General features: G+C 41.6%; 50 protein-coding genes (1 of these 50 running past the window's edge). 21 read left to right on the plus strand and 29 right to left on the minus strand.

Annotated elements, in window-relative coordinates:
* Positions 1-154: 154 nt before the first annotated feature.
* A complete protein-coding gene (gene gltS / locus MSG37_RS11895) occupies positions 155-1,384 on the minus strand; it encodes a sodium/glutamate symporter (RefSeq protein ID WP_248470880.1) in 1,230 nt (409 codons plus the stop codon).
* A 574-nt stretch (positions 1,385-1,958) separates the two neighbouring features.
* Here gltS and MSG37_RS11900 point away from each other — a divergent pair.
* The gene (locus MSG37_RS11900) at positions 1,959-3,653 is read left to right on the plus strand and encodes a hypothetical protein (protein ID WP_248470881.1); all 1,695 of its coding nucleotides are present in this window, start codon (positions 1,959-1,961) and stop codon (positions 3,651-3,653) included.
* A gap of 76 nt (positions 3,654-3,729) precedes the next feature.
* Here the strand turns inward: MSG37_RS11900 and MSG37_RS11905 are convergent, their stop codons facing one another.
* The 4 genes from MSG37_RS11905 to MSG37_RS11920 all read right to left on the minus strand — a co-directional run bounded on the left by MSG37_RS11905 (position 3,730) and on the right by MSG37_RS11920 (position 9,267).
* Positions 3,730-4,644 (minus strand): pseudouridine-5'-phosphate glycosidase, encoded by a 915-nt coding sequence (locus tag MSG37_RS11905; RefSeq protein WP_012156171.1) that lies wholly within the window; start codon positions 4,642-4,644, stop codon positions 3,730-3,732.
* Complete coding sequence (locus tag MSG37_RS11910; protein WP_248470882.1) at positions 4,638-5,729, minus strand: PfkB family carbohydrate kinase; 1,092 nt, start codon at positions 5,727-5,729, stop codon at positions 4,638-4,640. Before MSG37_RS11910 ends, MSG37_RS11905 begins: the two co-directional genes overlap by 7 nt.
* Positions 5,730-6,072: 343 nt before the next feature.
* Positions 6,073-7,812: a transporter gene (locus tag MSG37_RS11915; RefSeq protein WP_248470883.1), complete on the minus strand. Its 1,740-nt coding sequence runs from the start codon at positions 7,810-7,812 to the stop codon at positions 6,073-6,075.
* Positions 7,813-7,872: 60 nt separating this feature from the next.
* Positions 7,873-9,267 (minus strand): glutamate decarboxylase, encoded by a 1,395-nt coding sequence (locus MSG37_RS11920; protein ID WP_248470884.1) that lies wholly within the window; start codon positions 9,265-9,267, stop codon positions 7,873-7,875.
* Positions 9,268-9,649: 382 nt separating this feature from the next.
* Between MSG37_RS11920 and MSG37_RS11925 the strand changes: the two genes are divergently transcribed.
* On the plus strand, positions 9,650-9,940 hold the full coding sequence (locus MSG37_RS11925; protein ID WP_248470885.1) for a putative quinol monooxygenase: 291 nt from the start codon (positions 9,650-9,652) through the stop codon (positions 9,938-9,940).
* Positions 9,941-10,056: 116 nt separating this feature from the next.
* On the opposite strand, the gene MSG37_RS11930 is transcribed toward MSG37_RS11925, so the two are convergent.
* Positions 10,057-10,263: an AbrB/MazE/SpoVT family DNA-binding domain-containing protein gene (locus MSG37_RS11930; RefSeq protein WP_248470886.1), complete on the minus strand. Its 207-nt coding sequence runs from the start codon at positions 10,261-10,263 to the stop codon at positions 10,057-10,059.
* A gap of 124 nt (positions 10,264-10,387) precedes the next feature.
* On the minus strand, positions 10,388-11,215 hold the full coding sequence (locus MSG37_RS11935) for an AbaSI family restriction endonuclease (protein WP_248470887.1): 828 nt from the start codon (positions 11,213-11,215) through the stop codon (positions 10,388-10,390).
* Positions 11,216-11,521: 306 nt separating this feature from the next.
* Between MSG37_RS11935 and MSG37_RS11940 the strand changes: the two genes are divergently transcribed.
* Positions 11,522-13,621, plus strand: coding sequence for an Ig-like domain-containing protein (locus tag MSG37_RS11940; RefSeq protein WP_248470888.1), 2,100 nt, complete (start codon positions 11,522-11,524; stop codon positions 13,619-13,621).
* Positions 13,622-13,719: 98 nt separating this feature from the next.
* Here the strand turns inward: MSG37_RS11940 and MSG37_RS11945 are convergent, their stop codons facing one another.
* Positions 13,720-14,175 carry a YaiI/YqxD family protein gene (locus MSG37_RS11945; RefSeq protein WP_248470889.1) on the minus strand — a complete coding sequence of 152 codons (456 nt, stop codon included), beginning with the start codon at positions 14,173-14,175 and terminating at the stop codon, positions 13,720-13,722.
* Positions 14,176-14,624: 449 nt separating this feature from the next.
* Here MSG37_RS11945 and MSG37_RS11950 point away from each other — a divergent pair, with 449 nt between their 5' ends.
* The 3 genes from MSG37_RS11950 (at position 14,625) to MSG37_RS11960 (ending at position 17,395) form a co-directional block, all read left to right on the plus strand.
* Positions 14,625-15,302 (plus strand): DUF2461 domain-containing protein, encoded by a 678-nt coding sequence (locus MSG37_RS11950; protein ID WP_248470890.1) that lies wholly within the window; start codon positions 14,625-14,627, stop codon positions 15,300-15,302.
* Positions 15,303-15,525: 223 nt separating this feature from the next.
* Positions 15,526-16,875 carry an RsmB/NOP family class I SAM-dependent RNA methyltransferase gene (locus MSG37_RS11955; protein WP_248470891.1) on the plus strand — a complete coding sequence of 450 codons (1,350 nt, stop codon included), beginning with the start codon at positions 15,526-15,528 and terminating at the stop codon, positions 16,873-16,875.
* 340 nt (positions 16,876-17,215) lie between these two features.
* Positions 17,216-17,395, plus strand: a complete 180-nt coding sequence (locus MSG37_RS11960; protein WP_248470892.1) for a hypothetical protein — start codon at positions 17,216-17,218, stop codon at positions 17,393-17,395.
* A gap of 203 nt (positions 17,396-17,598) precedes the next feature.
* Here MSG37_RS11960 and MSG37_RS11965 read toward each other — a convergent pair whose 3' ends face one another.
* Both MSG37_RS11965 and MSG37_RS11970 read right to left on the minus strand, forming a co-directional pair.
* Entirely contained in the window at positions 17,599-19,263 is a 1,665-nt protein-coding gene (locus tag MSG37_RS11965) for a 7TM diverse intracellular signaling domain-containing protein (RefSeq protein WP_248470893.1), read from the minus strand.
* Positions 19,264-19,492: 229 nt separating this feature from the next.
* Positions 19,493-20,032: a YfaZ family outer membrane protein gene (locus tag MSG37_RS11970; RefSeq protein ID WP_248470894.1), complete on the minus strand. Its 540-nt coding sequence runs from the start codon at positions 20,030-20,032 to the stop codon at positions 19,493-19,495.
* A 414-nt stretch (positions 20,033-20,446) separates the two neighbouring features.
* Here MSG37_RS11970 and MSG37_RS11975 point away from each other — a divergent pair, with 414 nt between their 5' ends.
* On the plus strand, positions 20,447-21,541 hold the full coding sequence (locus MSG37_RS11975; RefSeq protein ID WP_248470895.1) for a DUF4382 domain-containing protein: 1,095 nt from the start codon (positions 20,447-20,449) through the stop codon (positions 21,539-21,541).
* A 162-nt stretch (positions 21,542-21,703) separates the two neighbouring features.
* A complete protein-coding gene (locus MSG37_RS11980; RefSeq protein ID WP_248470896.1) occupies positions 21,704-22,186 on the plus strand; it encodes a glutathione peroxidase in 483 nt (160 codons plus the stop codon).
* Positions 22,187-22,914: 728 nt separating this feature from the next.
* Here MSG37_RS11980 and MSG37_RS11985 read toward each other — a convergent pair.
* Entirely contained in the window at positions 22,915-23,064 is a 150-nt protein-coding gene (locus MSG37_RS11985; RefSeq protein ID WP_248470897.1) for a hypothetical protein, read from the minus strand.
* 335 nt (positions 23,065-23,399) lie between these two features.
* Positions 23,400-23,549 (minus strand): hypothetical protein, encoded by a 150-nt coding sequence (locus tag MSG37_RS11990; RefSeq protein ID WP_248470898.1) that lies wholly within the window; start codon positions 23,547-23,549, stop codon positions 23,400-23,402.
* Between the two features lie 81 nt (positions 23,550-23,630).
* On the opposite strand from MSG37_RS11990, the gene MSG37_RS11995 reads away from it, so the two are divergent.
* Positions 23,631-23,798, plus strand: coding sequence for a hypothetical protein (locus MSG37_RS11995; RefSeq protein WP_248470899.1), 168 nt, complete (start codon positions 23,631-23,633; stop codon positions 23,796-23,798).
* A 93-nt stretch (positions 23,799-23,891) separates the two neighbouring features.
* Here the strand turns inward: MSG37_RS11995 and MSG37_RS12000 are convergent, their stop codons facing one another.
* Entirely contained in the window at positions 23,892-24,041 is a 150-nt protein-coding gene (locus MSG37_RS12000) for a hypothetical protein (RefSeq protein WP_248470900.1), read from the minus strand.
* Between the two features lie 124 nt (positions 24,042-24,165).
* A complete protein-coding gene (locus tag MSG37_RS12005) occupies positions 24,166-25,947 on the minus strand; it encodes a M1 family metallopeptidase (protein WP_248470901.1) in 1,782 nt (593 codons plus the stop codon).
* A 139-nt stretch (positions 25,948-26,086) separates the two neighbouring features.
* Between MSG37_RS12005 and MSG37_RS12010 the strand changes: the two genes are divergently transcribed.
* Positions 26,087-26,971, plus strand: a complete 885-nt coding sequence (locus MSG37_RS12010; RefSeq protein WP_248470902.1) for a collagenase — start codon at positions 26,087-26,089, stop codon at positions 26,969-26,971.
* A gap of 69 nt (positions 26,972-27,040) precedes the next feature.
* On the opposite strand, the gene MSG37_RS12015 is transcribed toward MSG37_RS12010, so the two are convergent.
* The 4 genes from MSG37_RS12015 to MSG37_RS12030 form a co-directional block, all read right to left on the minus strand.
* Entirely contained in the window at positions 27,041-28,012 is a 972-nt protein-coding gene (locus tag MSG37_RS12015; RefSeq protein WP_248470903.1) for a phosphate ABC transporter substrate-binding protein PstS family protein, read from the minus strand.
* Positions 28,013-28,197: 185 nt separating this feature from the next.
* The gene (gene phoR / locus MSG37_RS12020) at positions 28,198-29,496 is read right to left on the minus strand and encodes a phosphate regulon sensor histidine kinase PhoR (RefSeq protein WP_248470904.1); all 1,299 of its coding nucleotides are present in this window, start codon (positions 29,494-29,496) and stop codon (positions 28,198-28,200) included.
* A gap of 346 nt (positions 29,497-29,842) precedes the next feature.
* Positions 29,843-30,532, minus strand: coding sequence for a phosphate regulon transcriptional regulator PhoB (gene phoB / locus MSG37_RS12025; protein ID WP_028769061.1), 690 nt, complete (start codon positions 30,530-30,532; stop codon positions 29,843-29,845).
* A 688-nt stretch (positions 30,533-31,220) separates the two neighbouring features.
* Positions 31,221-32,171, minus strand: a complete 951-nt coding sequence (locus MSG37_RS12030; protein ID WP_248470905.1) for a porin — start codon at positions 32,169-32,171, stop codon at positions 31,221-31,223.
* A gap of 291 nt (positions 32,172-32,462) precedes the next feature.
* On the opposite strand from MSG37_RS12030, the gene rdgC reads away from it, so the two are divergent.
* Positions 32,463-33,374 carry a recombination-associated protein RdgC gene (gene rdgC / locus MSG37_RS12035; RefSeq protein WP_248470906.1) on the plus strand — a complete coding sequence of 304 codons (912 nt, stop codon included), beginning with the start codon at positions 32,463-32,465 and terminating at the stop codon, positions 33,372-33,374.
* An 80-nt stretch (positions 33,375-33,454) separates the two neighbouring features.
* On the opposite strand, the gene MSG37_RS12040 is transcribed toward rdgC, so the two are convergent.
* On the minus strand, positions 33,455-35,260 hold the full coding sequence (locus MSG37_RS12040; RefSeq protein ID WP_248470907.1) for a PDZ domain-containing protein: 1,806 nt from the start codon (positions 35,258-35,260) through the stop codon (positions 33,455-33,457).
* A gap of 127 nt (positions 35,261-35,387) precedes the next feature.
* Between MSG37_RS12040 and MSG37_RS12045 the strand changes: the two genes are divergently transcribed.
* From MSG37_RS12045 to MSG37_RS12065, 5 genes are all read left to right on the plus strand, one after another.
* A complete protein-coding gene (locus MSG37_RS12045; RefSeq protein WP_248470908.1) occupies positions 35,388-37,565 on the plus strand; it encodes a tetratricopeptide repeat protein in 2,178 nt (725 codons plus the stop codon).
* 119 nt (positions 37,566-37,684) lie between these two features.
* Complete coding sequence (locus tag MSG37_RS12050; RefSeq protein ID WP_248470909.1) at positions 37,685-39,241, plus strand: GGDEF domain-containing protein; 1,557 nt, start codon at positions 37,685-37,687, stop codon at positions 39,239-39,241.
* Between the two features lie 78 nt (positions 39,242-39,319).
* Positions 39,320-40,672 carry a nucleotide 5'-monophosphate nucleosidase PpnN gene (ppnN, locus tag MSG37_RS12055; RefSeq protein ID WP_248470910.1) on the plus strand — a complete coding sequence of 451 codons (1,353 nt, stop codon included), beginning with the start codon at positions 39,320-39,322 and terminating at the stop codon, positions 40,670-40,672.
* An 18-nt stretch (positions 40,673-40,690) separates the two neighbouring features.
* Positions 40,691-41,461, plus strand: a complete 771-nt coding sequence (xni, locus tag MSG37_RS12060; protein ID WP_248470911.1) for a flap endonuclease Xni — start codon at positions 40,691-40,693, stop codon at positions 41,459-41,461.
* 102 nt (positions 41,462-41,563) lie between these two features.
* Positions 41,564-41,950, plus strand: coding sequence for a DUF3192 domain-containing protein (locus tag MSG37_RS12065; protein WP_248470912.1), 387 nt, complete (start codon positions 41,564-41,566; stop codon positions 41,948-41,950).
* A gap of 80 nt (positions 41,951-42,030) precedes the next feature.
* On the opposite strand, the gene MSG37_RS12070 is transcribed toward MSG37_RS12065, so the two are convergent.
* The 3 genes from MSG37_RS12070 to MSG37_RS12080 form a co-directional block, all read right to left on the minus strand.
* A complete protein-coding gene (locus MSG37_RS12070) occupies positions 42,031-42,255 on the minus strand; it encodes a hypothetical protein (protein ID WP_248470913.1) in 225 nt (74 codons plus the stop codon).
* Positions 42,256-42,537: 282 nt separating this feature from the next.
* Positions 42,538-43,176 carry a MarC family protein gene (locus MSG37_RS12075; protein WP_248470914.1) on the minus strand — a complete coding sequence of 213 codons (639 nt, stop codon included), beginning with the start codon at positions 43,174-43,176 and terminating at the stop codon, positions 42,538-42,540.
* Positions 43,177-43,400: 224 nt separating this feature from the next.
* Positions 43,401-46,196, minus strand: a complete 2,796-nt coding sequence (locus tag MSG37_RS12080) for a prolyl oligopeptidase family serine peptidase (protein ID WP_248470915.1) — start codon at positions 46,194-46,196, stop codon at positions 43,401-43,403.
* Positions 46,197-46,448: 252 nt separating this feature from the next.
* Between MSG37_RS12080 and MSG37_RS12085 the strand changes: the two genes are divergently transcribed.
* Positions 46,449-47,459 (plus strand): isocitrate dehydrogenase, encoded by a 1,011-nt coding sequence (locus MSG37_RS12085; RefSeq protein WP_248470916.1) that lies wholly within the window; start codon positions 46,449-46,451, stop codon positions 47,457-47,459.
* A gap of 128 nt (positions 47,460-47,587) precedes the next feature.
* Here the strand turns inward: MSG37_RS12085 and rlmM are convergent, their stop codons facing one another.
* The 4 genes from rlmM to MSG37_RS12105 form a co-directional block, all read right to left on the minus strand.
* Positions 47,588-48,670 carry a 23S rRNA (cytidine(2498)-2'-O)-methyltransferase RlmM gene (rlmM, locus tag MSG37_RS12090; RefSeq protein ID WP_248470917.1) on the minus strand — a complete coding sequence of 361 codons (1,083 nt, stop codon included), beginning with the start codon at positions 48,668-48,670 and terminating at the stop codon, positions 47,588-47,590.
* A 220-nt stretch (positions 48,671-48,890) separates the two neighbouring features.
* The gene (locus MSG37_RS12095; RefSeq protein WP_248470918.1) at positions 48,891-49,277 is read right to left on the minus strand and encodes a DUF423 domain-containing protein; all 387 of its coding nucleotides are present in this window, start codon (positions 49,275-49,277) and stop codon (positions 48,891-48,893) included.
* Between the two features lie 43 nt (positions 49,278-49,320).
* A complete protein-coding gene (locus MSG37_RS12100; RefSeq protein WP_248470919.1) occupies positions 49,321-50,079 on the minus strand; it encodes an alpha/beta fold hydrolase in 759 nt (252 codons plus the stop codon).
* Positions 50,060-50,971 (minus strand): transcriptional regulator GcvA, encoded by a 912-nt coding sequence (locus tag MSG37_RS12105; protein WP_028769076.1) that lies wholly within the window; start codon positions 50,969-50,971, stop codon positions 50,060-50,062. The genes MSG37_RS12100 and MSG37_RS12105 overlap by 20 nt, the downstream gene beginning before the upstream one ends.
* A 181-nt stretch (positions 50,972-51,152) precedes the next feature.
* Here MSG37_RS12105 and MSG37_RS12110 point away from each other — a divergent pair, with 181 nt between their 5' ends.
* Positions 51,153-51,386 carry a hypothetical protein gene (locus MSG37_RS12110; protein ID WP_248470920.1) on the plus strand — a complete coding sequence of 78 codons (234 nt, stop codon included), beginning with the start codon at positions 51,153-51,155 and terminating at the stop codon, positions 51,384-51,386.
* 162 nt (positions 51,387-51,548) lie between these two features.
* Here MSG37_RS12110 and thiI read toward each other — a convergent pair whose 3' ends face one another.
* The 3 genes from thiI to pomA form a co-directional block, all read right to left on the minus strand.
* Complete coding sequence (gene thiI / locus MSG37_RS12115; protein ID WP_248470921.1) at positions 51,549-53,003, minus strand: tRNA uracil 4-sulfurtransferase ThiI; 1,455 nt, start codon at positions 53,001-53,003, stop codon at positions 51,549-51,551.
* Positions 53,004-53,211: 208 nt separating this feature from the next.
* Complete coding sequence (locus tag MSG37_RS12120; RefSeq protein WP_248470922.1) at positions 53,212-54,180, minus strand: flagellar motor protein MotB; 969 nt, start codon at positions 54,178-54,180, stop codon at positions 53,212-53,214.
* 4 nt (positions 54,181-54,184) lie between these two features.
* On the minus strand, positions 54,185-54,952 hold the full coding sequence (gene pomA / locus MSG37_RS12125; RefSeq protein ID WP_248470923.1) for a flagellar motor protein PomA: 768 nt from the start codon (positions 54,950-54,952) through the stop codon (positions 54,185-54,187).
* Positions 54,953-55,396: 444 nt separating this feature from the next.
* On the opposite strand from pomA, the gene xseB reads away from it, so the two are divergent.
* The 3 genes in view from xseB to dxs are tightly spaced (at most 22 nt apart) and all read left to right on the plus strand, a layout consistent with a single transcriptional unit that may run on beyond the window.
* Positions 55,397-55,636, plus strand: a complete 240-nt coding sequence (gene xseB, locus MSG37_RS12130; RefSeq protein ID WP_248470924.1) for an exodeoxyribonuclease VII small subunit — start codon at positions 55,397-55,399, stop codon at positions 55,634-55,636.
* A complete protein-coding gene (gene ispA, locus MSG37_RS12135; RefSeq protein WP_248470925.1) occupies positions 55,637-56,518 on the plus strand; it encodes a (2E,6E)-farnesyl diphosphate synthase in 882 nt (293 codons plus the stop codon).
* A 22-nt stretch (positions 56,519-56,540) separates the two neighbouring features.
* Positions 56,541-57,671 carry the 5' portion of a 1-deoxy-D-xylulose-5-phosphate synthase gene (gene dxs / locus MSG37_RS12140; RefSeq protein ID WP_248470926.1) on the plus strand. Its footprint extends 735 nt past the window's final position, so the window shows 1,131 of its 1,866 coding nt (coding positions 1-1,131); its start codon is at positions 56,541-56,543; the stop codon falls past the right edge of the window.

A 57,671-nucleotide genomic window follows, 5' to 3' on the forward strand; every position in this document is an offset into this window, starting at 1 on the left:
AATTCCATTAAACGTACTTCAGGCAAAGCCTAATTGATGATAACCACCTACTGAAGTAGGTGGTTTAGGGCTGAAAATAAAAAAGGGAGCCTTTGCTCCCTTCTACTCACCACTATTGGCAGTTAAGCCTAAAAGTGAGTACTAAAAAGAGAAGTTAAAAATAGACAAATAAGTTAATGATCATCGCATTGATAATATCGATAAAGAAACCACAGACTAGCGGCACAATGATAAAGGCTCTGTGGGCGGCACCGTATTGCTGTGTCACCGCCGTCATATTCACAATTGCGGTTGCCGTTGAGCCTAAAGTTACCCCTCCAAAACCAGAACAAATAACCGCAGCTTCATAATCTTTACCCATCATTCTAAATACTACAAAGATGGTAAACACTATCGATAACAATACCTGTACCGCCATCACCACCGATATATAAAGCAGGCTACCTTCAAGCTCCCATATTTTTAAGCTCATTAACGCCATGGTTAAGAACATACCTAAACAAATATCTTGAATAAGCGATAAGCCCTGTGACGCATCATCTAAGTAGGCACGGTCTTTTACTTCCCGGCGATTAATGATGGCTCGACCTGCATTACCTATGATTATTCCGCCCAATAAACAAGCGACAAAAAGCGGCAGTTTAAGCCCTGCGCCTTGCAACGCCATATCGATAAAGTAACCAAATATCAGGGTGACGTTTAACCATAACCAAGCTCGAAGTACGCCAAAATAATCCACTTTAATATGTGATGAGCCTGCTTGGTGGCTAGTACCAATATCGAGATCTGAGTCATGATTAGCTTGCACTTTATGACGTTTCATTAAATAGGCGGCAATCGGGCCGCCGATAACACAAGCAGAAATCAAACCTAAGGTATTTGAAGCAATACCTAACTCACTAGCATTTGCAATGCCAAGCTCCTCAACGAACGTTGGTGTCCAAGCCATGGCGGTACCCACGCCGCCAATCAGCGATATTGAGCCTGACATTAATCCCGCTTTTGGATCTAAGCCAAACAGTGAGGCAATGGTCACTCCGGTAAAGTTTTGCAAAAAGATAAATGCACTCGCTAGGGCAATAAGAATAACAAGCGGTTTGCCGCCTTTTAATAAAGTTACAAAGTCAGCTTTTAATCCAATACCCGCAAAAAAGTAAAGTAACAGCACATCACGTACTTCAAGATTAAACTCAATTTGAATATCAAAGGCGTAATAGAGGATCCCGACAATTGCAGCGCAAGCGAAGCCACCAACCACTGGCTCAGGAATACTGTATTTTCTCAATAATTCGTACCGAGAAATAATACTTTTACCAATAAATAGCGCGATAATCGCTAGGGTAAAAGAAACGAAATCCTTAATTTCTATTAACTGTGGCTCCATACTTTATTCTCTCCCGATAGCATCGCCCATAAACACTTAAGCTGCACTTATCTGTGATAACAGTAATTTACTAATTGCCATAGTATCCTATTGAAAAATTTAACCCACCCTTTTGTTTACAAATAGTTAACTTTTCTATTCATGCGCCAACCATCTCATAGCTACGTTACTTGACACCGTTCGCAATTGGCCTAAGTCAACCTTAAAGTCAACCCAATACATGACAAAAAGCAAGCTAGCCAAAGTTCCAAAACTATGCAACAGCCATAGTAATCCACTGTAAATAAACAAGTATTAATACAAACCTAAAAACCTCCCCCTAGCCATTATTACTACAGCTGAAATATCACTTAGTAAGTAAGACTCAAGGGTTTAATACCATTGCTGGACGCAAGTAAAAATTGCAAACGGCATACTTTTTCGCATCCAAAAATACAAACCACATTCTCAGTACTTGGTTTGTAATGTCCGAATTTTGGATGATGGTTCGGATTTAAAAAATGTAAAAGCTCATGTGAGCAGAATGATGTTTGACATAACGTTTAATTATTTTAACGGATTAAGGATTTTACCCATGATCAAGTTACTTCCTATCGCTGCTGCAGTCGCACTAGCTTTGAACTCTGGCGCAGCCCTAGCAAATGATGCAACAATCTCTCAAACTGGTAACTCGAATACTGCGACTACCACGCAATCGGGCAGCGGTCAGGCAGCAGATACCACGCAAATTGGTACCAATCAAACTGCGACTACGACTCAAACAGATTCGAACCAAACATCTACAATTGAGCAATTGGGTAACGGTGCAGACTCAACTGTTATTGTTACTCAATCTGGTGTCGGCCCTAACTCAGCAGCAGTAACACAAGACCATACGTTCCGTACCCAAGCCACAGTTGCTCAAGCAGGTTCAAATAACGGTGCAGTAGTTAATCAGCTGCATGTAAACGACAGTATTGCTACTGTGACTCAAACAGGTGATGGCAACGACGCTGAAGTTCGTCAACACGGATTTGGTATCCATAACCCTGCAGGGGCTACAGTCACTCAGCTAGGTGATGCAAATACAGCTATCACTAACCAAGATACTTCAACTGATGCAATACTAACTGTCTCTCAAACAGGCAATGGCAACACAGCTAACGTTGATCAGCTAAACAATGCATTCAACTCAAGTGTAAGTGTTACTCAGACAACAAACAACGCTACGGCAACTGCAACTCAAGATGGCGCCGACAACTCATTTATTACAACCGTTCAAGATGATGGCACTGATGGTACTATTACTGCTAGCCAAGCAAACGGTACAAACAACACCATTTTAGCAACCCAAACAGATGGTACATCAGGCACATCTATCACGGTGAGCCAAGACGGTAGCAACAATGGTATGACTGTTTACCAAGAGCATGTATTTAGCTCTACTGTGAACGTATCTCAAGTGGGTGACGGTAACACAGGTACTGTAAACCAAGAGCATGTTAACGACAGTACAGCAAGCGTTACAGCTACGGGTAATACAAACTCAACAACTATTCGTCAATATGGTTTTGGCTGGCATGAACCTGCAGAAGCAACAATTACAACTACAGGTAATATGAACACAGTTAATATTAACCAAGATACTTCTTTCCAAGCTGTCGCAACTGTTGAGCAAGATGGCAACAATAACCAAGTAGATATTGACCAAATTGATGAGTCTGACAACTCTGTAGTTACCGTTAAACAGTTAGCGGCAAGTGAAGCCGGCAATGTAACTGCACAGCAAAATGCAGCTGCAGATTCAAACATTACTGTTCAACAGTCTGGTGTAAATGGCTCTTTGGTTGTGGTTAATCAGACCAGTGGTTCAGAGCTAACAGCATTAGTAGACCAAACAGGTACTCTTGGTGGCTCAGCTACAGTTAATCAATCAGGCGTAGATCAAGACGCGACTGTTTACCAAACAGGCGAAGCAAACACTGCTGACATATTGCAAAGCAACACATTAAACGTAGCAAATGTGCAGCAATACGGAGAATTTGGTTCTGCGGATATTGACCAAACAGGTGCTGACAACAATGCCGTTGTTAACCAGCTAGGTGGTGAGTTTAATAATGCAACTATCGACCAGCAAGGCGATAGCAATACAGCGACTATCAACCAAGATGGCTTTGGTATATTAGCGGCAGCAAACTCAGCAACAATTACTCAGTTTGGTACTAATGATACAGCTACTATTACTCAAATGGGTGGTTTTGGTAACACGGCGACTATCGTACAAAACTAATTTAGTTTTACTGCAAAGCATATAAAAAAGGGGAGCGATTTAGCTCCCCTTTTCAACTCTGTATTACGGCAATAACTTACTTTGCGTATTCAACCGCAATGTTAGCTGCAAGTTTTGCGTTATTGAACACAAGCTCAATGTTTGCCGCTAAGCTAACACCTTTAGTGGTTTCAGCCACTTTAGCCAATAGGAATGGCGTAGAAGCCTTACCGAAAATGCCTTTGCTGTCCATTTCTGCAACTGCGTCAGCAATCACTTGATCGATCATCGCACGATCTAACTGGTGCGCTTCAGGGATTGGGTTGGCAACCACGATGCCGCCTTTAAGATCCATATCCCACTTTGCTTTCATTGCAGCTGCAATTTGCGCTGGCGTATCAAGTTGGTAATCAACACCAAACTCGCTTTCACGAGTATAGAATGCTGGTAGTGTGCTAGTTTGGTAACCAATCACTGGTACACCTTGAGTTTCTAGGTATTCTAGCGTCAAGCCGATATCTAGAATTGACTTAGCGCCTGCACAAACGACTGTTACGTCGGTATTGGCTAGCTCTTGCAAGTCAGCAGAAATATCAAAAGTTTGTTGAGCACCGCGGTGTACACCACCAATACCACCCGTTGCGAATACTTTAATGCCTGCCATTTGCGCTAAAATCATGGTTGACGCAACAGTCGTTGCACCATCAACACCTTTAGCCACAATAAACGGAATATCACGGCGGCTAGTCTTAATCACGTCAAGACCTGCTTTACCTAAATATTCAATCTCTTCGTGAGTCATACCCACTTTTAAGCGACCTTTTAAGATGGCAATCGTTGCAGGTACTGCGCCATTATCACGAATAATTTGTTCTACTTTAAGCGCGGTTTCTACGTTTTGCGGGTAAGGCATACCGTGAGAAATAATGGTCGATTCCAATGCAACTACTGGCTTACCTGCTGCTAATGCTGCTGCAACTTCAGGATTAATATCTAGGTACTGCTCTAACATAACGACTCCTTGATAACACGCTTAACGGTGATTTCTGACATATTAGGGTTTATTGTGGCTAAGTGAGACAAGGCAACTACCGCTGCTCCCATAGCAAATTTATTTGATTCTTCTGTGCTCCATTGCTGGATAAAGCCGTGGGCTAAACCTGCAAGGTAAGCATCACCGGCACCATTGGCATTAACCATTGATACTGGCATTGTAGGCACTAAAGCTTGTACACCTTCATCGCTGTAAAACACACCATCGCTGCCTAAGCTTAAGAAAATGCGTTTTACACCTTGCTCATGGAACCAATTAGCAAGCGCTGGTAATTCATCGTAATGACTAATACTGATCCCAGATAACTGCTCAGCTTCTTTAAGATTTGGCTTTAAGGTGTGAATTGAACTTAAAAATGGCGCAATTTTCTTAGCTTTTGCACAAGACACAGTGTCGACAAAAATAGGACGGTCTGAGAAGTTGCTGAGGATATACTCCAGTGACTCTGCAGATAGATTGGCGTCGACAACAATAAGATCTGCGCGGCGCAATACTTCTTCATGACTTTGAAGCACAGCTACGCTGAGCTTCTCAAGAATCGCCATATCATTAATAGCAACATGCATATCGCTGTCACCATCGAGAACCGATAGGTATGTTGAAGTGGCAAATTCATCTAAGTGAATGCAGGCTTTCATATCAATGCCCGCTTGTTGACACTGATTGATGATCATTTGACCATAGGTGTCTTTACCTAATGCACTAATAAGATGGGTGTTAGAACCAAGGCGTGCTAAGTTCTCGGCAATATTACGGCCAACACCACCTGGAGAGCAGCTAACACTACCAGGGTTTGAGTCACCAACCTGTAGGGTATTAAGGGGACGGCCAAGAATATCCATATTGGCACCACCGATTACGATGGCATAGCGAGATTCAGCTAAGATATAACCTTTGCCTTTAATCACGCCTTTATGGGTCAAATTCATAATGTGTCCAGCCACTGCTGAACGACTAATGCCTAGCTGATCTGCAATACTTTGCTGAGGGATCAGTGGGTCTTGTTTAAGTAGCGCTAGTATCTCGAGTTCGCGTTCTGTCATTATTATTATCCAGTCGACACGGCCAAACAAACATTTGTTTGGATACCAAACTTTAGTTTAAACTTGACGCAAGAGTATGCTGATTAGATTAAATATTCAAGCGAAACAGATTTAAAAGAGAGAATTTGTGAGCAAGACCAGAGTTAATTGTGCCCATATTGCAAATAAAGAGCACCAGTAAAACATAAGATGAGCGCGACTAAGCTGCTGTAGCCAGCGAAATTGTCAGTAAGATATCTAACGGTAATACAAGAAAAAAAGAGGATATCCATGCCATCTGAGCCATGGATATCCATCAATAAATAAATCACCAACTAGATTGATATTGCCGTGATAGCTTAAACTAAATCACCATACTCAAGTAGCCCAATACCAATACGATCATCGATGTCAGCGCATAAGGAACCGGGTAACCCACTGCAGGCATGTCACTTTGACAAACATCTTGTGCACCTTTCATCGCTGGAGTGCTATTACGCCCACCAGCACAAGCGCCTGCCAATATAGCCGGATTCATTTTGCGGAAGTACAAGCCGTATATCCAAGCTAGCAAAGGAGGGACAAGTGCAGCCGTTAACCCTAACGCCGCAATTTTTATCACTACAATACCTTGGAATGAAGCTAAAATTTTAGGTCCCACAGTGGCTGCAAGTACCGCAACGAATAGACTCAAACCTACGTCTTGCAGGAAGCTTCTTGCCCCCTCACTCATAGGGCCGCCAAAAGTTGGGTTACGCGTTCTTAAGAAGGAGAAAATAATACCGGTTAACATACAGCCTGCCGACGTGCCTAACGCAAAAGGAATACCGCCTAACGTGACACTAAAGTGGCCGCATATATAACCAATCAATAGTGACAATGCCAAATAGAATGTTTCGGTTAATGTGCTTTCCACAATCGGCGTACTATTTAGCTTTTTAGCCACTTGTTGCACGCACCAGTCAGATCCAGCAACGCGCAGCACATCGCCCACCTCGACAACGGCTTGTCCAGTCACAGGTAACTGATGCCCTTGACGAAATAAGGCTTTAATATAAACACCAAAACCCACTTTTTCACTGATTTCATTGATGCTTTTGCCACTGAAATCTGATTTACCAAGATGGATATCAGCCACTTCAATATCGACATTTCGCGCTCTGGGTTCATCCACTTCTTCGCCAACAAACGCCGCATCGTCAATCAAAACATGATAATCACCCCGTATACCAATCACATCACCCAGTTGCAGTTTAGGGTTGTCGGATGCGTCAAACACATCATCACCGCGCACGACTTTTAAGATCGCTGTGTGAGGAAAACGCTGAAATAGTGATTCAATGCTCTGCCCTACTAGCTCTTGATGCTCGACTTTGTAAGCCCTAATGTCTAAAGGCAATACACCAATATTTGAAAAACCATTAGTACTTGGCAGGGCTTCAATGTCATCACCCACGCCAAACTCTGCCTCAGCGTCTTTACCCGCTTTAACCGGGTCAATGCCAAACATTGCAGGTAAATACTTAATTAATAAAATAATAAATACACTAGATAAGATATAACTGATGGCATAGCCCGCGGCAATATTTGCGCTGACTTGATCTAAGGTCATGCCAGCTGGAGCTTTAAATGCGCCAGAGGAAATTGCCGATTGTGCAACGCCCATTACCGCGGTTACCGTATAGCTTCCCGATATAATTCCAGCGGCATAGCCCGGTGCTAAGTCGAGTAATTTCGCACCAAAATACACAATAATAAAATTACTAAATACAACAATTAGGCCAATAACGACAAAATCTAACCCGCCTCTTGCCAGCCCTGAGAAAAACTGCGGTCCGACTTTCATGCCAATAGCATACATAAACATCATAAGGAAAATATCAGATACCAATCCTGGCTCTTCAATCTTAAGACCATAAACAGAGAAAGCGGTTAACGCGATAGCCACACCTGCCACTAGTGTTCCAGCGGTGGAGCCTAAAGATATTCCTTTGATTGATACCTTTCCAAGCGGGTAACCAATCGCAATGGCTAAAAACAGAAATACGAAAGGGTTATCAGCAATGTAACTAAATACAAAACCAAAAATTTCAGAAATATTCATCATCATGTCTCAAACTAAGTTGATAAAAAAAGGCCACCTATAAAGATGACCTTTTACCCATTAACCGTGATTAAAACCTGAAGACTCTTTTGAATCACTGCCATGTGAAATCGGATGTTCAGCGAAAAAGTCGACACAGTGCTTTAAGTCGGCAACCAATAAATCAGCTTGGTCACGACTAAAGCCGTGGCGCACCAAAATACGCATTATCACTAAGTCTTCCCTTTTAGGCGGCATAGCATAAGCAGCAATTTGCCAGCCTCGTGAGCGGATGCGATCAGAGAGGTCAAACAGGTTAAACCCAGGATCAACGCCCTCTTTCAATGACCAGCTCATCGCGGGGATCCCACCATGTCCGTCATAAATAATGTCGAACATGCCCAGCTTTTCTATTTCACTTGAAAGGTACTGCGCGGTGTCATAGCAAGCTTGATGGATCTTTCTATAGCCCTCTTTACCTAAACGTAAAAAGTTGTAGTACTGCGCAACGATCTGGCCACCGGGGCGAGAAAAGTTCAGCGCAAATGTTGGCATATTGCCGCCTAAATAATTGACATTGAAAATCAAATCTTCATCTAACGCAGCTGCATCACGCCAAATAACCCAACCCACACCCAGCGGGCTTAAACCAAATTTATGCCCAGAAGCATTAATGGATTTCACTCGCGGCAATGAAAAGTCCCATTCAAGTTCTGGTTGGCAAAATGGCGCTAAAAAACCACCACTAGCGGCATCAACATGGATAGGAATATCCAGACCAGTGTCTTGCTCAAGTTTATCAAGTGCTTCATGTACCGCTTTTACAGGCTCATATTGACAGGTAAATGTCACCCCTAAAGTAGGTACCACACCAATGGTATTTTCATCACAGCGCTTAATGACTTCTTCAGCATTCATTATTAAGCGATCCCCTTCCATCGGGATCTCACGTAACTCTATATCCCAGTATCGAGCAAATTTATGCCAACATACTTGCACTGGACCACAGACCATATTCGGTTTATCCGTCGGTTTTCCCTGTGCTTTCATCTTCTTGCGCCAAGCCCACTTAAGCGCCATGCCGCCAAGCATTGCCGCTTCACTTGAGCCTGTGGTAGAACAACCTAAGGTATTTTCAGCATCCGGAGAGTTCCATAGATCTGCAAGCATATGCACGCAACGGGCTTCAAGCTCTGCAGTTTGGGGATACTCATCCTTATCAATCATGTTCTTGTCGATACATTCGTCCATTAATTTATGGACTTCTTCTTCAACCCAAGTTTGACAAAAAGTAGCAAGATTTTGGCGTGAATTGCCGTCCATCATGAGCTCGTCATGGACAACTTGATAAGCATGGCGCGGATTATTTTCTTGCTCAGGCATTTTGTATTTGGGCATAGATAGCGCTAAATCTGTCGATGAGTAAATATCATCTAGCAGGTCGTCTCGCACAGAATCTTTCGCATGAAGAGGCATTATATTTTACTCCAATGAAATAAATAGAATTTCCTACTCGCTGGTGATACACAGCTGACACATTCAACATATAACTTTGTTTTAGGTGCGGCAAGACAAAAAACAAAATAAAAAGAATAAAAAACTAATAGGCAAACATTGTAAAGATGTAAATATTAACAGCAGGATACCGGGCAGTTATTAAAGCTAACACAAAGCGAAATGAGCTAGCATATTACGCGCCACAATCGTTATATGCGGCCATTGAAAACCGAGCATTTTTAAATCCCCTTGCTCTCTTGATTAACAGTTTTATTTTGATAATCATTCAAGCAAAAGCTGGTTTATTATGATTAAGGCACAACTTAATATAGTTGCATCAACTCAATCTAGGAGAGCAAACATGGCAAATCTTACAATTGTCGCGAACATCATCGCTAATGAAGACAGTGTAGAGCTAGTTAAAGCAGAGCTTATCAAGCTAATTGACATTACTCGCTCTGAAGCGGGATGTATCCAGTATGATCTGCACCAAGACAATGAAAACCCAGCGCATTTTACATTCTTTGAAAATTGGTCTTCTAGAGAGCTCTGGCAAGAACATATGGGCGCGCAGCATTTAGCTGACTATCTAGCAGCGACAGAGGGCGCAGTGGCGAGTTTTACTGTGAATGAAATGACTCAGGTAGGCTAATTAAGCAGAAGAATATTAAGAGAATGCGTATACCAAAGTGGCTAAGCAGCAGTTGCTAATTTGTAATAGCTAATTTGTAATAGTAAAGTTTTAGCAGCTAAGTCAATGTCACTTGGTTACGCATCTTCTTCATGCATGAAATCTTCAATCATGGTCATCTGCTCAGCAAGCTTATCTTCAATTGTGACTAAACGATAACTGCCGTGGGGCATTTTCTCTAGACTAATGCGGTCACCAGCCTGCACATGTAATTGCTCAACAACCTCTGTTGGCAACCTTAACCCCAAGCCTTCCCCTATCGTTTCAACTTTGATCTCAGCCATAGTCATACTCCACTTATGCGCTAACACATTGTCTTACTATTATAGTTGAATCTCGATATCGGCAAGACCAAACCGAGTCGCAATCAGTAGAATCAAATGACCGCTGACAAGCTAAAAAATACGTTCAAAAGGTGTAATGGGTTGCAATTTGCTTCCAAAAAACGCCTGCTTCGTAACAAGTCTTAGCCCTATCTAATTCAAAGACACCTTTAAAGCGGTACATAGTCTGGCCAAGTTCATCTTTTACTCGAGCAAATACAACATATTGAAAGCGCTCAACTAGGTTTCTATCGATGACTTCGCGCTTTTTGGCCTCAGACTCGAGGCAATACTCGTGAATTTCAGTGCCATCGTGACTTATTTCATTAAACCATTGCTCGTTTGGATAAAGCTTAGGAAACCATAACTTGATATTTGGCTGCTTAGGGATACTAGCGGATGAGCGTTGCCACCCTTTGTATTGATGACCAAATAAATTACAGACCTCTGCCGAAGTTCTCAATGCAACGTTTTCACTCACCCGAATGCTTCCGCGCCCCTTTAAATATTCGACACTATGTTCAATTTCCGGGTTCCATGGCTGAAAACAACCTGATTGCTTTTGAGCATTTATCATCTGCTTAATATCAGCAACTATCTTATCGACTTGAGTGTTAATCTGTTCAATTGATACCGCTGCATCGATACGTTTAATTTGGTGATCTGTTGCAGTAATAATATCGAGTTCACGTATTTTATCGGCATCTATTTGGCCTTGATGAAAACCTTCATCAATCTCGATATGCAGTTTTAACTGCGGTAAATATAGATCGGTTAATGCAAACCCGTTCGGCCTAGCAACATATTGCTGGGTGATAAACTTTACATCTAAATCATCGATTTTATGGATAATGCGAGTAATTGCGTACAGCTCAAAACGCTTATTCTTACAGCGTTGTAACTGCCGAGTCATGTGCAGGGTTTTCATAGTGATTGAATAAAATAGTAGGTGCTACATTTGCGGGTTAAAAATTCTATAGGCTTTTCCATTCAAGATAAATCCCCCTTAAATAATATTTCTTCTATTTGAGCACTCTGTGAGCTAAACGCAAAAATCTAATTAAGTATTTATTTTTATTACCTTTTTAATGAGAGGCTAATCAGGTGTTTGTGAAATTTATCAATACTGAAGCTACTTCCCTCAGATAAAATCCTTTAGTCATTTATTTACCGAATGGCATACCTAAGAGCCAAAAAGCTCACCCTTTAAGGATTGATAATGAAAAAATTAAGCATTCTTGCCGCCTCAATAGGCATTATTTTGGCTGGTTGTGGTAGCGATGATGACAATTCAGTAAACACTTTTGAAGTTAGAGCGATCGATGGTTACCTAGTAAATGCTGATATTTATGCTGGCGAAAAGTGTGATGTAAAAGTAGGTGTTACCAATGAGCAAGGGCTTGCAAAAGTTGATGCAAAATACCAACAACAGACTCTATGTGTAAAGGCCGTTGCAGGTAAAACAGTAGATACTGATCGCGGCATGGTTGTCAAAAACTTTGAATTAGCAGCGCCAGCTAATTCGACTGTTATCAACCCAATGACCAACCTTGTTGTTGAAAAGATGCAAGCAGAGCCAAGCCTGACAGCTGAAGATGCAAAAGCTGACGTCGCGAAGCAATTTGAAGCGCTAAATGCGCAACCTGAACAATTATTTGGCGACTATATTGCTGATGCAAATTCAGGTAATAAAGTTGCTGAAGGCATCAAAGTTATTGGTGAGACTTTAGTAGACGCACAAGTAGAAAACACAGATGTTTCTAATGATATCTTAGATGACTTAGTAACCGACGTCGCCGACAAAGTTGAAAGCAATGAGGACTTGGACGGCTACGCTCCAGTCATTGACAACGATGGCTTTAGACCAAATCACAGACCACAAATAGCTTTATCTGAAGAGCAGCAAGATAAGCTTGAAGAAATAAAGGTTGAGCTTGGCCAATCAATCGAATCTATTGAACTCCTGACAGCATTTAGCGATAAAGATAGCGATGAACTAACCATTTCAGTTAAGAGTGAAGATGGTAAATCGCTATCTGATTTAGGCCTTTTCTTTAATGCTAAGTCAGGCACTCTTCACGGCCAACCATTAACAGCTGGTGAAATTGAGCTACACGCTTATGCAACAGATATCCATAGTGCTCGCTCATACCCGCTAGAAATTGAAATAGACGTTACTAGCCCTAACACCGCGCCAACTATTGATGACGAAGAAAAAGCTGAAATTGAAGCAGAACTAAAAAAACTGGGTTTAATTCAAGGTGAAGCTGTTGATACCAGTATCGAACTAGACGATTTGTTTAAAGATGCCGATGAAGATAACTTAAAACTTGTTGCAACAACCGACATGCAAGGTATTAACCTTAGCATCGAGCAAGAAAATAACCTTCGCATAACGGGTCAATCTGAATTTGCGGGTGATTTCACTATTACTATCACTGCTGAAGACGGCAAAAACACTGCGGTTAGAGCTGATTTAAAGGTCACTGTTGCCAATAACGACATTACTCCAGAACCCGATCTACACCCACTGGAAGGTCAGAACTGGTATGTATTGGAACACGGCAGTGATGATGGTGTTGATGACGGTCAAGATTTCCAACGTGTTTGGTGTGAAACCTACAAGTTCGTAGATGGCAAAGTATTGCTAAACAAACGCACTCCAGCAAACATAACTGAGTGTTCTACAGAAGCGACCGAAAACGTCGGTAGCTATACAGTCGATGGTGACAAGCTTGAAGCTAGCTTTGTAATGGAAGGCGGTGAAGCAGAAACCTCAACAATCACAGCTAAACCTGCGCTAGAAGGTATTGGCGCTGGTGCGCAAACGGTTGCAATTCATGGAGAACGTTATACTTTCTTTAAAAATGATGATGATGCTGAGCAGCGTTTAGATATCGAATCAGATGACAACGCAAACGAGCGCAGTTTCACCATTGAAATGCCAGCTCTTGAGCAAGAAGATGAAAACAACATTCGCTACAACCTAGTGCAGATCAGCTTACAAACCAATGATATGGGCAATGACGTTGATATGTATTTTGATCTTCCAGGCAAAGACCTAACATGTGAAGCTGTTAGCGAGTTCTATACTCCAAAACTAACAGCAATAGGTCTACCAAAATACGGTATTTCGGCACACCTAATAGACAACAGCGAAGACTTTAGCTTCTGTGTTGCTCAATTCACCATTGAAGAAACCGTTCCTACTGACACTATCTTCAGCATTATTGGCCAACTAAAGTTCGATGACGATGCAGAGATTATTGAACCTATCAAGGCTAACATCGAATGGACAGGTAAAGCTGATAACGATTAATTCCTTGCAACTGACTTAATGCATATAAAAAGGAGAGCTTATTGCTCTCCTTTTCAATTTAGCGGTTTAAAATTAATGCTGCCAGCCTCTCCGCAACTTTAGCTTGGCTTATGGTGCTTGGTAATATACCTGTCTAACTGATTGCCAAAGGCTTGCTTCTCACTTGCACCTATTGCAGCAGGACCGCCAGTTTGCACGCCGCTAGCGCGCATGGTATCCATAAAGTCGCGCATATTAAGAATCGATTTAATATTTTGCTCAGTATATAGCTCGCCACGTGGGTTTAATGCTACGCCACCTTTATCTATCACTTCTGAAGCCAGTGGAATGTCCGCTGTAATCACTAAGTCACCTGCGGTTAGTAGCTTGACGATTTCATCGTCAGCAACATCAAAACCTGAAGATACAGTTTTTAAGTTAATAAACGGTGATGGTGGAATACGCATCCAGTGGTTAGCCACTAGTGTCACTTCAACTTTGGCTCTATCGGCAACACGAAATAAGATCTCTTTAATCACACCTGGACAGGCATCTGCGTCAACCCAAACTTTCATTATTACTCCAACGATGGCAAGTGCGTACTTAAATACCAATTGGTATAGTTTTAGATGACGCAATCAAATCTTAAATATTGCCCTATTTTAACAGCTTTGCCGTCGCAATGAGTAGCAAGATAAGCGTTGATTAATACCAATCAGTATAAACATTTAGTCACTCAGCGAGAGTTTAGCGGTTTTGAGGCAAGGCAACGAATGAAGAGCATAGTTGTTCTACGTTCGAGTTCGTTAACACAGCATCAGAATCGCTAAAACTCGCCATTCTGGAACGTTTTTGGCTGCCTACTTCTGCGTTGATTAGCTTTATAAGGGAATAACCATTATTGCAGCTATTCGCCTTGAATTAGTTTGCCAAAAATCGTTCTGAGCTGATTAAATTCTTATACTGATTGGTATAAGATTTAGTGACATTGATTATTCCTCCTCAAATTTAGGTCGTTATGTCTATGAGCCCCTTTACTCGCCAAAGTTTTAATTTTTTAAATGAGCTGTCGGTCAATAACGAGCGAGAGTGGTTTAAAGCCAATCAAGCCCGCTATGAAGACAATGTGCGCACCCCTGCTCTGAAATTTATCGAGGCTATGCAACCACACATTACTGCGCTATCGCCTCGATTAACGGCCGTGCCTAAAAAAGTCGGTGGCAGTATGATGCGCCCGCAACGCGACAGTCGCTTTAGTAAAGATAAAACGCCGTATAAAACTAATGTAGGTATTCAGTTTCGGCACTTTCAAGGTAAGGATGTTCATGCACCAGGTTTATATTTGCATATCGCTAACGATGGTTGCTTTCTGGGTGCCGGAATTTGGCATCCTGAATCTAAAGCGTTAAATGCCATCCGTACTTGTATTGATGAAAACCCTAATAGCTATAAAAAAGCACTACGCGAATTAACCGCGCAAGGGTTTGAAATGCAAGGGAGTCAACTTATTCGTCCACCTAAGGGCTATGATAAAGCCCACCCAATGCTTGATGAGTTAAAACGAAAGGACTTTATTGCCATAAAACCACTGACGATTGAGCAAGTTTACAGCGCTGACTTTGTCGAGTTATGCGCACAGGAGTTTGCCGCTTGCCAGCAACTTATGCGCTATTTATGTTTCGCATTAGATCTCGATTATTAATCAACACTAAAATCATTCAATACGATAGACGTAATACAGCGGCAAAAAAAAAGCGATTTTGTGACACTGTATTACGTTAGCCTATTGCTCTTAAGTAAGCTAAAGCCCAAAACTTGTCTTTGGTTAAAGAATCATAAGCGCCTCTGCACCAAAGCATAAAAACTGCTACAATTGCGCCAGTTTTTATTTCCAGCCTTAAATCGGCTGCTTCAGGCACATTGTAATGGTAGAACCTTCAACATCTCCCCAAGACGCTTTTCAAGCTCAATCTCCAGCGCAAAAACGCGCATTAAGCTATAGCAATACCGTATACCAGCTTTTTTCGAGCGTGATGAGCGAAAAGCTACCAGCTGATCGCATTGTTGGAGAGTACTTTAGAACCAATAAAAAACATGGCTCTAAAGACAGACGCGTGATTAGAGAGAGCCTATTTGCCCTCTTTCGTTGGTGGGGCTGGCTTAAGCAAATCCACACAAGTGGTCAGCAAGATGAAACTTGGTTTGCCTGTTTGGCGATTGTGGCGGAATTAGAAAGCCATAAATGGACCCAATTTAGTGACGCATGGCGCGAATTTGCCAATCAATCCGAACAATTTAACTTAAGCGCAGCAGAGCCAGCACTTACATCGGTGACAGACAAATGCCACTACCTGCAGCAACAGCTTAAGCAAACTGATTTAACTGAAACTCAGCTATTACCAGACTGGTTTTGGCAAGTTACCCAAGTCGAGCAATCACAGCAACTCGCGATTGTTGAAGCCATGTGTTCACGTCCCCCTATTTGGGCGCGCGCGCAAACTCTGAGCCAACAACAGCTGATCAATTCACTATTAAAAGATGATGTGGAAGCCACTGCTAGCGAATTTTTTGATGATGCAGTGAGCCTTGGATTTAAGAGTATTAATTTAAATGCGATTAGTGCTTACCAGCGGGGCGAGTTAGAGATCCAAGATTTAGGCTCACAGGTGATTGGTCAAATATGTGCGCCAACTGCCGATGAAAAATGGTGGGATACCTGCAGTGGCGCGGGCGGTAAAACCTTACAATTACGCTCGCTTATGCTTAGACAAGAGGCTACAGCAAGTGGCAGCATTACTTCGTCAGATATTCGTCGTAAGCCCCTTGAAGAGCTTGTAAAACGTGCTAAACGCGCGGGTTTTAGCGGTATTAGCGTCGCACCTTGGAAATCAGATGCCTTACCTGTTGAAGCTGAAAGCTTTGATGGTGTGCTCGTTGATGCACCATGCAGCTGCACTGGCACTTGGCGCCGTAATCCTGATATGCGCTGGCTAGATGATAAAAATGTAGTGCTCGATAAACAAGAATTACAGCTCGATATCTTGTCTCGCAGTGCGAAAGCCGTCAAACCACAAGGTAAACTGGTATACGCAACGTGCTCTTTATCTCCTATTGAAAATGAGCAAGTAGTGAATGCCTTTTTAGCCACTAATCCTGAGTTTGAACTGCAAACGTTGCGTCACCCGTTCACCCAAGAGTCTGTCAGCATGCTTACGGTATGGCCGCAAGATGCAAATACTGACGGCATGTTTGTTGCTAAAATGATTAAACGCTAACAGCCTCCTGTATAGCGTTGAGCTCTAAAGCTCGGTCCTATCATCTGGACCAGCTTTAGAGCGTTATTAAGCTAATCATTGAGTGCCGGCTCCTTGGTTAAATTTACCCCTAAAACCCTGCGTTAAGCTTTGGGGCCAGAATTGAGCGTTAGAGTTAAGAGCTTCCTTGCCCCATAATTATCTCAACCAATAAACCGTGTTAGACCCTAAATCCTTTTTATCGTCAACAAGCTGTAATTCTTTTGTCATTTTCACTTCCTACACTGCATTCGACATCAAGTCACACCGTAGCTATTCGCTAGGATCGATATAACTCTTAAGTCAGACTGGAACGAAGATCATGAGAACAAATTACGATTTTGACCAAGAAAGCCAATGGGACAATGATTTTGGCAGCGATTTAGAACACAACGAAAAGCATGAACGTCAAAAGCGACGTCGTCGTGAACAGCGCCAACATCATAAACGTGCATCACCAGAAGTCGCATTCAGCAATTATCATAATGAATACGCAAACTAATTTGATCATGACCGAACAGGCCATAAGAATAGTTCGCTCTTTTAATGAGAACTGAACTTATGGCTGATAGGACTGAGTTACCATTTAATCTGCTGTGTATTCCCATGGGTTTACTAGTTTGTACAAACCGAAGTTTAGGCTTAGCAACTCGCTCAAAACACAGGCTGTTATTAGCGTAATTTCAACGTCAATCTGAATAATTTTTACAAGCTCTGACTATACATAGCTCTGCGCAGAGTACTTTTACGATTATATAGGTCTTGCTCTGCCATTCTCAGCCACTGCCTATGATCGTTAATGCCCGTATTTAAACTAAAACCAATATTGATCTTCATCTCACTATAACGGCTCAATAAATAATTAGATTGTATGTCGCTGATCTTATGCTGCACCAGCTCTATCCAAGTCGGAGCACAAATAATGACAAAGTTGCCCTCTGTAATACGATAAATATCAACAACACCTTTACTCTGGTTTTCTGCCTTAGAGAGCTGCTTAAGCTGCTTCGCCACAGCACAAATAATATTATCAACTTCACGATGACCAAGTCGTTTAGTCAATTGCACTGCGCCCTCAAGTGATATCAAAACTAAATATAACTCCCTTTGAATAGCCCCATCTTCAGGAGCAAGCTCATACATTGCTTCATCAAAAGCTAAACGATTGGCTAATCCTGTAAGCTTGTCAGTGCGCGCATTTTTACGTGCAACTTCTAAGGTCTCAATATGTTGCTCTCGCTCCTCAGATAACAATCGAATTTTATAGGCTAACGCAAAAGATAAAAGCAACGCATCAACAGTTCCACCAACAAGTGTTGCTAACTCTGCATTATCGAAAAAGTCAGGGGTTAAGCCCATATTCCCCGGTAAAATCATTACCGCAGGCAATAACAAACAACTAAAAGCTAACAAGAAATAACGCGCTGGATAGAAGCCATTCAACAAACAAACATTGCCACAGATCATCGCCAAGGTGATCCAAAAGAAAATCAAAACAGAGGCAATTATTGCTGTGTAAGAAAGCAGAAAAACACTGGTAGGCAAAGCAATAATACATAAACACAGTAACCAAAAACTTAAACGCCATAGTGTTGGCGATGTTTCCGGTAACTGCAGGAAATGCTTATAAAATAAGATATTAAATATTGGCAGACTGATAAAAAACAGATGATGTAGTTGCAAGCCATGCAACTCAAATAAATGAGCCGGTAAGTGAAAAGTGAATGACCAACCTACCAAATAACAAAGCACGTAGCCTGCGTAATAGAGAAATGCCTTATCGCGAATAGAAAGGTAGATAAGCCCGTTATAAAGCGCAATAAACAGCAAACCACCCAAACACAATATAATAAGCAAAGCATAGATGTCAGTCTGACGTTTGTGTTCTTTATACTCTTGTACTGCTAGCTTGGGCTGAGATGAGAAATAGCGGCTTTCTACCCGTGCAACCAGCCAATAGTTAACACCAATATCCATGTCAACACTGCGGCCATAGTCAAATAAAAACTCATAAGGGGCATAGTAACCGCTGTTAAAAGATTGGCTTGAGCCATCGTCACCGAGCAACCAGTAATCAACAGACTCAATTATTGAGTTATTCACATCGATAACCCAACGCTTATTATATTGATTGACCTTTACAGCCGATACCATCCAATAAGCGCCACCCGACAATGATACGGAGTTAAGATCATTCTTAGTTCTATTCCACAAAACAACATCAACAAAACGTTTAGGAACGTCATCGTTATATTGCGCTTTATAGATAAATGTATGTTCTGTTATGGCCTGCTGAATAGCGTAAGCAAAATTGATGCTGCCTAGCATTGAACTCAATAGCAGTATTAGCATTATTATTTTTGTTGGCATCTACTGCATGACCTATATCAATTGTGTGACGCTAAAATTAACACTCCAAACAAAAGTGTGACAATATTTTACCTAACTCACTAAGCTTCAGCAACGTCACTTGCACAAACAAAGCTAAAAAATAAATTATAAACAATTACTTAGAATTTAAATAAACCAGATATGAAAAGAGCTTAATTCCACGTTCGCGAAATTAAGCTCTTTTGAAAAAGACTAAGATAATGTTTATTTAAAAAGAAGCTTTCGCGCCTAAGTAGAAACCAGAATCTAAAGTTGAGTTTGGCGCATGATCATACTGTAGGCGAATATTGCGATAGCCAACAAATAACGCTAAAGCAGGATTAAGTGCATATTGCACTTTGCCATCAAACTGCCAAGAGCCATCGATATCACCAAACGACAATACTGAAGGTGAATAGTAGCCCGAACCATGCAGCGAGATATTTGAACCTAAGTGCATCGCATAACGACCACCTATACCAACAAAATTACCGTTAGCGCTGCGCTCAGACCAAACCTGTGAAAACTTAGCACCAAGTTCAAAATGGTGGATCCCGGCATCATGAGCAATATGCATAGCTCCAGATAACATTTGCCCGCCCTTATCCGCATATAAGTACTCTAGCGATGCATTGACGTCTTTATTTACATCAAACTGCAATTCAGTTGAAATCACATCATCATTCAAGCCGAAGGTGAAGTCAGTGGCGTTAGCATTGATAGACAAAGCACTTAAAACAAGTGTTGCCATTAAGGTTTTAGCAGTCATTGGTGATCCTGAAACGTTGAGCTTAGTTAACTTTTGGCAAGCATACACAAAGTAACAATGCATTTTGAGATAAACCTAAGTTGTAACGGTGCATTTAAACAAACACTGACATAACCAAACCACAGAGCACACAGAAAAAACCAATTAACAACAGACGCAATCAAATGTATCCAACTAAAGATATATTAATTTTACCTGTTAATTCTTTAGCTTAGCTTCGAATTTATAAATGTATCCAATGACTCGCTTAAAAAGCTCTATTATCATTTTTTTTCTGTGTTAATTTACCCTCAAATAATTCCGCTAACTACCCCATAAAACCTTACCTAGCTTAGGATTCACTTGAGCAATTAAGTTACTAATGGCTAGCAGCGACTATACTAAATTGATAGAAAAATTTGTTTGGGATCACTGATGAAACAATTAAAATTAACCCCGCTCTCGCTTGCGATTGCAACCAGTTTAATCTTGTCTGCATGTGGATCTGATAACAACACTACTCCACCTGAACTAGAGCAAGGTTTTTTTAGCCTAGGCGTATCAGATAACCCTGCTGACGCTAACATTGTTAATGTGGCTTTTAAGCAAGTCGTCCTAAAAAACAGTAATGGTGCTTACTCATTTGATGTAACAACTGGGGATGATGGACTACAGCATGTAGACCTTCTAAGTTTTCAAGGACAAGCCGTAGAGACCTTAGTAAGCGGTCAATCGGTTCCCGTTGGTGAGTATCAGATGTGTATTTATATGGAGAACAACACAATCTCTACCGATGATAGTTCTTACGTTTTATCCGGTGCTGCCGAAGATGATAATGGTGATTTTGTTGGTGGTGACATCGAAGGCTTAGTCACCAACAGTAACGGTTCTTGTGGTGGCGTTGGCGCTGATGAAGATAATACTGGTCGACTATTTTTCAATAAATCTTTTACTATCGCGGCAGGTAATAACAATTTTGTGGCCGAGTTTAACCTTGCTAAAGGCTTACAAGCTCCGCACGGTAACAAAAATTACTGGACGTTGAAACCGACTTCCGTGCAACTTGTCAACGCATCAGAGGTTGGTGCTATCCAAGGACAAATCAGTCAAGACACCATGACCAGCTGTGAAGTTGCTGCTGGAGGCTCTGAATATAGCCCTGCGGTTTACCTTTACCCTAGTGGAACTCAGCTAGATCAAATGGCTGATTTTAGAACAGGCCCGAATGTCCTAACCCAAGTTGCTCCTATTACATCAGCGAGAGTAAACCCAGTCTTAGATAACGCTGATAATATTACAGGATATGAATATGAGTTTGGCTTTGTGGTCGCTGATACCTATAGTCTGGGCTATACCTGTTTGGCGCAAAACGATGATCCAGAAGTATCTAACATTCGTGAGCCTATAGATGGCAGTGAGCCCTTCTTTATCGATAGCGACGAGCAAGGCATTATAGTGACTTCTGGCGAGACAACGACACGTCACTTCCCCGAATCTTTCGTGCCAATTGCAGTTAACGCTGAAATGTAATCGTTATAACCTAAAATCTAAGGGCGTACACACGCCCTTTTCATAAACGTTTACCAGAGCAGAATTCCTTACCTCTGCAATAATCCCCTTTTATACTTAAATAAATTATACCGCCGAACAAAATACCGCTAGAGTATTAGTTATCATAATAAGGGGATAAAAATGACAACATCAATTTATGACTTTTCAGCCAATAACATTCAAGGAAAGCAAGTGTCACTTGCCGACTATAAAGATAAAGTAGTCCTGATTGTTAATACTGCGAGCGAATGCGGTTTTACACCGCAATATAAAGACTTAGAGGCACTAAACCAAAAATATCAAGCGCAGGGATTAGTGATTTTAGGCTTTCCATGTAATCAATTTGGCGCTCAAGAAAAAGGCGATAGCCAAGCAATTAGCCAATTTTGTGAACTGAATTTTGGCGTGACTTTTCCGCTATTTGAAAAAATAGACGTCAACGGCAGCAACACCCTCCCCTTATATGCTTACTTGAAACATTCAGCTAAAGGCTTATTGGGCTCAGAAAAGATTAAGTGGAACTTTACCAAGTTTTTAGTCGATCGTCAGGGCAACCCCGTTAAACGTTACGCCCCGACGACTAAGCCTATGGCGCTAGAGCAAGATATATTGAAATTACTTTAACCAAGTAATTCAGAGCCTTAAAACTAGTACAAATAAAAAGCAAAATATCTCAAACTTTTTTTGAACTTTATCTAATTAGCGCTCTCTAAATTTGTGAGCATTGGATATTTTTCATGTTCATCATTCTCCCTGGGACTTCTAGCGCAGTCCCTCTTGATCTCCGAGTAGATCAATCAGGCAATCCTTTGGATTGCCCTTTTTTTGTCTAAAATTTGCTTTGTAAAACAGTAGCACTCATCTTCTGTAAAGCGCGTAAAAACGCCCTTGTAGCATTAACCATGTGACTAAATAATTCGCGTTATTAAAAAATAAATTGAATATCCGGGAACTTCTTATACTTTCGCCACTCTGACTATATGAACCGATTATTTTCGTTAAGTGGATTTAAGCCTCGCGGCTAACTGATTGGCTTAATGTTAGTTTCATTGTTCATCATCATTCTCCTTGGCTACTCCCACTTTGGGTGAGCCATGCTTAATAAAGCTTTAGCTAGCGCATAAAGCCTTATTAACACCAAATTGTTATAGCAACCTATTTAGGTTGCTTTTTTTTGCCTGCAATTTGGCTAATTTAAGGGAATTTGGAATTTTTTAAAGCCCCATAAACGACTAAGAAACACAGCTTGAAAAACAAAACTTTCAAATAAAATCAAAAACTTAAAATCAAACACCTCCCTAGCGCTCATTAAATTTGCAAATTAATTGCAGCTTCAGGGAACTAACTAGGATTTATCGACTCTGAATATATGAACCGATTCTTGTTGAGTGAATATTGATGTCGTAAGACAAAGATTTTGGCTTAACGTTAGCTTTAAAGACTAACTTTAGCTTAACCGCTAAATGCTGACTCCCTAGCTTAGTTTCATTGTTCATCATCATTCCCTTGGTATTCCTTATAGGTTTACCCTTAGAGATAAATCGTCAGCTAGCGCAACCATTTACCTCTACTTAGATCTTCTTTATGGCAACCTATTTAGGTTGCCATTTTTTTATCTTATTCAGTCATGACTTTTGTCCAGCAATCCCTTCCATCACGGCATTTTCAAATCCCTATGTCGATAGAGTCACACTTAACAACCGAGCTAACACAAGTAAGTGGTCATAATGAATAGCACAGATAGAGATCAACTATTAAAACCAATAAAAATAGCTCGTTAGCTTACTGATAAATTTTAATCGTGATTTTTTTGCTATTACTGGGAACTAACTAAGATTTATCGACTCTGAATATATGAACCGATTCTTGTTGAGTGAATATTGATGTCGTAAGACAAAGATTTTGGCTTAACGTTAGCTTTACAGACTGACTTTAGCTTAACCGCTAAATGCTGACTCCCTAGCTTAGTTTCATTGTTCATCATCATTCCCTTGGTATTCCTTATAGGTTTACCCTTAGAGATAAATTGTCAGCTAGCGCAACAGTTTATCTCAGCTTAGATACTCTTATGGCAACCTATTTAGGTTGCCATTTTTTTATCTTATTCAGTCATGACTTTTGTCCAGCAATCTTTTTCATCACGGTATTTTCAAATCCCTATGTCGATAGAGTCACAGTCAATAACCAAGCTGGACAACAAATTTTAGGTGGTAGTGACGAGAAGCGAGTAACATAAAAATCTACTATTAAAACCAATAGAAATAGCTTGTTAGCTTACAGATAAATTTTAATCGTGATTTTTTTGCTACTACTGGGAACTAACTGAGATTTATCGACTCTGAATATATGAACCGATTCTTGTTGAGTGAATATTGATGTCGTAAGACAGAAGTTTTGGCTTAACGTTAGCTTTACAGACTGACTTTAGCTTAACCGCTAAATGCTGACTCCCTAGCTTAGTTTCATTGTTCATCATCATTCCCTTGGTATTCCTTATAGGTTTACCCTTAGAGATAAATCGTCAGCTAGCGCAACCATTTACCTCTACTTAGATCTTATTTATGGCAACCTAGTTAGGTTGCCATTTTTTTTACCATGCCCGACTAGAGTAATTGCTGATCTAGCATGACCACGATAGAGGGATGATAGCCATCGCGAGCTTTAGCGTATATTTGCTGTGCTTGTGTTTTAAAGCCAGCTTTAATTAACTCTGCATATAGCGGCTTAACAAACTTTCCACGACCAATTTTAACCAAGTATGCCGTTACAGCTTCAAGTACTGCTTGATAGTCATTGCGGATAGCAACCCTAAACCAATCACAGGCAATTTCAGCATTTGTCGATTGGGTGAAGTTAAACGCTTTATCTAGCTCAGTAAGTGCGTCTTGCGAAAGCTCAGTAGGCAGATGAGTCAAGAAGTATTGCCAATGATGCACTCGCCAACCTTGAGTCATTAAACTTGTAGCTGAAGCGCCATCATCAAACGCTCTTAATGCCATTACCACCTTATCTAGGCTCGATGACTTGGGCTCCATATACCAGCTAGGCATCCCTTCACCATATATCCACTCAAGTAACTCAGCTTCAGTGATTTTATCTGCGTGCTCACGCAGTAAAGTTTGCTTAGCGTAGCTCACGAAGGTTTCAGTAGTAATTGCTTCAAATGCAAATGCCTGAACATATTGATATAGAAATTTATCAAAAGCTTCTCGGCCTAAGCGCTTTTCTAAGTCATGCACAAACATGGACGCTTTATCGTACGTAAAGCGGTTGAATGCCTCATTCGGATCTTGAGTTTGCATATTAGCTGGAAGAGTTTGTGCATTCATAGCTGTCGACGCAATAGCTTCTTGTAATCGACCATTTTCAAGTACCAATTCCAGCTCAGCTAGCTCTTTGCCATAAACTGCTTCGACAATACGATTAGTAAAATAAGTAGTAAATCCTTCGTTTAACCAAAGATCTCGCCAAGTCGCGTTACTGACTAAGTTTCCGGTCCACGAATGTGCCAACTCATGAGCAACAGTAGACACTAAGCTTTTATCCCCAGCGATTAAGGTTGGAGTCATAAAAGCAAGACGAGGGTTTTCCATGCCACCAAATGGAAAGCTTGGCGGCAACACTATCATGTCATAGCGCCCCCAAGGATAGGGACCGAGTAAAGACTCAGCGACCTCAACCATGCTTTCAGTATCTTCGAATTCACTAGCAGCAGTAGCTACCACCTCAGGCTCTGCGTAAACCCCAGTTCTTGGGCCTAGTTTCGCAAATGCTAGCTCACCAACTGCAATCGCTAATAAGTGCGTCGGCATTGGCTTTTCCATATCAAAGGTGAACTTACCGGTTAATTCTGCCTCGGCATCATTTAGCGCGCTCATTACAACCCGCATTCCTTTAGGAGCCGTGATTATTGCATCAAATGTAATTCGCGCTTTAGGGGTGTCTTGCAGCGGGATCCAGCTACGGGCATTAATAGGTTGCGATTGGCTAAACAAAAATGGCAGTGTTTTACCACTCGTTTGCTGCGGCGTTAACCATTGCAATCCTTGTGCATTTACTGAAGTTCGGTAACCAATTGTCACAGACCGGATCCCCGCTGACAATTGAATATTAAGGCGCTGACCTAAAGTCGTATCATGCTTATCAATACTGAATTCAAGTTGCTGTTCGCCATTGCCATATACAGCTTCAATAATGAGATCTCGCGTATCTAACCAAAGCTCAGTGGTTTTTTCATCTATAAAATCTAACTGTAACTCAACCTGCCCAGCTAACTGTTTCGCTTCAAAATCAACATCGAGCGCTAATGATAAATGAGTCACTCTCACCTGTTCGCTATTCGCAAACGAATGATAATCATGATTATTATCCCACTGCTTCAACATGGCATATCCTTGTAATTGACGAGTTAATGCGTTGCATTTTAACGCGATTTTACGCTAAAAAAACCTAGGTTTGACTTCAATAGAGCGAAATGAAACACTGTGAATATTGTATGCAAAATAACAAATCAGAGAAACCCTCATGAAAAATAAACATACCCTATTGCCTTTAGCGCTTATTACAGCATTGCCCTTTACTGCACAAGCAGAGCCTAAAGCCAATATTGACGCAGTGCTTAGCCAAAGCCATGCCTGCAGTGACACCATCATTATTCGCTCACAAGCACTGACCAAAAAACAGATAAGCGACGCCTGTCAGCTACTGCAAAAGCAAGAGGCTAATTTCCATCAGCTGTTTGGTACGCTCAATAAGCCCGTTGCTCACGACAATAATCACAGCATGCGCGCGAATGTCTATCACTCCCGTGAGGACTATGTTGAACATGTCACTAACCACTTTGATGTACCTAGTGATAACGGCGGTATGTATTTAGAGGGGCTGCCTTGGAAAGAAAACAACCAAGCAGAATTTGTGGCCTATGAGAAAAAGGGCCAAGTTTGGAATTTAGCCCATGAATATGTGCATTATCTAGATGGGCGCTTTAATCTTTACGGTGACTTTTGTTTGTCTCTACACGACTCGCATTCCGGCCCTGAATACTGCCCAAAACCAGCGCCGCTGTATCCGCATACCGTTTGGTGGAGTGAAGGCGTAGCTGAATATATTTCAGCCGGTGACAATAACCCTAAAGCCATCGCATTAATTGGCAAAGAGCCAAGCTATCCATTAAGCGAAATACTTAATACCAGTTATGAACACAACGGCGGTACAGACAGAGTTTATCGCTGGGGATACTTAGCGGTACGTTTTTTAATTGAAAACCATAAAGACAAAGTTGACACCATGCTTGGCTTTACTCGCCAAGGCGATTACCCACGCTACCAAGCGCTATTAACCAGCTGGGGCACTGATATGGATGCCGAGTTTGATACTTGGTTAAAGGCACTTAAAGCAGCCAATAAATAGCTGCTTTAAGCGAATTTCAGGTATTAAAAAGGCCTCTATTGAGGCCTTTAATTTGCGAGCTATTTAGCCTTAAAGGCGAATACCTGCTTTTTCTAGGTCTTTTGCAATAACGCTACGTGGTAGTGCAACGTAACCGTCTTTTTCTACAATTTGCTGACCCTGCTGAGAAAGTACATAGCGGATGAATTCACGATCCATTGGCGCTAAATCTTTGTTCGGGTGCTTGTTCACGTATACGTATAGGTAACGAGAAAGTGGGTATTTACCCGTTGCAGCATTTTCAGCTGTAGCTGCAATGTAGTTAGTACCTTTCTTAGAAACTGCAACCGCTTTAACACCAGCTGTTTTGTAGCCAATTCCTGAGTAACCAATCGCATTAAGTGACTGAGATACTGACTGAACAACTGACGCAGAACCTGGCTGCTCGTTCACGTTTGCTTTAAAGTCACCTTTACAAAGTGCTTTTTTCTTAAAGTAACCGTAAGTACCAGATACAGAATTACGACCATAAAGCTGAATATCTTTCGCAGCCCAATTACCATCTAACCCGGCTTCACCCCAACGAGTAATATCGCCGCCGCCACACTTGTCAGTTGAAGAGAAAATACCATCGATTTGCTCGATGCTCATACCTTCAATCGGGTTATCTTTATGAACAAATACTGCTAGTGCATCAATTGCTACACGAATAGCTGTTGGCTGGTAGCCATAGTGCTTTTCAAATGCTTCAACTTCGTTTGGCTTCATCTTACGGCTCATTGGGCCAAATTGTGATGTACCTTCAGTTAAAGCTGGTGGCGCAGTAGAAGAACCTGCCGCTTGGATCTGGATATTTACGTTTGGATAAAGCTGCTTAAAATCTTCCGCCCATAACGTCATCATGTTCGCTAGCGTATCAGAGCCAACAGAAGATAAGTTACCAGACACGCCGCTTGTCTTTTCGTAAGTTGGTAAAGACTGATCGATAGCAGCCATTGATGCTGCAGAAAATACAGTCGCTGCAGTAAAGCTTACCGCGCCAACAAGTTGTTTCAGTTTCATTCTTTGCTCCAGTGTTTATCTATCTTGGTTTCTTAAAACGCTGTCAGTATTGACTCGATTGATGACAAGTCTATTACTAGTTAATGACACTTCGATGACAAACCAATCCAATTTAAGCTTAAATATAAAAAAAACAGGCAAAAGCCTGTTTTTATATGAATTTTATTTTAACAGTTAACTGCTTTTTACGGATTATAATCAATCAAATTTGATGAAATAACAAAGCTAAAGGTACTGCCTTTGCCGAGTTGGCTGGCGATATTAAGCTCACTTTGATGATGATTTAACGCGTGCTTAGTGATCGCGAGACCTAAGCCAGTACCGCCACTTTGCCTAGAACGTGCACTATCAACTCGATAAAAACGCTCTGTTAAGCGGCCAATATGCTGCGGCGCAATTCCTTCACCATTATCTTTAACGCTAAAAAAACCGCCAGAAGCGATTTTGCGCCAGCTAACCTCAATTTTACCACCGGGCTCGGTATAGCGGATCGCATTAGATATTAAGTTAGAGCACACACTTCGCAGCTGTAGCTCGTTACCGTAAACATCTAAGCCCGGTTCACAATAGAAAGTGACTTCATATTGGTCTTGTGCCAAGGCTAGCGCCTCATCACGTAAAATATCCATCATCTGTGCCATGCTAACTTTAATTTCTAAGTTTACATCGCTTGCATCTTCAATCCGCGAAAGTGCCAATAGTTGCTCTACCATAGAGCGCATACGTGTAGTTTGCTGCTGCATCTGCTCCATGGCGCGCAAATTTGGAGAATCGGGCTCAGCCATTGACTGCATCATTTCCAAATACCCCTGAAGCACTGTTAATGGCGTTTTAAGCTCATGGGAAACATTAGCAACAAACTCTTTGCGCATGCCCTCTAATTGTCTAACTCTGGTAATATCGCGAGCAATGAGTAATAGCTGGCCTGCGCCATACCCCATAATACGAATCTCAAGAATATGCCCTTCAGATTGCGGTGATGGCAATTCAAGCGGCTCATTATATTCGTTGCTTTTAAGGTAAGCTGAAAAGTCTGGGTGGCGAATTAAGTTATCTATTCGTTGACCATTATCTTGCGGCCATACAAAACCTAATAACAGCTGAGCGAGTTTGTTACACCATAAAATATTGTGTTCTGAATCCAATACTACTGCGGCGTCGGGTAATGCTTCTGCCCCTTGTCTAAAGCGACCAAGTAAAAAGGCAAGCTGCGATACACGCTTACGATTTTTGCCTTGTAAGCGATAAATTCCGTTGAATACCCCTTCCCAGCTGCCTCTACCATTAGGTGGCGTTAAGCGGCGATCATGCCATAACCAAAAATTGAGCCTAGAGAGTTGCCTGTAATGCCAAAGTAACAAGCAAAATGAACCTAATAATAAGACCCATACGACTTCACCTAGCAATAAACCAACCACTAAACATAGCGTTAAATAAATAGCTAAATGAGAAACTAAACGGTACCCAGAATATGAATCAAACATATTTAACCAATATTACGACCATACAGGAGGACTTGGCACAAGATAACGTAAAAGCAACCTTGTGCATATGGGAACAATAGTAATCACAATAAATAACATGATCATTCAACGGGAATTCAAAGCTATATAGACAAGACAGATAATTGCAGTAGAAATTACTGATGCCTAACACACTTAAGCCAATATACAGAGCTTTGAAATCCGCACGGCACAAGCCTCTTTACTATTCTATTTGCTTACAGTGTTGAGCTTATCAAGCAATAACAGCTTACTCATCAGTACAGCTTCAATAGAAAAGCCCCGAGGCTCTGAATCAACCACCTATTTAGTGTGGTAGTTATAACAACTAAAGTCTTGTAGAAAAACGATAACCAGCACCACGAACGGTTTGGATTAAGCGGTCATGCCCTGAGTGGGTAACAGCTTTACGTAACCGTCTGATATGTACATCAACAGTGCGATCTTCTACATAGACGTTGGTTCCCCATACATTATCAAGTAGTTGCTCACGGCTATAAACACGCTCTTGGTGAGTCATGAAAAAGTGCAGCAAGCGAAACTCTGTAGGCCCCATATCTAGCACTTGATCGCCAACCGTCACACGATGACTAACAGGATCTAATTGCAAACCTTGAACATCAATTGGATCTTCTAAACATGTTGGCGCACTGCGGCGCATTACCGCTTTAATACGCGCAACCAATTCCTTTGGTGAAAATGGTTTAGTAATAAAGTCGTCAGCACCCACTTCTAGGCCGCGCACTTTATCTTCTTCTTCACCACGTGCAGTCAACATTATGATAGGAATATGACGGGTGAATTCATCTTGACGTAAACGCTTAGCTAATTGAATACCGCTGCCACCAGGGAACATCCAATCAAGCAATACTAGGTCAGGATAAGGCTCAGTTAACATATCTAATGCTGAGTCATAATCCTCGGCAGCCACAGTCGTGTAACCATGCTGTTCCAAAACAAAAGTCAGCATCTCGCGGATGGCTAACTCATCTTCAACTATCAAAATCCGTGCAGTCATAATCGATCTTCTATCAGTGAATTTCTACGATGCTATTATTGGTCACTTTTATGACATTAATATTAAACACCCCGATATTTTGCCATATTAAGTGATATTTTTGTCATAATTATTCTTAGTAGCTTATATCAATAAGCTGAAATAACCGCCACATTGATTAATTTCTGATGCAACTACGCACCTAGAGAAGATTAAACTGTAATTAATATTCACTCTGAATGACTTATGTTGATAAATATTCAGCCAAACTATGCTCAACAACAAGCTCAGTGCTCTGCAAACCCTAACCAGTAGCTCTTAGCACAACAAAACCTCAATTAAACTCCATTCAGCGAAAAGCGTTCAGCTCCGCACTACAACAGCGAATAGTCGACAAGTTCTGCAATTGAGTCGGCGCGCAATTCCTCGAAAACAGTAAGGTTTGTAACCAACTCCCATGCAAACTCCCCCCTCAACAGCAAAGAATACTAGGTGCAGCACTCTATCTGGTGTAGCGCTTACTGCCCGTAAGACGTGACTTTTATAAGAACAGGCTTTTATTTGGCTTGGAAACAGCAAAAGTCTATCAATAGCCAGCTCGTGAGGTTATTTAGGCATCAAAAAAGGGGCTAAATAGCCCCTTTTGATTTATTTCACTAGCAGACTCACTTGTAGCCTTGTTCAACTAGCTTGCTTAAGTCAGCTTAATTTAGAACTTGTGCTCAAGTCCTACACCAAAGTAGCTATCATCGTTGTCGATGTTTTCGTATGAACGATTAGTGTAGAAAGCAAATAGTTTAGTTGGCTTACCTAGCTTGTAATCACCACCTAGCGACCAAGACTCACCTTTATCTTCCATATCTTGATACTGAGCTTTCAATACTACCGCTTCAATCTGGTAAGCAGCACTTAATAGGTAACCTGTCTTGCTTTCAGCGCCTACAGTTGCAACACCGTCGCTACCATATGTTTGCTCTTCTTGCTGATACATACCACCTAGCTTAAAGCCGGCAATTTTACCTTGAACAGTTGCACGTACAACTTCGTAGCCTTTTACATCTGAGTCATAGGCAACAGAAGCGTAAATTGGTGATTTCTTCAAACCTGAATCACCATACATGGCTGCAACACTAAAACCATCTTGTGAATATTGTGAACCCGCGCCATCAGCTGCGTATGTTACACCCACTTTAAAACCACTAAATGATGGTGTGACATAAGTCGCTGTTTGCTCGATACGGTTTTCACCTTTAAATAAATTTTTCAAGTCACCAGACAAGTCATTAAACTGATCTACTTTACCTTGCGATACTTTAAGCATGGTGTCATTACGACCCACTGAGAATGCACCAAAGTTACCTCTTAGACCTACAAACTGGTTACGTGCTTCGAAGTTATCTTTCGACTCATCACCTGTGTCTACTTCATATTCAATTGTATAAAACGCTTCTAAAGAACTGCTTAGTTCAAAAGCACCTTTAACACCAAAACGAGAAGCATTTGATTGAATAGTTGTCGTTGACTCATCGTTCACGTCATTTGACTGTGCAGTGACATTTAGCTTGCCGTATACCGTTAATGGGTCTGCTGCGTAAGCAGAAGAAAGAGTTGCAGTAGTAAGAGCTGAAGCGATTAGAGTTTTACAAAAAACGTTCATCATTTAATCCTTTTGACGTTATTCGTCTTGGTTATTGGTTTGGACGAGCGCCATAATGAAGACGGTTTGTTGCATTTTTATTTCAGTAAAGGATGAATCAAGCCTTGGAAACCACCAAATAAAGCCAGCGCTTTGCTGCAGCCTACGGCTATCAAGGCTTTGAGCATAAGCTATAGAAATGTGACAGTTTAATGAAATGTCATTTTAACTAACTTTATGATCCTCATATGGCGGTTTACCCGAACCCGACAATGGCTTACACTGCGGCTTTAATTTTGACTGAGCACTTAATCTATGTGGTTTAAAAATCTAACTGTATACCGCTTTAACAAGCCTTTCTCTGTTGACCCTGAGTCACTAGAAAAATCACTGGAAGACTTCACTTTCTCTCCTTGCTCAAGCCAAGATATCAGTAAGTTCGGTTTCTCAAAAGCAATGGGCAAGCATGGCGAAACCCTCATTCATACTGCAGGTGACAGACACCTAGTATGTGCAACCAAAGAAGAAAAGATCCTACCTTCTCAAGTGGTAAAAGAAGCACTTGAAGAAAAAGTGAATCAAATTGAAGCTGAAGAAAACCGTAAATTAGCCAAGAAAGAAAAAGATGCGCTAAAAGATGAGATCACCACGACATTACTACCACGTGCTTTTTCACGTCGTAGCCAAATCCGTGCTTTGATCTTGCCTGAAATCCAAATGGTATTAGTTGATAGTTCAAGCGCAGCTAAATCTGAAGAGTTGATGGCTCTACTACGTAAAGCAATCGGCACGTTACCAATCATCCCAATGAGCTTTAAAACACCGATTGAAACTCAGCTAACTGAATGGCTCAAAGAAGGTAAAACACCTGCAGCCTTTGAAATGCAAGATGAAGCAGAGCTAAAGAGTGATTCAGATGAAGGCGGCATTGTTCGTTTTAAGCAGCAAGACTTAAGTGAAAACGAAGTACTGGCTCACATTGAAGTAGGTAAGCAAGTACATAAGCTTGCATTACACTTCGGTCAATCGATTGCGTTTTTACTGCAATCTGATGCAGCGATTAAACGTCTTAAGTTCTCAGAAGAGTTCAGAGCCGGTAATGACGATTTAGGCAACGATGATCCTATGGCTAGATTAGACGCTGACTTTGCACTAATGAGCAGTGAGCTTATTGCATTGATTAACGCTACTGTTGAAGCCCTTGGCGGCCTAGAAGATAGTATCTAATCAATCGTAATGACGTTTGTGTAGAACATATAACTATCAAAAAGGCGCCAATCGGCGCCTTTTGTATTTACCCGTCAATATTACTTAACCGATTTAAACTGACCGTCTTTATCAAATGGCCAATCAACACCTAACCAAGCTTTGAAAAATGCTTTTTGGGCGCGACTTGGTTTTTTAACAGCTTTAATCGCAAGTTTACCGCTTTGTTTTTCACCTAGCTTTAGCTCTACATCTTTAAGCTTATCATTGCTAAACAGCGTCACCTTGATGCTATCGCCTGGCTTAAAATCATTGATGCGTGATGCAAACCCTTCAGCAGTCACCTTCAGTCCATTAATCGCGACAATTTCATCAGCTAGAACAATACCAGCATTCCAAGCTGGGCCGTTACGCAGCACATGAGATAAGACTAAAGAACCTGACTTTAAGGTAACGCCAGTAAACACTTCAACTTTAGCATCTTTGCCATAGGTTAATTCTAAACCCGCTTGCGCCAACATCGCGTCAAAATCTAAGCTTACTGGCGAATTAACATATTGTTGCCACCAGCTTTCATAACTCTTACCCGATACATCAGCTAAAATGGCTTTCACATCAGCAATAGTAAAGCCAGCTGGCAATCTGTGTTCATTGTATAGCTTACGATGCACATCTCGATAAGAACCTTTTAGGTCGGTTGCTTCAATCAACGAAAAATCTAACGCAAGCGAGGTTAAGTAACCTTCTGAATAGATATTAGTGCTGTGGTTAACCGCGTAATCTCCGCCGCTACTAGCCCATTGATTGGCACTCGCACTGGCAATGGATTGAATTTCGCGCCCTGGCGTTTTTTGGCTTTGTGCAACTCGCTTAGCTAAGTCTTCAAAGAACTCTTTTGCTGTCATCACACCAGCGCGTAATAAAAGTTGGCTCTGGAAATAACTAGTTGAACCTTCAGCTATCCATAACAACTCGGTGATCTCTTCATCTTGATAGTTATAAGGAACCAAGCCGTCAGGTCTGTAAGCCTTAACATTCCATGTGTGGATAAACTCATGGGAAGCGGTTTTAATAAAACCTAAATAATCAGCACGCTCTCTATAGCTAAAACGTGGACGCTGAATAATCGTTGAATTCAAATGCTCAGTTGCACCGCGTGCACCACTGGTAGCGTGCACCATATACACATAACGTTCAAACGGGTAGTCGTCCCAAATCACCTCTGCCTGACCGCTCAATTTAGTGAGATCAGTTACCATTTGATCAATATCGTAGTTACCTTCGCCCCAAACAACCAGCTCATATTGGCGACCATCTGCGCTAAATTCGCGGTGTTTACTGACCCCGGTTTCGATTGGTGAATCAACTAAGATATCGTAGTTAGCTGCTGTAAATGAGTGCGCTTTGCTACCGCTATCCATACCCGAATAACTTTTCCAGCTGCTAGGCACTTTAAGCGATACATTAACGGCTTCATTTCTGAACTCAGGACTGTATACAAATGTGCCGCTAGCGTCTAAAAACGCATGAGAAGCATCAATATGGTTCACGCGCTGACCCAGTTTATTCGCATAAAGTTGATAGTTTACCGTTACGCTAGCTGGCTCAGTTAAAGCCACTGTCCACTCGCCACTCGCCGTTCTAGACCAAGGTAATACTTGGCCGTTTGCATCTGTTGCAGTAAAGCTTCTAACAGCATCAGCAAGCGGTAATACTTGATATTTCCCCGTACGCCATACAGGCAAATTTACCACTAGAGAGTCTGCTGTTGTTTCAGGAAATGTGACTTGTACCTTAGCCAAGTGATGTTCAGGGCTGGTTAAGTCAATGGAATAGTCAACATCGGCAAATGCATTAGCACAAGCTAAAGCACTAAAAGTTAAGATAAAGGGAACTACAGGTTTCACTCTCGCGTCCTTCTGTTATTATTGTTTTCGTTGAGTCAGAAAAATATAACATTAGACTTAATTAGGCCAATAGAATTACAAAAATAGCCACTTAATCTAACGATTAAGTACAAGGATCGGCATTTTAATGCATATTTTCATAACCCTACTCTCAGTTTTATTCCTGTCACTCATTAGCTGTACTGCCAATGCGGCGCCAGATGATGAAGTCTTAACCGAAGTGCAGTTTCGCGAAAACCCTAAGGTATTAGCCCGAAGCATCAATAACGAGATCCCCTCTTTACCTCGGTTTACTTCGCTGAACCAATTTACTGAGTTTTCTAAACGGCACCTGTTGTCTGCGCCAGAGTTAATGCGCAACCTTCAATTATCAGCACGCTTAAAGATGGATCTTTATGATAAAAGTAAAGACAGATATATCGTTGCCAATGGGCTGATTGAACAGTTAGAACAGATCAGTATCAGCGACTTTGACAAAAGTTACTTATTAATGCTTAAAGGGCGTTATGTCGGCCGCAGTCAACAAGACTTCAGCAGCGCAATAGACTACTACCAGCAAGCGATAAGCTTAATTGAGCAATCAAACAAAAGCCCTGACAGGGTGCTGCTTTATACCTTGCATGAAAATGTCAGTGTTATGCATATGATTTTACGTGAACCCGACACGGCTCTTATTCATCTACAAAAATTGTCAGCAGTTGCTAAAGAAATTGACAATGACTACCTCATTGCTCATGCAGAATCGGTGCTCGGCAAGTTTTTTTACAAACAAAATCAAATTGGCAAATCGCTATCGCACTATAACGCAGCAATTAAGCGCTCTCTCGGCGACAAAAACTCATCTCAAAATGCCCATATTGAGCTGCAACTTTCCCGAGTTTATCGTGACTTAGAGTCATGGGATGAAGCATTAGCATCCGCTAGCAGTGCTGCCGAGTCATTCACCCGTTTAGGAAATGATAATTACGTGTCATCAGCAATGACCGTTATCGCTATGGTGTATGCTAACCAAGAACAATGGTACCAGGCCGTTGATTACTACCTTAATGCCCAACAAATCGAACGAAGACTCGGTAATGAAATTGGCTTAGCACTCAATCTGCATAACCTGGGTGAAGTCTATTTTAAGATTGGCGACACCAAAAACTCGCTATCAAACCTTAAACAAGCAAATACCATTTTCAGCGCTAGAAATAGCGAACACTATCTGGTGTACAATGACCTGCTCATTGCCGAAGTCAGCGCAAGTATAGGTAATTGGCAGGACGTAGCGGAGTATGCCACTAAAGCAGAGAAAATAGCTGAATCGAAACAATTACTCAACGAGCAAAGTGAAGCGCTTGAACGACACGCTAAGGCACAAGAGCAGTTAGGTAAATTTGAGCAAGCCTATAATAGTATGCTTAAACTTAATGGTATTCGCGCTCAAGCGGAGCCATCATCTGACGAATTTGATTTAAAGCAATCAAAAATCAAAGAGCAGAAGCTCGACCTTAAGCTCAGCAAAATTGAAAAGCAGTTACAGCAAAAAAGTAATCAACTAAATATCGCCCACTTAATCAGTCTTATTTGTGTATTCATTTTATGTCTTCTACTGCTATTACTCATCAAGCAATGGCGACTAAAAAACAAAGCGAAGCTTCTCAATGACACATTACAACAAACTCAACTATTAGAGCCATTTACTCAACAGGCTAATTATTTGAGCTTTAAATTTGACTATGACAAGGCTAACCACAGTCAGATTAAAACTCTTGCGCTTGTTTCGTTATCAGATCAAATCAACTCAGATCTCACTCAAGGCTACGAGTGCAACGCAAACATGAACAAGCAGCAATTATTAGCTATCCAAAATAGCTTGAGCTGCAAAAGCTACATTATTAGACCTGGTGTCTTTTTACTGAGCTTTGACAGCAATATAGAAGCTAATCACCTATTGACTAAGCTCAGAGAGATCCTTGAGCAAAACCATGGCCAAACTAGCCTGCATATGGGTATTTTGCATCTGCCACTATTGGCCGACCCAGCAATTAAGCTTAGCGCAGCACAACACTTTGCTAGTTTACAAATGATGTTATCAGCGGCTAAAACCTTAGGTAGCAATCAAGATTACTTTGTAACCATGAAAACGCTCAACTTTGCTTCAGCAGGAATTTTCAGCAAGCCACTCTACCTTAATATCGAAAAAAGTATTGTGCGCGGTATAGTCAAAGTTGAAACCAATGGTAATAAAGACGATATCCTTTGGCCGAGGTGGAAGAGCCATCAAAATATTGATCTTAATGATGACAAAGTCGCCATTTAAACCATTACAAGCTAACAGTGGGTGATGTTAATTTCTCTTTTAAGAAACTACTGTTAAGATAACCACTTAATCGATAAGTTAATTTTATTATTGCGTAATTTATAAGGGTACAACAAAGCATGAAGGATGCCGCCACCAGTACATCTCAGGTCAATATGTTGCAGCAGAAGCTCTATTCTGCAAGGCAGGCGATCGACGAGATGAACGAAGCGCAAAATGAAAAGCTACAGATCCTTATGCAGTTTATTGGACAACTTAGCCTAGCCTGTAAAGGGCAAAACCTTGAGCTAGACAATAAGTTAGCTAAATTACGCCATAAATTAGCCAGTTTTAGCCAAGTTGAAGACTCGCTAGCAGATTTAAATGAAGCCGATACCATATTAAAACAACAATATGGTCGAATCATGCTGCAACTTGAAGATAGCCGCCAAGCATTAAACAATATGGTTGGCCAAATTCAACGGATCCAGTCATTACCAAGTAAGCTAAAGCTAGAAATAAATTACTTTAAAAAAGAGCTCAGCAAACCACTTCATACTTATTGGGACTATATTCCTAAGGTGGAAAAAGTGGTTAATTTTTATGATGAGATCTTAAAAGAACAGTTCAACTTAGGCGAACAGTTTGAGATCCTACCTCGCCATCGTCAATCGGCCCATGAGCTCGCTCAGCTATTATCTGAAATCGAATTTAGAAAAGAACAGCGTGAACAAATTGCCGAAATAAAAAAATCCCTGACTGAAGAGTTTGAGCTCAATACCCTACTCGACGCTTATCAAGTTGTGCTGGGCTTATTGCTCGATAACATCGCCCGAGAAAAGACCGCCTCACAAGAGTTTTTATACGTTTTAAATAACGCATTAAGCAATGTACAAGAGGTGGTTACTGAGTCTTACAGCCATTCAATAAAGAGTTTTCAGGTTGCTAAGCAACTTAATCGGGATATCAATGGTCAGGTCGACAACGTCGGTGAAGCCGTTATAGAAGTTGATGATATTGATGAACTCAAAAGTCAAATCACCACTCATTTAGCCTCGCTTCGTAAGGCTCTAGGCCGTAAAGAGTTGCTTGAGAATCGCGAGCAAGCACATTTAAAACAATCGGTGGAGGCGTTACGTCAAGAGCTTAAAGAGTTAGGCAAAGAAACCGAATCGTATAAAGAGCGCTTGTTTGAACAGCAGAAGCTTAATCTACTCGATTCACTGACTCAGCTACCCAATCGCAGTGCGTTAGAAGAGCGTATGGATATTGAGTATCGTAATTTTCAACGTACTAACCAACCGCTGTGGGTCGCCGTAGCCGATATCGACCACTTTAAAACAATTAACGATAGCTTTGGCCACAGCACAGGCGATAAAACCTTGCAAGTCATTGCTATGGCGCTTAAAAGTTCGTTACGAGAATCTGAATTTGTCGCTCGTTATGGCGGTGAAGAGTTCGTATTGTTACTACCCAATATTGCAGAAAGTGACATCCTCCCCTTGCTCAATCGAGTAAGAGAAAAAGTAAAAAGTATACCGTTTAAGTTTAAAAATCAGAGAATTACCGTTACAGTGTCTATAGGTGCAGCGCAAATTATTGAAAATGAGCTCATCAACGAAACATTTGATAGAGCAGACGCCGCACTATATAAAGCCAAAAACGAAAGCAGAGATAGAGTCATCGTCGACTTTTAAGCATTGCCTCCCAAGGTAACACCCGTTACCGTCATGCCTTTATGGGACAGCTTGTCTATCACTGCTTAAGGAGTTGCTATGATAGTAAAAATTAGTCCGCGAGGAAGTCTTGATCAACTGTCACAATTAGAAGTTGATCGTTTGAAGCAGAACGCTAAAAGTGAGCTTTATCAGCTATACCGCAGTTGTTCACTTGCTGTGCTCGCGTCAGGCCTGCAAAGCGATAATGCTGAGGGGCTATTCACTCAATTCAGTGATTTTAATATTAATGTGCTGCGCCGAGAACGCGGCATTAAAATCGAGCTTACCAATCCTCCACAGGAAGCATTCGTTGACGGTGAGATTATTGCCGGGATCCAAGAGCACCTATTTTCAGTGCTTAGAGATATTGTCTACATCAACGACAAGTATGAAAACCTCAAACACATAAACCTGACCAATGCTAATCACATTACCAACGTAGTGTTTGATATTCTGCGAAATGCTCGCTCTATGCCGCTACTAGACCCCAATATTGTGGTTTGCTGGGGCGGTCACAGCATTAACGCTATCGAGTACCAATACACTCGAGAAGTGGGTTATGAGTTAGGTCTGCGTAAACTTGATATCTGTACTGGTTGTGGTCCAGGAGCGATGGAAGGACCGATGAAAGGCGCCGCTATTGGTCACGCTAAACAGCGAATCAACCATGCTAGATATATCGGCTTAACAGAGCCCAGTATTATTGCCGCTGAGCCACCAAATCAGATTGTTAACGAGCTAGTGATTTTGCCGGATATCGAAAAGCGTTTAGAAGCGTTTGTACGCCTAGGTCATGGTATTATTATCTTCCCTGGCGGCGCCGGTACTGCTGAAGAGTTACTGTATTTACTTGGTATTTTGCTTAACAAAGATAACCAAGATATTCCTTTCCCATTGGTGCTTACTGGCCCTAAAGAAAGCGAAGATTACTTTTTGAAAATTGATGAGTTTATTGCAGCTACATTAGGTAAAGAAGCTCAAAGTAAGTACCAAATCGTGATTGACGATCCGGTAAAAGTTGCCCGTATTCAAAAGCAAGCGATGGAAGACATTAAGAAATTCCGCAAAGAAAATGGCGACTCTTATCAATATCAATGGTCATTAAAGATTGAGCCCGAGTTCCAATTGCCGTTTGAACCGACTCACGAGGTAATGAGTAATTTGGACTTGCATTTCCAAGCCAATAAAGCTGAACTCGCGGCCAACTTGCGTAAAGCTTTCTCTGGCATTGTTGCAGGTAACGTGAAAATGGATACCATCAAAGCCATTGAAGCAAACGGGCCTTTTGAGCTAAAAGGCGATCCAAAACTCATGGCTCTTATGGATGATCTTCTCGCCGCATTTGTCTCGCAGCAGCGTATGAAGCTACCCGGTAGTGAATATGTGCCTTGCTACAAAGTTATTAAGTAACCCAACACAAGCATTTAGATGAATAAATTTCTTATTATCGATGGCATGAACCTAGTGCGGCGCATTCACGCCGCACAACCTAATGAGTCAGATGTATCAGGCTTAAAAGAACGTGTTAATGGCGCTTGCCGTAAACTATTAAAGTTTCATCAACCAACACATGTGGCCATTGTATGGGATGGTGACGCCATCTCTTGGCGTAAAGCCTTATATGAAGATTACAAAAAAGGTCGTAAACCAATGCCTGAAGCACTGGCTAATACCTTAGCAGATCTAAAAGCCTATTTAGCAGAGCAGCAAGTCAACTCAATAGAAGCAGAATCTGAAGCTGATGATGTAATTGCAACCTTAGCCACCAAGCTTGCTAGTAATAACGGTGAAGCGATTATTGTTTCTACTGATAAAGGTTTTTGCCAACTATTTCATCCAGCAATTAAGCAGTGGGACCACTTTAATCAAAGCTATTTAACTATCGAAGATATGGAACAGAAACTTCATATCGAGCGAAGCCAACTGATTGACTACCTGGCATTAGCTGGCGATAGTGGCAATAAGATCCCCGGCGTCCCGGGAATAGGACCAAAATCTGCCGTTGAATTACTTAAAATATTTCGCTCTTTAGCCAATATTTATAGCTCAATTGACAAAGTCGGCTCCAAGCAAGCAAACAAGTTAGAAGCCGGTAAACAGATGGCTCGCCTTAGCTATAAACTCGTACAACTACAGATAGATATACCATTAAACGTTAATCTCAAGCAGTTTAGAGTTGAATCCCCCACACCAACTTAACACCACAACTGTTAACATAAAGTTGCATTTATAACATTTACCCTTGCGCATTCTAGTAGTATCTTGACTCAATTAGGAATGCGTGAAGGATGCACTGTTAGCATGAAATCTAGACTCCCCGTGGTTATTATTAGCCTTTTTGTCACCTACGTTGCCTTTGTTGCAGTTATTATGGTGTTTTATAAACCTACTCCGGACGAAATGAGCTGGGAAGATAGGCAAGCCTATAATCAAGCAATGCTAACCGATCTAACGCTTGGTCAACCTATTGCTGATATAAAAACCATCTTTGGCAAAGCTGATTTTAGCGAAGCCAAGATCTCCAACGACGATACTTTGCAGATCTTGTTTTATCGCACACACCATAAAACATCAGACGGACAAACCTCAAAAGAAGAGTGTACACCTCTATTATTTAAACAAGGCAAACTTATCGCTTGGGGGGAAGCTAGCTACCAGCAGTATTTAGCAAGCCATATTGATGGTTAGTTTTAAACTTAGAAAGTTGCTCTAGAAAACAAATAGCAGCGTCAATGTTCGCTGCTATTTTAGTCATATACTGATTACGGTCATACGGGTTTAGCTTCTTTTTGCTCTTTCTGCCGCTGTTGAGCTTCTTCTAAACGCTTGAGCTCAAGTAATCTCTGCTGCTTTGCAGCTTGCTCTAGTTTATCATGCGGTATTTTATTGGCCTCCCATTCTGGTTCACCTTCAATAGCTGCGAATGTTATGCTCGAGAACGATAAGGCTAGACCGACTAATACCATCCATTTAAGGTTTTGAACGTTATTCATCTACACTCCCTGTTTATGAATTAGTGCTACGATTTGTGATTTATAAAACTATTATGGTTGTAAATAATTAGACGCTTAATCAAGAAGTAAAACCATCCTTGTTAAACGCTGCGCCAAAATTCAATCCACTACAATTTGACACTCGTTAATCCTAGACCAAGGATCCAGACTTAGCAGGCTATTTTTTATTGATAATTGACCACGACAAAATATGGCGCTAAATTGCTCACTTTGAATAAGTCGCTTTGAATAAGTCACTTTGAATAAGTCGCTGTAATTAATTTAGCTTAAAACCTTAAACGCACCTTGTAAGCCTTCTACCGCCATCTGCGTACCAATAACCGCCAAAATAAGCCCCATCATTCGAGTTATAGCGCCTAATGCAGCAGTGCCTAAGTAACTGACTAAACGGCCACCAAAAATAAAGAACACATAAGTGATGACGCATAATGCGGCAAATGAACCAATGGTACTAATCAACTCAGGTACGCCACCAGCTGCGGTATAATTCATTGCCGTTGCAATAGTCCCAGGGCCAGCTAGAATAGGCAATGCGAGCGGCGATACTGCCACACTGAGTTTAGCCTCTAAGCTCTCATCCTCAGGCTTATCTTTGTCATGGTGCACCGTTGACTGATTGCCTTGCAGCATATGAAATCCAATTAAAAACACCAATAGGCCACCGGTAATTCTAAAAGCTGGCAAAGAGATCCCAAACAGGTTGAATATAAACTGCCCCGATACCGCAAATAAACTAACAATCACAAACGCAATAATAAGTGCTCTAAATGCGATTAAGCGGGTTGTCTTCTCATCGTAGTCAGAGGTTAACCCCAAAAAAATCGGCACATTGGCAATTGGATTCATAATGGCAAAAAAGCCCATAAATACCGCACCAACATGCATCCAAATTCCATCCATAAATCACTTCCTTATATTAACTCTTACGACTGCTTGTTAAATAGCATTATGCAGAGTTCTGAGTTTAATACGAGTATTTGCTTAAGCTAATAAAGTCAACTTATACCAATCAATATAAGCATTTGTTCGCTCTTAGAGAGTTTAGCGGTTGGAATATGTCTAAAAACAAAAATGCCGAGTTGTTAACTCGGCATTTGTAGATAATTAGACCACTAAGCTAAAGGCTAGTTAGCTTTCTTATACTCAGTATAGGCTTCACCTTGACTCAACCACTTTGGCGCAGGTGCCCCTTTGAGGTAATGGTCAAAGTACTCCATCATACGAAGACTATAGTCGAGCTTATTTGGGTATTTTTTCAAATGATGTGGTTCATCTTGATACTGTAAGAACACTACATCTTTACCTGCACGGCGCATAGCCAAATACAGCTCAACACCTTGCTCCCAAGGCACCGCATCGTCTTTATCGCCAAACATAATCATCATTGGCGTTTTAATGCGCTCAACATAAAACACTGGCGAGTTTTCAATATACTTTTGTGGCGAACTAAATAAGCTCTCACCAATACGGCTTTGACCAGTTTCATACTGGAACTGACGCGCTAAACCACTACCATGACGAATACCGCTGTAAGCACTGGTCATGTTAGATACTGGCGCACCTGTTACCGCAGCTTTAAAAATATTGGTCTTTGTTACCGCAAATGCTGTTTGATAACCGCCCCAAGAGTGACCTTGAATACCCACAGCATTTGGATCAGCAACGCCAATATCGATTAAATGCTGCACGCCAGAGGTTAATGCCTGCACAGATGAGTCACCAGGGTAACCCACTTCAAAACGAATATCCGGCAAGAAGATGGCGTAACCATTATCTGCAAACCAAGCAAAGTTAGGTCTATGGTTAATCTTCATCTGTGGGAAAGCGTGCAATCTATCACTCATAAAGCGATAAAAATAAACTAATACCGGATAACGCTGACCTTCAACATAATTAGTTGGTTTAATTAATACGCCATCTAAAGGTTTACCATCACCGTTTGTCCAATGCACTAATTCAGATTGCGCCCAATTAAAGTTATCACGCTGCTTATCTAAGTCAGTTTGACGCGTCGCATTTTGCGGACTGTTATAATCAGCACTGTAAAGATCTGGGAACTGGTCATAACGCTCTTTCGAGTAAATAATTGTGCTAGCATCTTTACTACGCGCCAACATTTTAAGCTTGTAATCACCATCCATAAATGATGTTACACCTGCAACTCCCAGTTGTACTTGATAAAAGCCATCACCTTTAGTTTTATCGTGATAGCCCTGAACCAATATTTTTTCATCAGTGGCAAGCACATTTGGCGTATCTTCATCTTCAACTAACCCGGTAACCCGGTATTGAATTTGCTGCTTACGCCCCTCGCCTGCTGTTAGCATAAAAGTATCGTGCGAAGTGGTATCTGTTTGCCAAATATCGAATTTATCGTACAGCAATAAACCTGCATCATCGGCAACCCAAGGGCCAAAACCATAGCCTGGTGCATTTGATGGGTAGTCGTGATCTTCATTCGCAAACGATACACCTAAGTTTTTAGTGATATTCGTGCGGCGATCTTGCGCTATTTCATAGAGGAAAACATTGCCGTGTAAGTAATAAGCAACAAACTTTTCACCCGGGGATAATACAGGATCGTCCGAGCTACTTTGCTGAGTTAGCAATGGAATTTTGCGGCCAGTATTTAAATCAACAAGATAATAATCACGATAAAAACCCGCCCAAGTGATCATCTTGCGATAAGGTAAGTCTGAGCTAGCCAATACATAACGCTTTTGTTGCTGCACCTCGATATCAGGCACTTGTAAGTCAGCCAATTGCACCAGGTTATTAGCATTTACATGCAGTACAGCCAAGTAGGTACGCTTCTGCTCTTTCTTATATTGCTTTACTTCATGTGGTTTGATGCGCGGGTCATCGCCATGCCACACTCTTAACTCACGTGCAGAGGTGATAACGCTTTGATCATATAAGTCAGCCTCTGACTCCACTTTAGCAAGCTCAATTTGTTGACTGACCTGTGGAACCCGGCCAAAGAATAAACGCTGGCTATCATCAGAAAAGCGCAGTTCTGCGTATCTATTTAAGGTCCAGTCATCAGCCTTAGGTGCTGCAATCAATTTGTTGGTTTCAAGATTCAACAAAGATAATTGATACTCACGACCATAGGGTAAAGCCTCTGCATTACCAAAAGTAAAACCTAAATATTTACCATCATGACTTAAGGCTATTGAGCCAACTTGCTGTTGTTTAAAACTCTTTACTATCGAGGCACTATTGTTGGCAAGTTTAACCAATCTTAGCTCGTGTTTATTGGTTTCAATATTATTTATTGCTAAAGCGAAATTAAGTCCTGACTTATCGAAATTAAACGCTGTAACATCATTAAACTTAATTGATTTAAGGTTATTAAGGTCAACTAGTTCAACCAATGAGCCTTTATCAAAATCATCTACTTTTGTTTCACTTTCAGCATTTTTTGCTTTAGCGGCTGATTTTTCATCTTTTTTCTTTTCGTCAGCTTCAAACCAAATGGCCAAATGGCTGCCTGTGTCATTGAATTCAAAAGATTTAACACGCTCGTAACGTACTTCTTCACCAGTACTAGTATCGAGTAGTATTAAGCCAGCTTTCAACTTTTTCTTTGCTTTCTTACTCGCCTTTTCAGAATCAAGTAAAGGTACAGCATCCACAAAAGCCACAAAGCGACCATCATGGCTTATTTTTGGCTTGCTACCACCAGCAACATTAAACTGTTTATTAGCGATTAAACTTTTCACAAATCCATGGCTATCGCCGCGGTCTGGCTCAACTTCAACCGCTAGCATGTTACCGTTGTCAGACAAAACAGGCTTATTAAGCGATTCAAATCGCATAATATCATCGGGGGTGATGCTATTTGTCGCAGCAATTAAGTTTGCAGATAACAAACTTGTCGAGAATAGCAATAATGACTTTATTGGTAGTGACTTCAAGGTCTTCCTCATTATTATTTTATTAGACTAAAGTAGACTTTTTAGGCTTCTGGCGAACAATCATCGTCATAAGCAGTTATTTATGCAAGTTAGCCTACAGAAAAAAACGTGAGATTGCTCACTATTTACTGTGAAAGTTGTTTAAAAGTGTTTAAAATACCTCGCATAAAAAGAAAATATATCAAGTTACTTATCATGCCGTGTGGCATGGTTAGACAATTGCAGTAACGCCTAACCCTGGTAGGACTATCCATGACAAAAAGAACTATAACCGTTATCCCTGGTGATGGGATTGGCCCAAGCATTATCGACTCAGCACTAAAAATCCTTGATAAAGCTGGTTGTGATTTTGAATATGAATTTGCTGATGCTGGCTTAGTTGCTTTAGAAAAACACGGCGAATTACTGCCTCAGCGTACGCTAGAGCTTATCGAGAAAAACCGCATTACTCTTAAAGGCCCACTAACAACTCCTGTTGGCGAAGGCTTCACTTCTATTAACGTAAGCCTACGTAAGCAATTCAGCCTATACGCTAACGTGCGTCCTGTTTTATCTTTCAAAGGCACCCAGGCTCGTTACGATAATATCGATATCATCACAGTACGTGAAAACACTGAAGGTATGTATTCAGGCCTAGGCCAAACAGTATCTGATGACGGTGCAACCGCTGAAGCGACAAGTATTATTACTCGTCAAGGCGCAGAGCAAATCACCACTTTTGCTTATGAACTTGCTCGTAAGGAAGGTCGCAAAAAGGTCACTATCGTTCACAAAGCTAACATTATGAAGTCGACTTCTGGTTTATTCCTAAAAGTTGCTCGCGAAGTGAGTCAACGTTACCCAGACATCACGACTGAAGAAATGATTGTTGATGCGACTTGCATGAAGCTAGTGATGAACCCAGAAAACTTCGATGTGATTGTTACGACTAACCTATTTGGTGACATTCTATCTGATCTTTGTGCGGGCCTTGTTGGTGGTCTAGGTATGGCGCCAGGTGCCAACATTGGTAGCGATGCAGCTATCTTTGAAGCGGTACACGGTAGCGCACCTGATATTGCAGGTAAAAACTTAGCCAACCCAACTTCAGTTGTTCTAGCATCTATTCAAATGCTTGAATACTTAGGCATGGGTGATAAAGCAGAGCTTATCCGCAATGCGATTACTGCTGTAATTGAAGAAGGCGACCGCACCACGCGCGATCTTGGTGGTACTCACGGTACGACTGATTTCACTCAAGCTGTGATTGAGCGTTTATCTTAACCTGCTTAAATAGCAGAATTAATTCTGCCATTTAAATAAAAAGACCCTATGTTTTCACATGGGGTCTTTTTTTATCTGTGTTCGGATAGAATTAATACAATCTAACCGACTAACTTTCTAGCTTATTTTTACCAAGGCTGAGTTGGACGTAGGCAAAGGTGAACAGTCACTTCGTCTCGGTCATGGTAAAGATGCTTAGCCGCGATAGAAAAATCATCTACGCCATTTTCTTTTAAAATCTCAGCCATAGTCTCAAGAATGGTTGAAACTTCTTTATAACGCGCTTTCATTGGCAGCTTAAGGTTGAAGATAGACTCTTTAAACCAACCATTGATTGCCCAAGCTTCGATAAGCTCAGCTACGCGAGATGGCTTTTCAATCATGTCACAAACAAGCCAAGTAATATTCTTTCTTGGTGGTTCAAATCTAAAGCCGTCTGCTTGATAGTGTTTTACCTGGCCGGTGTCCATTAAGCCTTGATCCATCGGACCGTTATCAACAGCAGCGACAAACATACCACGGCGAACTAGCTGGTATGTCCAACCACCTGGGCAAGCACCAAGATCTACCGCTTTCATACCACTACTTAAACGCGTCTCTTGCTCATCTTTTGGAATAAAGTGAATGAAGGCTTCATCAAGCTTTAGCGTTGAGCGACTTGGCGCATCAGCAGCAATCTTAAGTCGTGGGATCCCCATAAAGTATGGCGAGCTATTGTTACTCAATGAGTAACCCACATACGCTTGGCCTGACGCCACAAAACATACATGAATAATTGGACGCTTAGTGTTTTCTTTTTCAAGCAAAGTGCCTGATTTTTTCAAAGCTTGACGCAGCGGTACTGTAAACTTGCGGCAGAAATTAGACAGCTCTTTTGCTTCGTTTGTATCTGGCGTTTCAACACGCAGTTCACCGGCTTTGTTTACTTGCGCTAGTGCTTCAACAATTGGGCTAATTCTATCTTGCTCAGGTAAACCTTTTAGCAGTTCTTTTGCCGCAAACATCTGTCTGGCAAAAATAAGTGAGTCTAGGCTGATATTTTTCGCCAAAACTTCTGCATCGCCAGCTTGAAAGCATTGAAAAATCACATAAGCATCGTTGTTGTTAGTTTTTACAAAACCACCAATATCGAGCTCAGCCGCACGCACTTGGATCTCTGCAGCGCAATCTTTCTCATAACCAGCACGGCAAAATAAAAATAGGTTTATCATTGAATTTCCTGAAGATAAAAATAGTATCAATCAAAGTGTCGCGACAAAATCTCTGACACAAGCTTTCAAAAGCATAGCGTTTAAACAACCAGCGTAATTGAATAATTGATATAAAAAAGCGGCCAACAAAGTTGTTGCCCGCTATTTTACACTGTTCAAGCTTTGCTGTGTACTGTCTAATATTTAATTATCAGCGCTCGAGCATAAACCCAGTTAGCACTTAATCGAGTTCTTTGACTCGGTTGCGCCACACAGCAACCGCAATTAATAGCCAGCCTAATAGAAAACACACGCCGCCCATTGGGGTAACCGGTCCAGTCCACTTAGCGCCAATCAGCGCGTACATATAAAGTGAGCCAGAAAACAGCACCATACCGGCCATAAATAAGTAACCCGCCCAATCAAGTAATCGCGACTTGATCCAATGACCAGAAAAAGCGACCGCAATTAACGCAAAGGTATGATAAAACTGATACTCAACGCCCAAATTAAAAATAGCGATAAGCTCAGGTGGAGCAACATTTTTAAGCCCGTGGGCACCAAATGCACCTAATGCTACGGCAATGAAACCACTTAACGCTGCAAGCAGCAAAAATCCATTACGCATTGACCCTCTCCCCTTAACAATTAAAAATCAGCTTAATAGTCAGCTAGCTGATGCCGATAAACTGACGAGCACTGGCAATAGCTTGCTCTAGGTTAGCTTCTAACGTAGTCCCTGACGACTTCCTCGGCTTAAAACTATGATCGCCATCGGTTAACCATTGAAGTTGTACTTTATCCATTATCGGCCAAGTCTCAACTAATCCTTTATGACCAAACTTATCGCGCTCACCTTGGATCACCATTATCGGCGCTAAACAGCGTTCTATAGGCTCTAACCGCGGCTCACCACCATTTAATGGAATAAATGGATAACCTAAACAGACAACCCCATCAACTAGCACTGTTTCAGCTAAAATGGCTGACATGCGCCCGCCCATAGACTTACCCACTAGAAACACACGCTTTGGCTGAAACTGCTGCTTTAAAATAGTCAGTTGCAAAGCATAATCCGCGATTAACTTAGGTGCTCTATCTGGCGGACGTCGTTTACCGTCAATGGCGTTCGCGCGCATATAAGGAAAATTAAACCGCGCAACAACAGTATTGCCACTTGCCAAACCATTCGCCATCGCAGTCATAAACTCATGGTGCATGTTTGCGCCTGCGCCATGGGTTAACACGATTAAAGTGTCACAGTCGCTTGCTCTGGCATTGTTATCATCGTCTTTATTGCTAGCTTTATCATTAGTGATAACAAACTGCTCTGCATCAAAGGTCAGATCCTCAAAGGACAATGCCGCAATAGCAGCCGTCAGCTCGCCGTCTAAATAAGCTTGCTTTAAGTTATCCAGTAAGCAGCTCACTGCGCGTCTCCTCTTCGAACATATCTAGCATCCATTCTCTAAAGGCCGCCACCTTACCGATTTCAGCATGGTTTTGTTGGCACACTAGGTAATATGCATTTTTACTGACTAAAACTTCAGGGAATGGGCAAACCAGTCGGCCCGCTTTAATATCAGGTCTTGCAAGTACACTGTAGCCTAGCGCCACACCTTGACCGTGAGCAGCCGCTTGTAACACAAGTGAGGAATGACTAAATATTGGACCTTGGTTCACATTAATATCAGTAATTCCACATTGCCTAAACCAAGCTTGCCAATCTTGGCGACTTGAGTCATGTAATAGGGTGTGATTTCTTAAATCACTTGGCTTTTCTAATGGCTTAGGCCCATTGAGTAAAAGAGGCGAACAAACAGGGATCAACACTTCATTTCTGAGCTTATCTGCGCGCATTCCTTGCCAGTTACCCATGCCATAATAAATCGCAACATCAACGTCATCAGTTAATGAACCATCTTCGTCATCAACCGCTTTAATACGCACGTCAATTTCAGGATTTTTTTCGCTAAACTTGGCAAGTCTGGGCACTAACCATTGAATCGCAAAGCTAGGCGAGGTGGCCACTGTAAGCGAACCTATCGCACTGCGAGCAAGCAATCTATCTGTCGCATCAGCTAGCTGGGTAAAAATATCTTTGATATCGAGAAAGTAGCTTTGGCCTTCTTCTGTTAGCAGTAATGAGCGATTCTTTCGGCGGAATAATTTTAATCCGAGATACTCTTCTAATGCCTTAATTTGGTGACTCACTGCAGCTTGGGTAACAAACAGTTCTTCGGCTGCTCGAGTAAAGCTTAAATGCCTCGCTGCCGCTTCAAATGCCTTAACCGCATTTAGCGGAGGTAATCGTCTTGCCATAGTGATACAGATCCCGATTTTTAATTAGTTTTTCTAATGGGTATTGTTACATTTTATCGTTTGTAAAGGCCAGCCCTTTTGGTCAAAATTTGCGCCAACGAAAAGACACTAGTTGGACAGCCTCTACGACGTAAATGGGGAATGTCTAACAACCCGAATATCAGCCTGGAGGCTACCGCGTATGTTAAACCTTAAATCAGTATTTGTTATTGCTATCCTTGGCGTTTCTGCATCAGCTATGGCTGACGATACCAGCATTAATACCAAAGACATTGAAGCAACACTAACAGCTAACTTAGCAGAAAGCATGGAATTAATGCAGGACCAACTTACTGCTGAATTAGACACAATGCTGATTATTGACGAACAAAAGAAGAATGAAGAAGCGACAGCAAAAGTATTACTTGCTGACTAAACTCGCTCTTAACACTTCGCTTTAAAGCCACCTGCAAGGTGGCTTTTTTGTATCTAATACTCACAGGCTTCACTATCAAGTTGCCCGCTGAAGTACAAAAAAGGCGACTTAAACTAAGCCGCCTTTGTCATACTTAAACTAATAAGCCTTTATTGGCTCAAATTAAGGACGGTAAACCTTAACATTAGTGTAACCTTGCTCTTGTAGGTAAAGTGCTTGTAGCTTACTCATCACACCGCGGTCGCAATATAATAAATAGCTCTTCTCTTTATCTAAATCGGCAAACTGAGTCGCTAACTTGTAGAACGGAATTGCCTTAACTTCCACGCCATCAACTTCAAGCGGAGACTTCTCTTCCTCTTCTGGTGCGCGAACATCAATAATGATCTCGCCAGCGTTAATTGCATCTACAGTTTCAGTTTCAGTGATCTTTGTATCCATCTGCGCAGCAATCTCCCTAATATCGATAATTTCAGCATCTGCAATCACGCGATCTAGCAGATCTTCAGAAAACTTGGCTTCTTCGGCTTCAACTTTAGATAATACCGCTTTCACAGTTGGTTTTTGTGAGATCACGCCGCAGTATTCAGGAATCGATTTGGCAAAATCTTCAGTACCAATTTGGCGGCTCAAGTTAATAATGTCTTGCTTATCCATGGCGATTAACGGACGTAAGATAAGTTGCTCAGTGCAGCGGTCAATCACGTTTAGGTTAGTTAGTGTCTGGCTAGATACCTGACCCATAGCTTCACCCGTGACGAGTGCTTGAATACCCATTTTTTGCGCTACACGTGCAGCAGCACGCATCATCATACGCTTTAATACTACGCCCATTTGGCCGTTATCTACGCGCTCTAGAATTTCTTGCACTACAGGATCAAACGGTACAGATATAAACTTAACCTTGTGCGACTCACTGTACTTTTGCCATAAATGGTAAGCAACCTGCTTAACACCGATTTCGTGTTGATCGCCACCTAAGTTAAAGAAACAGTAATGGGTACGCGAGCCACGCTTAATGAATTGGTAACTAGATACGCCAGAGTCGAAACCGCCTGAGATCAGAGACAATACGTCTTCTTGGGTCGCCATAGGGAAACCACCTAAACCTTCGATACGCTTATCGATTAAGTACAACTGCTCATTATCGATTTCTAAATGAACAGTCATGTCTGGATCTTTTAAGCGAACTCCCGCAGCGTCGGTAAACTGGTTTAAACCACCACCTACATAGCGCTCAACTTCAATTGAGTTAAAGTCATGCTTACCAGCACGTTTTACTCGTACACAAAAAGTTTTACCCGCTAGCTGGTCTTTGTATACCGCTAAAGTTTGCTTATAGATATCATCAACAGAGGTAAAGGTACTTACGTTAACTTGTAATACATGGGCAATACCCGGGATACACGCTAAACGCTCACCAAACGCTTCAACCAGATCGGGTCTATCATCTGGCACCATAACCATGATTTTGTCCCACTGGCGCTGTACTTTGGCAGTCTCATCAACTTTCTTAAGTACGTTACGAATGTTAGTTTCAAGCATTTTGGTAAAGCGCATTCTTACCGGCTTGCTTTTCATCATGATTTCAGGAAACAGTTTTACGATAAATTTCATTGGTCTTCCGCGAGGAGTAGTTTAAACAGCAATTCTCCGATTATAACAAGATCGAGCCGCAATTGCGTATAAGCAATCTCTGTTTGTCTCGACAAAAGCGCAAATATTCTGCTTAAAAATCGACTTATCGGGTAAATTTTCGACCTCAAAAATAAAAACACGCCATTAAGTAAACTTAATAGCGCGTTTTAATCATTTTACTTAGTGATTACTGACTCACTTGGATCTCATCTGATTCTTTGGCTTTTCCCTGTTCAATGGCAATCTCAACTCGACGGTTTCTGGCACGATTAGCAGCAGAGTTGTTTTTTACTAAGGGATCTGACGATGCCATACCAACCACTTTCATTCGCTGTTGATTAAAGCCTTTCACTTTAATCAGCTCATGAGCAACGGCAACCGCACGTTTACTCGACAAATCCCAGTTTGAACTGTATAGCTCGTTAGAAATATTCCAATCATCTGTGTGGCCCGAAACAGTAATAATGCCAGGCACATCTTTTAGTAACTCAGCCACGCGGCGCACAACCGGCTTAAACCTTGGTTGTAAAAAACCCGATCCTGACGCAAATGCACCCTTTTCACGGATCCGAATAATGATCTGCTGACCTAAAGATTCAACTTCAATTGCACCATCAACAATCTCTTTATTGAGCTCTTGAGCCATTTTTTTAACTTGCTCGTTGATCTCATCTTGAGCCGATGCCTGAGTCTTAGTTGACTCCGTCTCAGCTTTAGCTGCTGATTCAGCTTTTACTTCAGCCTCTTTAGGTTCAACAGCCGTTGCCGTGGCTTGGCCGCCTCTTTGCTCACCTCTTTGCTGCTGAATACCGCCAGCACTTGAATCATCACCCTCTTGAAACTCCAGCATCGGCTCAGTCATTTCATTGGTTTGCTGATTAATGATCTCAATTGGCGTAGGCTCTGGTCGCCCCGGTCTAAACTCAAGCGCAATAACAGATGTCCCTTTAGGAATGTCTTTTACTTCCACCTTATTTTGCACACCAAAGGCGTATTTCATCGAACCAGCGATCTGCTTGAACTTCATAACGTCCATTTCAGAGAACGCCAAAAGTAGCACGAAAAAGCACATCAATAGCGACATTAAGTCGGCAAAGGTTGCCAACCACATAGGTGCCCCAGGTGGTGGACAATCGCATTTGACCTTCTTTGCCATCCGCTTACGCCCCGTCCAGGGTATCTATTTTGCGGGATTTTTCACTGAGGTAATTTTTAAGGAAACCTTCAATCACGCGCGGATTTTGGCCATCTTGAATAGCCAACACAGCGTCCATAATAAGGTTACGGTTGAGCATCTCTTCGCCCATGCGCAGCGTTAATTTATCAGCAATAGGCAATGCAACCATGTTCGCAACCACGGCGCCATAAAGAGTGGTAAGTAGTGCTACAGCCATTGCTGGGCCAATTGATTTAGGGTCATCCATATTAGATAACATACCAACTAGACCAATCAGCGTACCAATCATGCCCATAGCTGGAGCTACATCGCCAATCGCTTTAAAAATGCCAATGCCTGTTTTATGACGCTCTTCTGTAAGCGCAATATCTTTTTCTAGTGCATCACGCACCACATCGCCATCATGGCCATCAACTAACATATCGACTGCTTTTTGCATGAAGCTGTTACTGATCTCTGCTTCCTCTAATGCTAAAAAACCACCTTTACGAGCGGCATCAGCCATAGAGATAGATTGCTCAATAAGATCTTCTGGCTTATCGATTTTAAACATAAAGGCTTTGGCAGCGATCTTGGCAGAGCCTAAAAACTGTTTCAGGTTATATTTCATCATAACCACAAACATTGAGCCGATGAGTACAATTAGAATCGACGGAACGTTAATAAAAATGGCAATGCCACCACTACTGACCATCGCCATAATAATGAAGACAAATGCGCCAATAAGTCCGATTAGGGTTGCTAAATCCAAAACTGCTCCTCAAATAGCTACCAATACACTGTTTATCGATAGTCTCGAATTCCAAATGCCTGACAATTTGCATGGAATAAATTTTAGTAGCGACAATATTACGCCTTTAGTGCTACGGCAAGTAACATGTCACCAAACCCCTCTATAGAGGCCATATTTTTAGTATTTCAACTTATATAACGACCAAATAAAAGATCTCTTGAGTGATATTTCCCGCAAATTACATCTACTTTCGGCTAAAATAGCCTATCTCTAACCCGCGAATGTCGACGGGGCTGTGACACTTAGCTGATCGATTAGCCGTTTTATGACGTATGCTTTATTTACACATTTGATCTATTTGATATTGAAAGCGTGCTTTTGCGCAAATAGTCAACGGCTTAATTTGACCCATGTGCCCTGCTGATATACTTTGTGTACCGCTTATTTCTAGGAATGAATATCGTGGCAAAAAAACCTGAAAATCTCTCATTTGAAGATTCACTTTCCGAGCTAGAAAAAATCGTAACTGACTTAGAGCATGGCGATGTTTCCCTCGATGATGCACTGAAGCAATTTGAGCGTGGCATTAAGCTTGTACGTAATAGCCAAAGTAAATTAGAAAACGCACAGCAAAAAGTCGCAGTGCTAATGCAAGAAGAGGGTGTCGACACTCTCAAACCTTATGATGTTGAGGGTGAGTAATTGTTAGAAGAGTCACTTAAGCGATACCAGCAGCGAATTAATCTCCAACTTGCTTCACGTATTGACGCGCTTGCAGATATCGAGCCTAACCTAAAAGCAGCCATGAAACACGGTGCGCTGATTGGTGGCAAGCGAATTAGACCATTTTTAGTTTATGCCATTGGCGACATGCTCGGCGTAAAACTAGCAACTCTTGACTCATGTGCAGCCGCAATTGAATGTATTCACGCCTACTCATTAATTCATGACGATCTGCCAGCAATGGATGATGACGCACTGCGTCGTGGGCAACCGACTGTGCACATTGCCTTTAATGAAGCAACCGCCATTTTGGCTGGTGATGCTTTACAAGCACTAGCGTTCGAAATTATCAGCGATCCAATTGAAGATATTACTCCGTCACAAAACTTAAGCTTAGTTAAAGCCTTAGCCAACGCCTCTGGGTATAGTGGCATGTGTGGTGGACAGGCGATGGATCTCAATGCTACCGACAAGCAAATTGAATTAGCGACCTTAATACAGCTCCACAAACTAAAAACCGGTGCGCTAATTAGATGTGCGGTGGAATTTGCCATCATCGCAGCTAAAGTCGACCAACAAGAGCGTCAAGCCTTGCTAGATTTTGCTGACGCAATTGGTCTTGCTTTTCAGGTGCAAGACGATGTGCTCGATATTATTGCCAGCACAGAAGAGCTAGGAAAGCCGCAAGGCTCAGATACAGATTCAAACAAAAGCACCTATCCAAAGTTGCTTGGATTAGAGGGCGCCCAAAAAACTGCGGCAAGTTTGATTGAGGACGCACTATCAGCGCTGGCTAAATTACCATACAATAGCCAGTTAATTGCAGAATTCGCCCGTTACATCATTGAGCGAAGAGTTTAATAAAGAGACAAAGAATCTCAATATGAGTTTTGATATTTCTCAGTTTCCTGTGCTAGCACAGGCTAATACTCCAGATGAGCTACGACAGCTCCCTCAAGCCGTTTTGCCACAACTGGCGGACGAACTTAGAGGTTTCTTACTGAAGTCTGTGGGTAAATCAAGCGGTCACTTTGCATCGGGTTTAGGCACGGTGGAACTAACCGTGGCACTTCATTATGTTTACAACACGCCATTTGACCGACTTGTTTGGGACGTAGGCCATCAAGCTTACCCTCACAAAATCTTAACTGGTCGCCGTGAAAAGATGCACACCATTCGCCAAAAAGGCGGCGTGCACCCATTCCCATGGCGTGAAGAAAGTGAATACGACACGTTTAGTGTGGGTCACTCAGGTACTTCTATCAGTGCTGCACTTGCTATGGCAGTTGCAGCTGAAAAAGAACAAGCTGGTCGTAAAGTGGTGGCGGTTATTGGCGATGGCGCCATGACTGGCGGTATGGTATTTGAAGCCATGAACCACGCTGGTGACTTACACAATGATATGTTAGTGGTGCTAAACGATAACGAGATGTCTATCTCTGAAAACGTTGGCGCACTTAACAACCATTTAGCTCAGCTAATGTCTGGTCGCTTCTATACCACTATTCGTGAAAGCAGCAAGAAAGTGCTTAAAGGAATGCCGGTTATCAAAGAGATGGCTAAGCGCACTGAAGAGCACCTCAAAGGCATGGTTGTACCTGGCACCTTATTTGAAGAGCTAGGCTTTAACTACATAGGCCCTATTGATGGCCACGATGTGGATGCACTCGTTGAAACTATGCGTAATATGCGCAATTTAAGTGGCCCACAAATTTTACATATCATGACTAAAAAAGGTCGTGGATATGAGCCTGCTGAGAAAGATCCTATCGGCTGGCATGCAGTGCCAAAGTTTGACCCATCAACCTTTGAAAAACCTGCAGCCAAACCTGCTGATCCAACCTTCTCAGAAGTGTTTGGTAAATGGCTATGTGACATCTCAGAAAAAGATGAAAAAGTATTAGGTATCACTCCGGCAATGCGCGAAGGCTCAGGTATGGTTGAGTTTTCTCAGCGCTTCCCTAAGCAATACTTTGATGCAGCAATTGCAGAGCAACATGCTGTCACCTTAGGT

Source organism: Shewanella sp. 1CM18E (assembly GCF_023161665.1).
Classification (GTDB): Bacteria; Pseudomonadota; Gammaproteobacteria; order Enterobacterales; family Shewanellaceae; genus Shewanella.

What these genes read in the sequence shown, in the direction of transcription:
- MSG37_RS11990 (WP_248470898.1), bottom strand. Translation starts at nt 23,549, where the DNA reads ATGATGATGAACAATGAAACTAAGCTAGGGAGTCAGCATTTAGCGGTT.
- MSG37_RS11980 (WP_248470896.1), top strand. Translation starts at nt 21,704, where the DNA reads ATGACAACATCAATTTATGACTTTTCAGCCAATAACATTCAAGGAAAG.
- MSG37_RS11960 (WP_248470892.1), top strand. Translation starts at nt 17,216, where the DNA reads ATGAGAACAAATTACGATTTTGACCAAGAAAGCCAATGGGACAATGAT.
- MSG37_RS12000 (WP_248470900.1), bottom strand. Translation starts at nt 24,041, where the DNA reads ATGATGATGAACAATGAAACTAAGCTAGGGAGTCAGCATTTAGCGGTT.
- MSG37_RS12015 (WP_248470903.1), bottom strand. Translation starts at nt 28,012, where the DNA reads ATGAAACTGAAACAACTTGTTGGCGCGGTAAGCTTTACTGCAGCGACT.
- MSG37_RS12065 (WP_248470912.1), top strand. Translation starts at nt 41,564, where the DNA reads ATGAAATCTAGACTCCCCGTGGTTATTATTAGCCTTTTTGTCACCTAC.
- MSG37_RS12045 (WP_248470908.1), top strand. Translation starts at nt 35,388, where the DNA reads ATGCATATTTTCATAACCCTACTCTCAGTTTTATTCCTGTCACTCATT.
- MSG37_RS11915 (WP_248470883.1), bottom strand. Translation starts at nt 7,812, where the DNA reads ATGAATATTTCTGAAATTTTTGGTTTTGTATTTAGTTACATTGCTGAT.
- xni (WP_248470911.1), top strand. Translation starts at nt 40,691, where the DNA reads ATGAATAAATTTCTTATTATCGATGGCATGAACCTAGTGCGGCGCATT.
- MSG37_RS11935 (WP_248470887.1), bottom strand. Translation starts at nt 11,215, where the DNA reads ATGACTCGGCAGTTACAACGCTGTAAGAATAAGCGTTTTGAGCTGTAC.
- rlmM (WP_248470917.1), bottom strand. Translation starts at nt 48,670, where the DNA reads ATGATAAACCTATTTTTATTTTGCCGTGCTGGTTATGAGAAAGATTGC.
- MSG37_RS12105 (WP_028769076.1), bottom strand. Translation starts at nt 50,971, where the DNA reads ATGGCAAGACGATTACCTCCGCTAAATGCGGTTAAGGCATTTGAAGCG.
- rdgC (WP_248470906.1), top strand. Translation starts at nt 32,463, where the DNA reads ATGTGGTTTAAAAATCTAACTGTATACCGCTTTAACAAGCCTTTCTCT.
- MSG37_RS11975 (WP_248470895.1), top strand. Translation starts at nt 20,447, where the DNA reads ATGAAACAATTAAAATTAACCCCGCTCTCGCTTGCGATTGCAACCAGT.
- MSG37_RS11965 (WP_248470893.1), bottom strand. Translation starts at nt 19,263, where the DNA reads ATGCCAACAAAAATAATAATGCTAATACTGCTATTGAGTTCAATGCTA.
- MSG37_RS12070 (WP_248470913.1), bottom strand. Translation starts at nt 42,255, where the DNA reads ATGAATAACGTTCAAAACCTTAAATGGATGGTATTAGTCGGTCTAGCC.
- MSG37_RS12050 (WP_248470909.1), top strand. Translation starts at nt 37,685, where the DNA reads ATGAAGGATGCCGCCACCAGTACATCTCAGGTCAATATGTTGCAGCAG.
- MSG37_RS11920 (WP_248470884.1), bottom strand. Translation starts at nt 9,267, where the DNA reads ATGCCTCTTCATGCGAAAGATTCTGTGCGAGACGACCTGCTAGATGAT.
- MSG37_RS12085 (WP_248470916.1), top strand. Translation starts at nt 46,449, where the DNA reads ATGACAAAAAGAACTATAACCGTTATCCCTGGTGATGGGATTGGCCCA.
- phoB (WP_028769061.1), bottom strand. Translation starts at nt 30,532, where the DNA reads ATGACTGCACGGATTTTGATAGTTGAAGATGAGTTAGCCATCCGCGAG.
- MSG37_RS11925 (WP_248470885.1), top strand. Translation starts at nt 9,650, where the DNA reads ATGGCAAATCTTACAATTGTCGCGAACATCATCGCTAATGAAGACAGT.
- MSG37_RS11955 (WP_248470891.1), top strand. Translation starts at nt 15,526, where the DNA reads ATGGTAGAACCTTCAACATCTCCCCAAGACGCTTTTCAAGCTCAATCT.
- MSG37_RS12110 (WP_248470920.1), top strand. Translation starts at nt 51,153, where the DNA reads ATGTTAAACCTTAAATCAGTATTTGTTATTGCTATCCTTGGCGTTTCT.
- MSG37_RS11970 (WP_248470894.1), bottom strand. Translation starts at nt 20,032, where the DNA reads ATGACTGCTAAAACCTTAATGGCAACACTTGTTTTAAGTGCTTTGTCT.
- MSG37_RS12005 (WP_248470901.1), bottom strand. Translation starts at nt 25,947, where the DNA reads ATGTTGAAGCAGTGGGATAATAATCATGATTATCATTCGTTTGCGAAT.
- MSG37_RS11995 (WP_248470899.1), top strand. Translation starts at nt 23,631, where the DNA reads ATGGCAACCTATTTAGGTTGCCATTTTTTTATCTTATTCAGTCATGAC.
- MSG37_RS12010 (WP_248470902.1), top strand. Translation starts at nt 26,087, where the DNA reads ATGAAAAATAAACATACCCTATTGCCTTTAGCGCTTATTACAGCATTG.
- ppnN (WP_248470910.1), top strand. Translation starts at nt 39,320, where the DNA reads ATGATAGTAAAAATTAGTCCGCGAGGAAGTCTTGATCAACTGTCACAA.
- thiI (WP_248470921.1), bottom strand. Translation starts at nt 53,003, where the DNA reads ATGAAATTTATCGTAAAACTGTTTCCTGAAATCATGATGAAAAGCAAG.
- MSG37_RS12075 (WP_248470914.1), bottom strand. Translation starts at nt 43,176, where the DNA reads ATGGATGGAATTTGGATGCATGTTGGTGCGGTATTTATGGGCTTTTTT.
- MSG37_RS12030 (WP_248470905.1), bottom strand. Translation starts at nt 32,171, where the DNA reads ATGATGAACGTTTTTTGTAAAACTCTAATCGCTTCAGCTCTTACTACT.
- MSG37_RS12120 (WP_248470922.1), bottom strand. Translation starts at nt 54,180, where the DNA reads ATGGCAAAGAAGGTCAAATGCGATTGTCCACCACCTGGGGCACCTATG.
- MSG37_RS11940 (WP_248470888.1), top strand. Translation starts at nt 11,522, where the DNA reads ATGAAAAAATTAAGCATTCTTGCCGCCTCAATAGGCATTATTTTGGCT.
- MSG37_RS11910 (WP_248470882.1), bottom strand. Translation starts at nt 5,729, where the DNA reads ATGACAGAACGCGAACTCGAGATACTAGCGCTACTTAAACAAGACCCA.
- MSG37_RS11900 (WP_248470881.1), top strand. Translation starts at nt 1,959, where the DNA reads ATGATCAAGTTACTTCCTATCGCTGCTGCAGTCGCACTAGCTTTGAAC.
- MSG37_RS12095 (WP_248470918.1), bottom strand. Translation starts at nt 49,277, where the DNA reads ATGCGTAATGGATTTTTGCTGCTTGCAGCGTTAAGTGGTTTCATTGCC.
- MSG37_RS11945 (WP_248470889.1), bottom strand. Translation starts at nt 14,175, where the DNA reads ATGAAAGTTTGGGTTGACGCAGATGCCTGTCCAGGTGTGATTAAAGAG.
- MSG37_RS11905 (WP_012156171.1), bottom strand. Translation starts at nt 4,644, where the DNA reads ATGTTAGAGCAGTACCTAGATATTAATCCTGAAGTTGCAGCAGCATTA.
- MSG37_RS11950 (WP_248470890.1), top strand. Translation starts at nt 14,625, where the DNA reads ATGAGCCCCTTTACTCGCCAAAGTTTTAATTTTTTAAATGAGCTGTCG.
- MSG37_RS11985 (WP_248470897.1), bottom strand. Translation starts at nt 23,064, where the DNA reads ATGATGATGAACAATGAAACTAAGCTAGGGAGTCAGCATTTAGCGGTT.
- gltS (WP_248470880.1), bottom strand. Translation starts at nt 1,384, where the DNA reads ATGGAGCCACAGTTAATAGAAATTAAGGATTTCGTTTCTTTTACCCTA.
- phoR (WP_248470904.1), bottom strand. Translation starts at nt 29,496, where the DNA reads ATGTTTGATTCATATTCTGGGTACCGTTTAGTTTCTCATTTAGCTATT.
- MSG37_RS11930 (WP_248470886.1), bottom strand. Translation starts at nt 10,263, where the DNA reads ATGGCTGAGATCAAAGTTGAAACGATAGGGGAAGGCTTGGGGTTAAGG.